General features: G+C 46.9%; 55 protein-coding genes and 2 tRNA genes (1 of these 57 running past the window's edge). 42 read left to right on the top strand and 15 right to left on the bottom strand.

Going from position 1 to position 57,671, the window contains the following annotated elements; translation table 11 throughout:
• Nucleotides 1–64: 64 nt before the first annotated feature.
• From MHB46_RS06205 to MHB46_RS06195, 3 genes are all read left to right on the top strand, one after another.
• The gene (locus MHB46_RS06205) at nt 65–2,809 is read left to right on the top strand and encodes a bifunctional glycosyltransferase/class I SAM-dependent methyltransferase (RefSeq protein WP_341161860.1); all 2,745 of its coding nucleotides are present in this window, start codon (nt 65–67) and stop codon (nt 2,807–2,809) included.
• A 25-nt stretch (nt 2,810–2,834) separates the two neighbouring features.
• On the top strand, nt 2,835–3,497 hold the full coding sequence (locus MHB46_RS06200) for a class I SAM-dependent methyltransferase (RefSeq protein WP_341161859.1): 663 nt from the start codon (nt 2,835–2,837) through the stop codon (nt 3,495–3,497).
• Between the two features lie 84 nt (nt 3,498–3,581).
• Nucleotides 3,582–4,283 (top strand): HAD hydrolase-like protein, encoded by a 702-nt coding sequence (locus MHB46_RS06195; protein WP_081112510.1) that lies wholly within the window; start codon nt 3,582–3,584, stop codon nt 4,281–4,283.
• A 102-nt stretch (nt 4,284–4,385) separates the two neighbouring features.
• Here MHB46_RS06195 and MHB46_RS06190 read toward each other — a convergent pair whose 3' ends face one another.
• The 6 genes from MHB46_RS06190 to MHB46_RS06165 are packed head-to-tail and all read right to left on the bottom strand — an operon-like array spanning nt 4,386 to nt 11,147.
• Nucleotides 4,386–5,576, bottom strand: a complete 1,191-nt coding sequence (locus MHB46_RS06190; RefSeq protein ID WP_341161858.1) for a YheC/YheD family endospore coat-associated protein — start codon at nt 5,574–5,576, stop codon at nt 4,386–4,388.
• Nucleotides 5,558–6,073, bottom strand: coding sequence for a GNAT family N-acetyltransferase (locus MHB46_RS06185; protein ID WP_061831701.1), 516 nt, complete (start codon nt 6,071–6,073; stop codon nt 5,558–5,560). Before MHB46_RS06185 ends, MHB46_RS06190 begins: the two co-directional genes overlap by 19 nt.
• Before the next feature lie 16 nt (nt 6,074–6,089).
• The gene (locus MHB46_RS06180) at nt 6,090–7,199 is read right to left on the bottom strand and encodes a YheC/YheD family endospore coat-associated protein (protein ID WP_165175997.1); all 1,110 of its coding nucleotides are present in this window, start codon (nt 7,197–7,199) and stop codon (nt 6,090–6,092) included.
• Nucleotides 7,196–8,566 carry a YheC/YheD family endospore coat-associated protein gene (locus MHB46_RS06175; RefSeq protein ID WP_250244345.1) on the bottom strand — a complete coding sequence of 457 codons (1,371 nt, stop codon included), beginning with the start codon at nt 8,564–8,566 and terminating at the stop codon, nt 7,196–7,198. Before MHB46_RS06175 ends, MHB46_RS06180 begins: the two co-directional genes overlap by 4 nt.
• Before the next feature lie 12 nt (nt 8,567–8,578).
• Nucleotides 8,579–9,733, bottom strand: a complete 1,155-nt coding sequence (locus tag MHB46_RS06170; protein WP_341161857.1) for a YheC/YheD family endospore coat-associated protein — start codon at nt 9,731–9,733, stop codon at nt 8,579–8,581.
• A 43-nt stretch (nt 9,734–9,776) separates the two neighbouring features.
• Entirely contained in the window at nt 9,777–11,147 is a 1,371-nt protein-coding gene (locus MHB46_RS06165; RefSeq protein ID WP_341161856.1) for a YheC/YheD family endospore coat-associated protein, read from the bottom strand.
• A 162-nt stretch (nt 11,148–11,309) separates the two neighbouring features.
• On the opposite strand from MHB46_RS06165, the gene MHB46_RS06160 reads away from it, so the two are divergent.
• The 3 genes from MHB46_RS06160 to MHB46_RS06150 all read left to right on the top strand — a co-directional run bounded on the left by MHB46_RS06160 (nt 11,310) and on the right by MHB46_RS06150 (nt 13,546).
• On the top strand, nt 11,310–11,654 hold the full coding sequence (locus tag MHB46_RS06160; protein ID WP_025685398.1) for a YlbF family regulator: 345 nt from the start codon (nt 11,310–11,312) through the stop codon (nt 11,652–11,654).
• 72 nt (nt 11,655–11,726) lie between these two features.
• Complete coding sequence (locus MHB46_RS06155) at nt 11,727–12,008, top strand: hypothetical protein (protein WP_069291592.1); 282 nt, start codon at nt 11,727–11,729, stop codon at nt 12,006–12,008.
• A 203-nt stretch (nt 12,009–12,211) separates the two neighbouring features.
• Complete coding sequence (locus MHB46_RS06150; protein WP_061831707.1) at nt 12,212–13,546, top strand: DRTGG domain-containing protein; 1,335 nt, start codon at nt 12,212–12,214, stop codon at nt 13,544–13,546.
• A gap of 44 nt (nt 13,547–13,590) precedes the next feature.
• Here the strand turns inward: MHB46_RS06150 and MHB46_RS06145 are convergent, their stop codons facing one another.
• On the bottom strand, nt 13,591–14,088 hold the full coding sequence (locus MHB46_RS06145; RefSeq protein WP_341161855.1) for a hypothetical protein: 498 nt from the start codon (nt 14,086–14,088) through the stop codon (nt 13,591–13,593).
• A 12-nt stretch (nt 14,089–14,100) separates the two neighbouring features.
• Nucleotides 14,101–14,430, bottom strand: a complete 330-nt coding sequence (locus MHB46_RS06140; RefSeq protein WP_013309582.1) for a YtrH family sporulation protein — start codon at nt 14,428–14,430, stop codon at nt 14,101–14,103.
• Between the two features lie 137 nt (nt 14,431–14,567).
• Here MHB46_RS06140 and MHB46_RS06135 point away from each other — a divergent pair, with 137 nt between their 5' ends.
• From MHB46_RS06135 to pyk, 6 genes are all read left to right on the top strand, one after another.
• Nucleotides 14,568–18,230 carry a DNA polymerase III subunit alpha gene (locus tag MHB46_RS06135; protein ID WP_341161854.1) on the top strand — a complete coding sequence of 1,221 codons (3,663 nt, stop codon included), beginning with the start codon at nt 14,568–14,570 and terminating at the stop codon, nt 18,228–18,230.
• Nucleotides 18,231–18,396: 166 nt separating this feature from the next.
• Nucleotides 18,397–18,894, top strand: a complete 498-nt coding sequence (locus tag MHB46_RS06130; protein ID WP_023987905.1) for a phosphatidylglycerophosphatase A family protein — start codon at nt 18,397–18,399, stop codon at nt 18,892–18,894.
• A 153-nt stretch (nt 18,895–19,047) separates the two neighbouring features.
• A complete protein-coding gene (locus MHB46_RS06125; protein WP_013309585.1) occupies nt 19,048–19,236 on the top strand; it encodes a hypothetical protein in 189 nt (62 codons plus the stop codon).
• Between the two features lie 180 nt (nt 19,237–19,416).
• A complete protein-coding gene (accD, locus tag MHB46_RS06120; RefSeq protein WP_013309586.1) occupies nt 19,417–20,310 on the top strand; it encodes an acetyl-CoA carboxylase, carboxyltransferase subunit beta in 894 nt (297 codons plus the stop codon).
• Nucleotides 20,311–21,294, top strand: a complete 984-nt coding sequence (locus MHB46_RS06115) for an acetyl-CoA carboxylase carboxyltransferase subunit alpha (protein ID WP_061828687.1) — start codon at nt 20,311–20,313, stop codon at nt 21,292–21,294.
• Nucleotides 21,295–21,419: 125 nt separating this feature from the next.
• Nucleotides 21,420–22,850: a pyruvate kinase gene (gene pyk / locus MHB46_RS06110; protein WP_029516614.1), complete on the top strand. Its 1,431-nt coding sequence runs from the start codon at nt 21,420–21,422 to the stop codon at nt 22,848–22,850.
• Nucleotides 22,851–22,946: 96 nt separating this feature from the next.
• Here the strand turns inward: pyk and MHB46_RS06105 are convergent, their stop codons facing one another.
• On the bottom strand, nt 22,947–23,843 hold the full coding sequence (locus MHB46_RS06105; protein ID WP_341161853.1) for a LysR family transcriptional regulator: 897 nt from the start codon (nt 23,841–23,843) through the stop codon (nt 22,947–22,949).
• Between the two features lie 207 nt (nt 23,844–24,050).
• Here MHB46_RS06105 and MHB46_RS06100 point away from each other — a divergent pair, with 207 nt between their 5' ends.
• The 7 genes from MHB46_RS06100 to MHB46_RS06070 all read left to right on the top strand — a co-directional run bounded on the left by MHB46_RS06100 (nt 24,051) and on the right by MHB46_RS06070 (nt 30,395).
• Complete coding sequence (locus MHB46_RS06100) at nt 24,051–24,974, top strand: phosphate ABC transporter substrate-binding protein (RefSeq protein WP_039269889.1); 924 nt, start codon at nt 24,051–24,053, stop codon at nt 24,972–24,974.
• 106 nt (nt 24,975–25,080) lie between these two features.
• Nucleotides 25,081–26,013: a phosphate ABC transporter permease subunit PstC gene (pstC, locus tag MHB46_RS06095; RefSeq protein ID WP_341161852.1), complete on the top strand. Its 933-nt coding sequence runs from the start codon at nt 25,081–25,083 to the stop codon at nt 26,011–26,013.
• Nucleotides 26,013–26,909 carry a phosphate ABC transporter permease PstA gene (pstA, locus tag MHB46_RS06090; protein WP_023987910.1) on the top strand — a complete coding sequence of 299 codons (897 nt, stop codon included), beginning with the start codon at nt 26,013–26,015 and terminating at the stop codon, nt 26,907–26,909. The genes pstC and pstA overlap by 1 nt, the downstream gene beginning before the upstream one ends.
• A gap of 17 nt (nt 26,910–26,926) precedes the next feature.
• A complete protein-coding gene (pstB, locus tag MHB46_RS06085) occupies nt 26,927–27,769 on the top strand; it encodes a phosphate ABC transporter ATP-binding protein PstB (RefSeq protein ID WP_023987911.1) in 843 nt (280 codons plus the stop codon).
• Nucleotides 27,770–28,057: 288 nt separating this feature from the next.
• Nucleotides 28,058–29,347: a pectate lyase gene (gene pelA, locus MHB46_RS06080; RefSeq protein WP_341161851.1), complete on the top strand. Its 1,290-nt coding sequence runs from the start codon at nt 28,058–28,060 to the stop codon at nt 29,345–29,347.
• Nucleotides 29,348–29,481: 134 nt separating this feature from the next.
• Nucleotides 29,482–30,000: an acyl-CoA thioesterase gene (locus MHB46_RS06075; RefSeq protein WP_025722002.1), complete on the top strand. Its 519-nt coding sequence runs from the start codon at nt 29,482–29,484 to the stop codon at nt 29,998–30,000.
• The gene (locus MHB46_RS06070) at nt 29,997–30,395 is read left to right on the top strand and encodes an FxsA family protein (RefSeq protein WP_013309596.1); all 399 of its coding nucleotides are present in this window, start codon (nt 29,997–29,999) and stop codon (nt 30,393–30,395) included. Before MHB46_RS06075 ends, MHB46_RS06070 begins: the two co-directional genes overlap by 4 nt.
• A gap of 29 nt (nt 30,396–30,424) precedes the next feature.
• Here MHB46_RS06070 and ytvI read toward each other — a convergent pair whose 3' ends face one another.
• Nucleotides 30,425–31,543 carry a sporulation integral membrane protein YtvI gene (ytvI, locus tag MHB46_RS06065; protein WP_165175979.1) on the bottom strand — a complete coding sequence of 373 codons (1,119 nt, stop codon included), beginning with the start codon at nt 31,541–31,543 and terminating at the stop codon, nt 30,425–30,427.
• A gap of 345 nt (nt 31,544–31,888) precedes the next feature.
• Between ytvI and citZ the strand changes: the two genes are divergently transcribed.
• The 15 genes from citZ to MHB46_RS05990 all read left to right on the top strand — a co-directional run bounded on the left by citZ (nt 31,889) and on the right by MHB46_RS05990 (nt 48,671).
• Complete coding sequence (gene citZ / locus MHB46_RS06060; protein WP_028542893.1) at nt 31,889–33,001, top strand: citrate synthase; 1,113 nt, start codon at nt 31,889–31,891, stop codon at nt 32,999–33,001.
• A 151-nt stretch (nt 33,002–33,152) separates the two neighbouring features.
• Complete coding sequence (icd, locus tag MHB46_RS06055; RefSeq protein ID WP_029516624.1) at nt 33,153–34,448, top strand: NADP-dependent isocitrate dehydrogenase; 1,296 nt, start codon at nt 33,153–33,155, stop codon at nt 34,446–34,448.
• Nucleotides 34,449–34,464: 16 nt separating this feature from the next.
• Nucleotides 34,465–35,406, top strand: a complete 942-nt coding sequence (gene mdh / locus MHB46_RS06050; protein WP_341161850.1) for a malate dehydrogenase — start codon at nt 34,465–34,467, stop codon at nt 35,404–35,406.
• Nucleotides 35,407–35,711: 305 nt separating this feature from the next.
• Entirely contained in the window at nt 35,712–36,128 is a 417-nt protein-coding gene (locus tag MHB46_RS06045; RefSeq protein ID WP_341161849.1) for a hypothetical protein, read from the top strand.
• Between the two features lie 218 nt (nt 36,129–36,346).
• Nucleotides 36,347–37,216 carry an SDR family oxidoreductase gene (locus MHB46_RS06040; protein WP_341161848.1) on the top strand — a complete coding sequence of 290 codons (870 nt, stop codon included), beginning with the start codon at nt 36,347–36,349 and terminating at the stop codon, nt 37,214–37,216.
• Between the two features lie 119 nt (nt 37,217–37,335).
• Complete coding sequence (gene pnpS, locus MHB46_RS06035) at nt 37,336–39,138, top strand: two-component system histidine kinase PnpS (RefSeq protein ID WP_341161847.1); 1,803 nt, start codon at nt 37,336–37,338, stop codon at nt 39,136–39,138.
• 128 nt (nt 39,139–39,266) lie between these two features.
• Nucleotides 39,267–39,998 (top strand): response regulator transcription factor, encoded by a 732-nt coding sequence (locus tag MHB46_RS06030; protein WP_013309604.1) that lies wholly within the window; start codon nt 39,267–39,269, stop codon nt 39,996–39,998.
• A 159-nt stretch (nt 39,999–40,157) separates the two neighbouring features.
• Nucleotides 40,158–41,282 (top strand): methyl-accepting chemotaxis protein, encoded by a 1,125-nt coding sequence (locus MHB46_RS06025; RefSeq protein ID WP_341161846.1) that lies wholly within the window; start codon nt 40,158–40,160, stop codon nt 41,280–41,282.
• Nucleotides 41,283–41,409: 127 nt separating this feature from the next.
• Nucleotides 41,410–42,168, top strand: coding sequence for a phosphate ABC transporter ATP-binding protein PstB (gene pstB / locus MHB46_RS06020; RefSeq protein ID WP_013309606.1), 759 nt, complete (start codon nt 41,410–41,412; stop codon nt 42,166–42,168).
• A gap of 38 nt (nt 42,169–42,206) precedes the next feature.
• On the top strand, nt 42,207–42,866 hold the full coding sequence (gene phoU / locus MHB46_RS06015) for a phosphate signaling complex protein PhoU (RefSeq protein ID WP_025721993.1): 660 nt from the start codon (nt 42,207–42,209) through the stop codon (nt 42,864–42,866).
• Between the two features lie 177 nt (nt 42,867–43,043).
• A complete protein-coding gene (gene polA, locus MHB46_RS06010; RefSeq protein ID WP_328802250.1) occupies nt 43,044–45,698 on the top strand; it encodes a DNA polymerase I in 2,655 nt (884 codons plus the stop codon).
• Nucleotides 45,699–45,769: 71 nt separating this feature from the next.
• Nucleotides 45,770–46,600: a DNA-formamidopyrimidine glycosylase gene (gene mutM, locus MHB46_RS06005; protein WP_341161845.1), complete on the top strand. Its 831-nt coding sequence runs from the start codon at nt 45,770–45,772 to the stop codon at nt 46,598–46,600.
• Between the two features lie 111 nt (nt 46,601–46,711).
• Nucleotides 46,712–47,503, top strand: a complete 792-nt coding sequence (locus MHB46_RS06000) for an MntP/YtaF family protein (protein WP_341161844.1) — start codon at nt 46,712–46,714, stop codon at nt 47,501–47,503.
• Between the two features lie 11 nt (nt 47,504–47,514).
• Nucleotides 47,515–48,111 (top strand): dephospho-CoA kinase, encoded by a 597-nt coding sequence (coaE, locus tag MHB46_RS05995; RefSeq protein WP_061828670.1) that lies wholly within the window; start codon nt 47,515–47,517, stop codon nt 48,109–48,111.
• Complete coding sequence (locus MHB46_RS05990; protein WP_023987928.1) at nt 48,108–48,671, top strand: lytic transglycosylase domain-containing protein; 564 nt, start codon at nt 48,108–48,110, stop codon at nt 48,669–48,671. The genes coaE and MHB46_RS05990 overlap by 4 nt, the downstream gene beginning before the upstream one ends.
• Nucleotides 48,672–48,789: 118 nt before the next feature.
• On the opposite strand, the gene MHB46_RS05985 is transcribed toward MHB46_RS05990, so the two are convergent.
• Nucleotides 48,790–49,014 (bottom strand): alpha/beta-type small acid-soluble spore protein, encoded by a 225-nt coding sequence (locus MHB46_RS05985; protein WP_013309613.1) that lies wholly within the window; start codon nt 49,012–49,014, stop codon nt 48,790–48,792.
• Nucleotides 49,015–49,119: 105 nt separating this feature from the next.
• Between MHB46_RS05985 and nrdR the strand changes: the two genes are divergently transcribed.
• The 3 genes from nrdR to MHB46_RS05970 all read left to right on the top strand — a co-directional run bounded on the left by nrdR (nt 49,120) and on the right by MHB46_RS05970 (nt 49,877).
• A complete protein-coding gene (gene nrdR, locus MHB46_RS05980) occupies nt 49,120–49,587 on the top strand; it encodes a transcriptional regulator NrdR (RefSeq protein ID WP_341161843.1) in 468 nt (155 codons plus the stop codon).
• Nucleotides 49,588–49,716: 129 nt separating this feature from the next.
• Nucleotides 49,717–49,792, top strand: a tRNA-Ala gene (locus MHB46_RS05975).
• 12 nt (nt 49,793–49,804) lie between these two features.
• Nucleotides 49,805–49,877: transfer RNA gene (locus MHB46_RS05970), tRNA-Lys, on the top strand.
• 129 nt (nt 49,878–50,006) lie between these two features.
• Here the strand turns inward: MHB46_RS05970 and MHB46_RS05965 are convergent.
• From MHB46_RS05965 to MHB46_RS05955, 3 genes are read right to left on the bottom strand one after another with little or no spacing between them, the layout of a single operon-like run.
• A complete protein-coding gene (locus tag MHB46_RS05965; RefSeq protein ID WP_341161842.1) occupies nt 50,007–51,011 on the bottom strand; it encodes an alpha/beta hydrolase family protein in 1,005 nt (334 codons plus the stop codon).
• On the bottom strand, nt 51,008–51,658 hold the full coding sequence (locus MHB46_RS05960; RefSeq protein WP_341161841.1) for a GNAT family N-acetyltransferase: 651 nt from the start codon (nt 51,656–51,658) through the stop codon (nt 51,008–51,010). Before MHB46_RS05960 ends, MHB46_RS05965 begins: the two co-directional genes overlap by 4 nt.
• Before the next feature lie 17 nt (nt 51,659–51,675).
• A complete protein-coding gene (locus tag MHB46_RS05955; protein WP_341161840.1) occupies nt 51,676–52,431 on the bottom strand; it encodes a helix-turn-helix domain-containing protein in 756 nt (251 codons plus the stop codon).
• A gap of 228 nt (nt 52,432–52,659) precedes the next feature.
• Here MHB46_RS05955 and MHB46_RS05950 point away from each other — a divergent pair, with 228 nt between their 5' ends.
• The 5 genes from MHB46_RS05950 to MHB46_RS05930 all read left to right on the top strand — a co-directional run bounded on the left by MHB46_RS05950 (nt 52,660) and on the right by MHB46_RS05930 (nt 57,345).
• The gene (locus tag MHB46_RS05950) at nt 52,660–53,538 is read left to right on the top strand and encodes a radical SAM/SPASM domain-containing protein (RefSeq protein WP_061828666.1); all 879 of its coding nucleotides are present in this window, start codon (nt 52,660–52,662) and stop codon (nt 53,536–53,538) included.
• Nucleotides 53,539–53,568: 30 nt separating this feature from the next.
• Complete coding sequence (locus MHB46_RS05945) at nt 53,569–53,811, top strand: hypothetical protein (RefSeq protein ID WP_341161839.1); 243 nt, start codon at nt 53,569–53,571, stop codon at nt 53,809–53,811.
• A 53-nt stretch (nt 53,812–53,864) separates the two neighbouring features.
• Complete coding sequence (locus MHB46_RS05940) at nt 53,865–54,299, top strand: helix-turn-helix domain-containing protein (RefSeq protein WP_341161838.1); 435 nt, start codon at nt 53,865–53,867, stop codon at nt 54,297–54,299.
• A complete protein-coding gene (locus tag MHB46_RS05935; RefSeq protein ID WP_341161837.1) occupies nt 54,278–55,303 on the top strand; it encodes an ABC transporter substrate-binding protein in 1,026 nt (341 codons plus the stop codon). Before MHB46_RS05940 ends, MHB46_RS05935 begins: the two co-directional genes overlap by 22 nt.
• 347 nt (nt 55,304–55,650) lie before the next feature.
• The gene (locus MHB46_RS05930) at nt 55,651–57,345 is read left to right on the top strand and encodes a methyl-accepting chemotaxis protein (RefSeq protein WP_341161836.1); all 1,695 of its coding nucleotides are present in this window, start codon (nt 55,651–55,653) and stop codon (nt 57,343–57,345) included.
• Here the strand turns inward: MHB46_RS05930 and MHB46_RS05925 are convergent.
• Nucleotides 57,335–57,671, bottom strand: the 3' portion of a protein-coding gene (locus MHB46_RS05925) for a DUF4183 domain-containing protein (protein ID WP_341161835.1). Its footprint extends 173 nt past the window's final position; 337 of the gene's 510 nt are visible here — the last part of the coding sequence; the start codon falls outside the window, past its right edge; the stop codon is at nt 57,335–57,337. The two genes, MHB46_RS05930 and MHB46_RS05925, sit on opposite strands and share 11 nt — an antisense overlap.

The following is a 57,671-nucleotide window of genomic DNA, read 5'->3' as shown; positions in this document are numbered from 1 at the left end:
GGTATGTCTTAGGACATGGAGGAGAACGGTTTATGAGGCTTCTACCTGATGGAGGCGTTGGATCATGCGTATACTAATTGGTAGCCCGGTGCACCAGAAACCGGAAATATTGTCTTTGTTTCTTCAAGCTTTGGAGCGACTGGAGGCACCTGACGTGCTGCCGGATTATTTATTTGTCGATGATAATGACAATCCGACTTCAAGCCAATGGCTTGCCGATTTTTCCAATCGGCTGCCGGGCAGGGTTTTACCCTTGTTGACAGGCTCACAGCAAGTAGAGAACCGAAGTGATGAGCACACTCATTATTGGCCGCCTGCCCTCGTCTGGAAAGTGGCTGGCTTTAAAAATCGTCTTATTGATTATGCACTTCAACATAATTATGACGCGCTGTTTTTGGTCGATTCTGACCTGATTCTCCATTCCCGTACCTTATGTAAGCTGGTGGAGGCGGAGAAGGACATTGTATCTGAGATTTTCTGGACACGCTGGCAGCCGGAGGGACCTCTATTGCCTCAGGTGTGGGTTAGTGATGAATATAATTTGTTCCATCGTGAAGAAGGCGAAGTGTTGTCGGCAGAGGAGAGAGCGCAACGCGAGTTGCATTTCATACACCAATTGCATGTTCCTGGTTTGTACGAGGTGGGTGGTCTAGGCGCTTGCACCCTAATCCGTAGACGTGCACTGGAAGCAGGGATTCACTTTGGTAAAATCAAAAACGTTTCCTATTGGGGAGAAGATCGACATTTCTGTATTCGGGCAGCTGCATATGGATTTCCACTTTTTGTGGATACACACTATCCGGCGATGCATCTGTACCGGGAAGCGGACAGAATGAAAGCAGAACAGCTACTATTCGCCCTAAAGTATTTTACAACGAGTGCTGTTCATACGGACCATTCAGAACATTTAGCATATCTGGATCACTCCGATATTCCTACTAACTCTCCTGCCTTCAATCGTTCTGCATCATCAAGTCCCTCTAAGTTCCCTGAACCTCCTGTTATACCGTATGATCTCCGTGAGTCAGCTGTCTTTGCCAAGTACACTGCAGATTCTTTTGCTGTACCACAAACATTCTCTGGTCCACGACAAAGTGAACTTCATACGCCGCCTGTCTCCAAACCCAAATTGACGCTGACTATGACGGTATACAATGAGGCAGATCGCAAGCTCATTGACGTGCTGCGGAGTCATCGGGAATATATTGATGAAGCAGTCATTATTGATGATGGCAGCCAGGATGATAGCGGAGAGTTGTGCCGTGAGATCCTAAAGGGAATCCCACTACGTTTAATACGCAATGAAACAGCTTCTTTTACGAATGAATTAGAGCTGCGTAAGCAGCAGTGGAGAGAGACGTTGGCTTCCTCTCCCGAATGGATATTAAACATGGACGCTGACGAAATGTTCGAATCCCGTTTTGCTCAAGGGGTACATTCGTTGTTAGCGGGAACGAAAGCCGATACGATTTGTTTCAGGTTGTTTGATATGTGGTCTTCCACGCATTACCGCGATGATGATTATTGGCAGGCTCATCGGTATTACCGTCCTTTTTTGATTCGATATAAGGAAGGGTTCTCTTATAAATGGAAGGAGCAGTCCTTGCACTGTGGGAGATTTCCCGAAAATGTGCTTGACCTTCCCAGTGAAATCAGCAACTACCGCATCCAGCATTGGGGATGGTATACACCTGCTATTCGCATGGTCAAATTTCAGCGGTACCAGTTGCTTGATCCAAGCGCTCGTTATGGCTGGAAAGAGCAATATGAATCTATTTTGGACCCGAACCCCCGACTCACGCTCTGGGTGGATCAGGACCACATAAATGTAGAAAAAGAAACTGCACCAGAATATGAAGCTGCCCACCAGGTAAACGACATGGATGTTGCCGAGATTTCGAGTGTCCAGGTTATTGATAATTCCGATCTGCAAATAAAAAGTGAAACCAAGGACTTACTTTATAGTAAATGCAAACTGTGTGGCTCATCTGACACGGCAGTGTTTCATAGCTATGAACGCTTTACCTTGATGGGATGCGGTTCCTGCGGATTGGTTTTTCGTAATGATGTGGATCATATACGCCCAGAAGATATGATTGCAGAGATTTATAATGCCAAATGGGTTGCTATGCGGGATAGTGCAGCAGCGTCAACTTATGGAGATCATGCCCTTTTTGGACTCATGCTGCTGGATATGTTCAGTACCGGTAAAGGAAAATTGCTTGAGATTGGATCAGGTACCGGAGAATTTATCCATGCTGCCCTTCAAGCCGGCTGGGATGCAGTGGGCATTGAACCTTCCATAGACTCGCGTGCTTACGCCAAATACAAATATGACGTGGATTTATTGCCGGGTTACTGGGGCGATGAAGCCGAAGAAGATACTGACTTATTACTGGATCACAAATACGAGGCCGTAGCATGCTGGCATGTGCTGGAGCATATTGCGGACCCTGTTGCATTTTTGACAGATTTACGCGAACAGCTTCAACCTGACGGGACGATATATATTACGGTGCCCAACAAAAATTCGTTCACCAATGAGGCTTATGGCGTTTACTCGCCTTTATTTACGGAGGAAGATCATTTGTATCATTATTCTGAGCATACGCTTGCGCTCTTACTGGCAAAGTCCGGCTTGCGCCCGGTGGCTTTGTTCACCCGCCAGCTTCCCTCTGGTTTGGATGCCTTGCTGCAAGCCCATCCTTTGTACGGTGAGCTTACCCTTACGGAGCAAATGGGATTGTTGGCCAAACTTCAAGGCGAGAAACGGGGTCATGAACTGTGCTGTGTCGCAAGAGTAATTTAGTCATCCCCAAAAGGAGGCAGTATCCATGAACATGTCTGATCCGTATCTGTCTCGCTTTTTTGTATATTCTGACCCCAACTCCTCCAACATGATTTACAGACTCCCCCAAAGCTGGTGGAGTCGCCCCTATGAGTATGAGTGGTGTCTCCAATTTATGTCTGGGCAAGATACAGTACTGGACGCAGCATGTGGAATCCCTCATCCATTCAAATTTGAGTTGGCCCGCCGTTGCGCTCAGGTCTATGCCTGCGATCTGGATATACGGATCGTTTCCGTGGATGCCATTTTGGCCGAGGTGCGGCGGGATATCGGAGAGGAGGCTGCCGAGCGCATTCAGGAGATTTTACCAGTTCGTCTCCACTCCGCACATGCCAATCTGACGGCTCTCCCCTATGAGGATGCCAGTTTTGACAAAATTGTATGTATCTCGGTACTGGAGCATTTAACGCCTGATGAATCTTTGGCAGCCTTACGTGAATTTCACCGGACTTTACGGGATGATGGAATGCTTCTGCTGACGTTTGATTATCCTACAGTGGACTTATCAGCGATGGAGCAATGGATAGAGCAAGCGGGATTTTCGTATTGGAATGGTGTGGATCTCAAGCTTCCACGGAGTGCTTTACACACGGATATGTGGGGCGGTCTGCATTGTTTTAGGACTGTTTTAAAAAAATATAAGAGTTAGCGGTATGCGCAATGAGGTTTACACGGACCTCTCTTATTGCTTATCATGAGAGGGGTTAGAGTTGTAAACCTACATAGGAAAGGAATGACTGATAACTACATGAACAATGCACCTGTGTTGAAGAAACCTGAGGCTATGGTATTTGATATGGACGGTACACTTTTTCAGACGGAGACGCTATTGCTTCCTGCGTACCACAAGCTGTTTGATACGCTGCGCGCTGAAGGGCTTTATGAAGGAGAGACTCCTCCCGAGGAGCTTATTTTGAATAGTTTGGGTATGTTGCTGGATGAAATCTGGAGAAGAGTGATGCCGGAAGCCAGCGAAGCGGCCCACAGAAGAGCGGACGAGCTGCTGCTTCAGCTGGAGCTGGAGGGATTGAAGAGCGGAAGTCATGCCCTGTATCCACATGTAAAAGAAACACTCCAGTCCCTTCATGAGCAAGGTGTCCGATTGTTCGTAGCCAGTAACGGCCTGGAGGATTATGTAAAGGGGATCGCTGCTGCGTATGAAATGGTTCCCATTTTTGAAGGACTGTACAGCGCTGGGGAGTACAGCACGCTTTCCAAAGTGAATTTGCTGGAAATTCTGTTGAGCAAGCACGATATTTCGAATGTATGGATGGTTGGAGATCGCTCCTCAGATGTGGAAGCAGGCAAAAAGAACGGACAGACGGTGATCGGTTGTGCTTATGCTGGATTTGGCGTGAACGATGAGTTGAAGGGGTCTGATGCGATTATTACGGACTTTACGCAACTGCTTACACTTTATAAAAACGCCGAGTAACTGTGAAACACAGGTTAATGGTTATAAATAGGCTTGACGTACCATATAAATAAAACATGCTAGCACTGTCGGACAGACGAAAAAGAAAGGAAGGCAGCCACTTTACGCGGAGCCTTCCTTTGTCTTATTCTCAGTCTTACTCTCTGCTTTATCTTCTGTTTTATCTTCTGCTTTGTAGTCCGTCTGAGGCTTTGGATTAATTTGTGTGTGGTAGACCCACAAGGCATATTCCATGGGCTTGGCGATGGAACGGCGATAGGTATCTTTTTCTCCAATACGTGAAAATACCTCGCGGGCTGGTTTCGGGTTGACTTCCAGCACGTATATATGACCGTCCTTATTAATTGCCAAATCGAGCGCAAGCTCGCACAATGCCCCGTAGCTTTCTTCCAGATACGCAGCGATGTCCAGTCCGAGTTTTTCCCCCTGCTTGATGATTTTCTCTCTATGGCCCTCATCACGAATCCATTGCGTCAGCAATTGGTTCATCGGTACCGCCTTGCCTCCACCATGCAGGTTGGAAGTGACACTCCGATGTGCCCCAATTCGCCCGGCGCATCCGGTTAGCTCCCATACTCCTTGGCTATTTTTCTGCACCAGCATACGGTAATCATGGACCCTGCCATTTGGCAACTGCACAGGAATGCCTTCCTGAACAATGTAGTTATCCATGTTCCAGCTGCTCAGACGCGGCTCCAGACGGTCTAGACGTACCCGCTGCTGGGGAATAATATGGCGTTTGCGATTGCGGCCTTCAATCAGATACAGGCCCCCTTGCTTGTTAACAGGTTCAATACGTAAAATGCCGCGTCCTCCCGTACCGTTAATCGGCTTGAGGTACACTAGTGAATTCTGTTTGAGCATCCGTTTTACACTATGAAATCCATTGAACAGCTCTGTTGCAGGCAAATGGGGGCGAAAGGCAGACCTTCTCGCAAGCTGCTGATGAATGACCCACTTGTTACTCAGCGGTCGGTTTAAATATACAAGGTCTGTATACTGCAATCGAAACTGCTTCAACTGACGATATCGTTCACTGCGCTGTACCCGGCAACGGTCGAAAATCATATCTGGGAACTCTCGCCACTTTCGGCTCCATTTTCCGCTGTGTGGATCATAGATTTGGGCAAGGAGCAGCCTTCGATCCTTATGGACATCTGCAGGAGTGAATACATACATATCCAGTCCCAGTCTTTTCCCTTCTGCAATCATGCGCTCATATATGTCGCGTTCCTCCAATTGCTTCTTGTTGTTCAAATACAAGGTCATGATGCCTAGGACAGGTTTTGGCACAGCATTCCACCTTCCTCTGCCGTCTGCTTATCTTGGGATAACTCCCCGTGAAATATCAGCGTGGGTTTCCCGGTCGGTCCAGTCGTCATTTCATGCGCAACCAGTCCAGCGCGGAAACAGGTTTTGAGACTGGCCATATTGTCGGCGGCTACGCTGCACGTCAGACGGCGCAGCTGTTTGAGCTGGGCGGACAGCAGTCTAGCGCCCAGTCTGCGGCCCCGGTAAAGCGGACGAACAATTACGATGCAAGCATCCTTCCCGTAATTTAGAGCGAGGGAAAATCCTGCAATCCGCAGCCCCTTCTCCGTGCGCACATATGCGCACAGGAGGGAGGAACCAGGGGTGTTCAATTGCTCGGGCGTCAAAACAGCCAGCTGCCGCAGAGCATTACGAGTAATGCGCATGCCCCCTGAACTGCGGGCCAGAAACAGTAACTGTCGTCGTCTCAGCAGCCAGCTCCGGGCAGGCAAATGTTGAACATCGCTAATTTGCGGCATGATTCCACTTCCTTGATCATGATTTCATTCGTCCGGCCAAAAAGGAGCTGTACTGGAATATGCGCCTAAGCGACTTTTGGCGGATTTCCGGCTCGTCAAATTTCATCGGTTTGGCATTGGCCTCAAAAAACCAGAGGGTTCCGAGCGTATCCACGCCCAAATCCATGGACATTTCGCCATGAGAAAGACCGGATGCGCGTTCAATTTGACGTGCAATCTGTATGGCCGTACTTTTAACTTTGTTCAGTAGATCCGTGCTGTCCTCAGGCCCAAACAGTGAGGACAGTAGCTTGAACGGGTCCTCTACACTCCCGCCACGCGGGACATGTGTGGTGATGCTCCCTTTACCCGCCAGTCTGGCACCGACCCCGGTTATACTCCAGGAGCCACGGATATTTTTTTGTACCAGGATACGCAGGTCGAAGGGTTTTTTCTGATAGGTTGCCAGATCGATACCCTGTTGAATGATATAAGGCGAGTTGCCCGCTTCCCGGCGGATACGTCCCCACAGCCGGGATAGCGATACAGATCTGTAGGTTACACTTTTTTTGTCATGCTGAATGGTCAGTCTGTAAGCCATTAGATGTTCTGGGCGGAATTTAAGAATCATAATCCCTTTTCCGGCCTTACCGTTTTCCGGTTTGAGATACAGGTATGGATACGCAGACAGCATTTTTCCTAAGGAAGACAGGTTGCTTAACCGTTTGGTTGCCGGAACAAGCTGACGAGTGGTTTCCGAGGTACGCAACCACTTGAACAGTTCCCATTTGTTAAAAAAGCCTGGATTGTACAGTTCAATGCCTGAAGCATGTGAAATTTCATCCAACTTTGTGCGAACAGAGGTTTTAAGTTCATAATTACGATTGGGGATGCGATTATAAATGACCTGTGGAGGTGGAAAATTCTGTTCCTCCCACGTCTGTAAGCTCTTGTTGAAAACGTAGCCCTTAACCGTTTCGTCTGCCAGTTTCAGGTCTCTGACGGTAACAATGTACACCTGATAGCCCATCCGTGTTCCCGTTTCAAGAATATCCCTGAAATTGCGCTGATTGCCCTTGAAGAATTGTTCTTCGTCGTGCACTGTCAATACAGCAACGACTGGCTTATGCTCCGCCCGGGTATTCATAGTTCCTCTTTTCTGCGGAATTTACTGAGGTAAAGACAGTGGTCCAAAATATGCTCCACGGATGCTTTACCCTCCGCACGCAACGATGGATGCTGAAAAATGGATCGGCCTGGCTTGGAGTTGGCTTCAAACATCCATACCTTTTCATCCTGATCAATACCCAGATCAAAGCCGATTTCACCCAGTAGATGCTGGTGATGGTGTTCAATGGCTTCTGCGAGCGTAACTGCTACGTTTTTGGCACGTTGAAGCACTTCACCCGCCCGGTCTCCGAATACCCGGTTCAACGCCTGTTCAGGTGTCATAAGGGAGCCGCCGTTTTTGATGTGGGTCGTGACACTGCCACGTCCGGCTTTTTTGGCTCCAATGCCGACGACGACCCACTGGTTATTTCCATTTTTATGCATGTGAAACCGGAAATCAATCGGGCAATTGTCAATCTCGATCAGCTGGATACCCTGTTGAATGACGTAACCCTTTAACATCTGTCCCTGATTGGAGTGAAGCATCCTGAGCATGGAGTTAAAAGAGGTGAATTTTAGCAATACATTGCTATTTTTCTTACGGTACCTCACAAAATAGCCTTGCTTGGGAACATGGGACAGACGGTAGATTCCTTTACCGAGGCTGCCTCCACTTGGCTTGTAATAAGCAAATTGATGTCGCTCCAACATACCTCGGATACGTTCAGAGCTGGGATTCATATATGATTCAGGGACATAGCGGTTAACATCTGGGTTATTCTCCAGCAGATTATAAATATCGGACTTATTGAAAAAGCTCCAGTTAAAAAAGGGAATTCGTCTGCGGGAAAAGCGTTCGCGTAGTTGATTGATCGCTGGGGAAAAATCAGAGCGTCGGCTCGGCAAACGATTATAAATTACGTCCGGCAGAGGTACAAGTTTACGTGTGAATTCCCCGCTGGAAGACAGAAAATAGCCGTTAATCGTATCATTTTGCCAGTTAATATCCCGAGGGGTGAAGGCGAAAATATAAGATTTTTTGCTGCCTTCCTTCAGCAGTTGCTTAATAAAGCCTGTGCGTGATCCGAAAGGGCGGGTGGTGGAGTTGGTACCGTCAGACAGCACGCCAATCAACGGTCCTAGCTGTATATCCCCATCCAGATTTCGCAAATAGATGGACCCGCTTTTGGGAACACGGATTGCATTACGTAAGCCCGAGGTCAAGTATAGATGGCGTCCCGCCTTCTGAATTGGTTTTACTGTAGCGGGAATCTGATCCTTACCGAGCCGCAGACGAACGGACTTGGCTCCGGATAATTTAAGGCTTTTCAACAAGGAAGTGGATATATACGCCACCTTGTCGGGCTGCTGTGAGAAATGCACATTGCAATGCGTTAAACTCATCTGTTTATCCTCCTATACCGTATGTTCAAGGGAGGCGCCCGCGCCCTTTGGCCCTGTCGCTTTGGAATGGGTCATTAAATATCGAGCATATTCGAGCGGGCGGTTGACCGACTGGAAAGCGCACTCTGGCTGACGGATCTGAAAAAAGGAGGCCCGGCCAGGTCGGGAATTAACCTCCAATAGCCAGATGTTCCCGCTCCGGTCAATACCGTAATCAATTCCCAACTCGCCAAGGCGGCCATAACGTTCCTCCAGCGCCCTGGTAATGGTCAAGGACAGCGCCATCATCTGCCCGATGATGAGACGCGTGGTGTCCGCGCCAAATTGTTCACGAAGGTAAGGCTCAGCTGGATGGGCTTCGCCCCCACCGTGAAGATTAGAAGTCAGAGTTCCTTGTCTGCCTTCTCTTACGGCAAAGCCCGTCAGGCGCCAATAGCCGTTGCCATCCTTTTGCATGAGTGCGCGAACATCAAAGGGATGATTGCTTTGGCTTGTTAATTTCAAATAAGGCTGCACGATATAAGCGCGTTTGTGTGCAATTCCGTGGATCCATGACAATCCTGCATCCAATTCGGAAAACAAGCGCCGGAACGGGCGGTTACTGGAGTCTCTACCCTGTACAAGTAGTCCTTGGCCTCCTTCTGCCAGCCGGAGATACAGTGTGCTCTTGCCATGTGTTCCGGTCTGTGGCTTCATAAACAGCTCCGAATGGCGTCGTAGCCATTCCACAAGCTGGATCGTGTCCCGGTATGGCGCCGTAGGCGGCACAATGGGACGCACTTTATCTACCGCATGCAAAGCGCGATACACCTGCCATTTGCCAGGTAAGTTACGCGACCAATAGATGAGCTTGCGCGATTTTTGCTCCGCCATATCTTCCAGTGTGCGCCTGACATTCTGGCTCTCGTGAACATGGAGACAGCGGTTATACACAATGTCCGGCAACGGAAAGCGGCCGGATGTCCATACTCCGTTAAGGTAAACATAACCTCGTATGGAGTGATCTTCAGGTGATACTCCTTCGGCGGTAAACGCCATTACGCTAAGACTAGAGCGCCTGCCCAACAAACTTAGCCTGCGGCAAAAATCGGCTTCGGTAATAGGGGGAGTAGCGGCCTGATTCCGGCTAACAAGCACGCCCAGCGTGCCTGGCACAACAAGAGACACTGACAACAGCTCCTTTGGCAGCCAGACTCTGGAAGAGATGAATTCATTTGAAGCCGGCTGAATAACGGCAGTATTCAATCATTTTTTTTACGGACGGGCGAGTTTTCTGATCATTTAACGGCGTGTTGTCATTCTTCGATGGCTTCGAATTGACCTCCAGCAACCAGATGCGCCCCGTGCTGTCTATTGCCAGATCTATACCGAATTCTGCGAAATGGGCGGGAATCGCTTTTTCCACTCCGCTTGCGATATCCAGTGCTGCTGTTTTGAGAGAGGTATGCCCATTCGATTTAACGGTTGCGGGCAGCGTGGTTTTGGCAAGTGCTTCCTTGACTGTACTCAGCGTGCCGCCTCTTGCCAGATTGGACACAAAGTGGCTGCCTCCGGCGATCCGGGCGACAATGGATGTTACGGTCCAGGTTCCGGACGAATTTTTCTGTACAAGCGCACGAAAGTCGACCGGACGCTTACCGTGATCAATCAAGGTAAGTCCCTGTTGGAGTTGAAAGCGTGTTGTTTTCATTTTTCCCGCTAAGCTTTTGTACAGCTTATCGACGTTGGCATACATTTGCTTGCGGGGCGTGCCCGCTGTTGTGGATAGCACCGAAAAGGTACCATCCGTTTGTTTGTTAATGCGCATTATGCCTTTACCTAGGCTTCCGCGCACTGGCTTGAGAAAAACAGCGGGATACTGGTTGCACATTTTTTTGAAAACAGCAAAGGTTTGCAGCAAGTGGGACTCGGGTAAATACTTGCGCAGGGAAGAATTTGATTTAAGCGCATCAAATACTTCATTCTTATCCAGAAACTTTTCGTTAAAAATGGTCGTGCCGTACTGCGATTTTACTTCTTTCATGAAATGCTGTACGCTAGTTCTGTTCTCGAGTTTACGGGAGGTAAGACGATTATTGACGACATCGCCGGCAGGCATGACCGTCTTTTTCCAGCCTCCGTCATACACCCATCCCTGAACTCGCCCGGGCTGACTTCCGATATGCTCCGGGGTGAAAAAATACACATATGCTCCTTGTCTGCGGCATTCCCCGACTAGTTCACGGCAGAACAGGGTGATCGACCCGAAAGGCTTGTCGGGCTGTTCGGGATAGTCCCGACTGACCAGCACGCTAATAAGTGGGCCCACTCGAAGTGTCCGGCGACCTCGGCTGTAGGTTACTCGCAGATTACAATTGGCATGAAGCCCCATTTTTCGGGCTAGCACGCTTCCCACACGTAGGCCGCTGTAGCGGGGCACCGATATGACGGTAACCTCTTGGCGGAACGAACCGAAGGCGAGCTGAACGGGGTGGCCAGCGGATATTTTCCATTTGCGAAGCAGGGACTCGCCGACCATGAGTACGTCATCCTGCAAGATGCCCGATCCGATGATTTGAATCGTTGTTTTTTTGATGGACATCGTGGATCTCCTTCCGGGCAGCAACTTGATGTCTTGAAAGTAACGGGAAACGTGAATGGGCTGTAATAGCACTGATTCATCATATGAGGACATATATCCCTTGGTGATTGACGGACAATGTGAAATGTTGACACTAAACTTGTATTGGAGGAATAAACAATCATGAACATCTATGACAAAGCCCATGATTTAGCGAAAGCATTGAAGGAAAGCAAAGAGGTAGAGGAAATTACGTCAGCGATGAAGCTGATCGAAACCGATCCAGAAGCCAAGAAAATGCTCGACGATTTCCGTGAACGCCAAATGGAAGTACAGCAACGCATGATGAGCGGCGATATGCCAGCACAGGAAGAGATGGAAAAGATGGAGAAGCTGTTTGAGGTACTTAGCTTGAACCTCAACATCCGTCGCCTGTTCGACGCTGAACGTCGCCTGAGCGTGATTATTGAGGACGTTAACAAAATTATTGCAGACAGCCTTCAACATTTATACGGTTCATCTCTGTAAGTTTGTCTCATATTCCTTCCTGTCCTCTCATAGACTAGATACATAGAGTCACAGGGAGAGGAAGGGATACGATTGGGTTCTTTCAAAAAATGGAAACACGGTTTGTACACACTCATTGCATTGGCTATGGTTTTGGTCGCGTTACCACGCATCTCGCTTGCAGGCGGTTTGAACTGGGTCAACGGCTTTGGAATGGTATGGGTACTTTTTGCGTTGCTAGTCATCGGAGCAAATATGCATTTTTTGCTGGGTGTGGATGAGGAAAAGCGCAAAACGCTGGAGCGTGTGCGGCGGGCCAAAATGCAGCAGTGGCAGATGAAATGGGATAAAAAAGCTGACAAAGGCAGCATGTAGTGAGTTTTTTCAGCTTGTCCTGGGCTTGCCTCCCAGATGGCAAATCAATCATAGTAAGAAGCGATTCCTTGTAAAAGAGGGGATCGCTTTTTTTACTATTTGCGAAGCGGAGAACTCAAAATGAACAAGGGTCTAAAATATAGGGATATTGTGCTATAATAGATACAGAATGATACAGATTGAACGTTGGGGGTGTAACAGAGTTGGACGGGCTAGATGAAACAGTTACGAAGCATGAGCAGCTATTGCGACATATCGAGCAGTTGAAAATAGGCTCCAAAATTTCTGTGCGCAGGTTGGCTAAAGAAATGAGTGTCAGCGAAGGAACGGCCTATCGGGCCGTGAAGGAAGCCGAGAACCTGGGAATTGTCATTACCAAGGAACGGATCGGAACAGTACGAGTGGAGAAGCGACCGCGTGGCTTGTCCGAGCAGCTGACCTTTGCAGATGTCGTAAATATTGTAGAGGGACATGTGCTGGGCGGAAGTGAGGGGTTGGAGAAGCCCTTGCACAAGTATGTGATCGGAGCGATGCGCGAGGAAGCTATGGCCCGTTATATTGACGCAGGTAGTTTGCTAATCGTAGGTAACCGTGAGGATGCGCATTCACTTGCATTGGAGCAGGGGGCAGGTGTGCTGATTACAGGGGGCTTCGGTACGAGCCGAGAGGTTAAGCAGCTCGCAGATCAGATTAGTCTGCCGATCATTTCCTCACGCCATGATACTTTTACAGTGGCATCTATGATTAATAGAGCCATATTTGACCGCTTGATCAAAAAGAAAATTATGCTGATTGAAGACATTGCGGCAGGCAAACCGAAAACGTTGACCTTGAAAATCAACAGCACGCTTACCGAGTTTGAAGAACTTTCGGTGACGACCGGACATCATCATTTTGCAATAGTGGATGAATGGAATCGTTTAATTGGTATCGTCAGCCGCAAAGATGTGGAGGGGCTTCTACCTGAGCATACGATGGATAAATGTCTGATCCGCAATCCGATAACGGTCACCTACCAGACCTCGCTGGCTTCCGCTGCGCAAATGATGGCGTGGGAAGGTGTAGATTATTTGCCGGTCGTGGACCGTAACCGCAAGCTGCTTGGGTCCGTTACACGGCGTGAGGTGCTGGAGGCGCTGCGTAACGCCCAAAAGCAGCCACAACTTGGCGAGACGTTCGACCAGTTGATCTGGAACGGGTTTGCTGAAGAGCGTAATGAGGACGGATCGTTATTTTTTCGCGGTTTTATTATTCCGCAGATGGCGACCAATTTAGGTACGATCTCGGAAGGCGTACTGGTCAACGTGATGACACAAGCGGGCTACCGGGCAGCTAGAGACATGACCGGCAAGGATTATGTGCTGGACAATTTGACGACTTATTTTATTAGACCCGTACAGATAGAGGATGCTGTCGTTCTTCGTCCGTTGCTGCTCGAGCTGAGTCGCCGCACCTGCAAGCTAGAAATTGCAATTTCACGGGAAAACCATTTGGTATGCAAAGCAGTGATGACACTTCAATCCATTGAACATGGTTAGTCTACCTATGGATCAGAGCAGGGTGTGAAGTCGAATAGACCGACTTAGTGGCTTTCAGGCAGTCTTTCTTTTGCTTCCAGCCAAATTTGCAGCACCCCTTCCATTACAAGCATCGTTTTGACCTGGATCGTATATTCCTTGTCACGAACGGTGTATTTTTTTTGGTGCAGCAACATACGTACCAGCTTGCTGTCAGAGTCAATCTCGAACATATCTCTGCCGCGCAGCACCTCCAGATCACGACTGACACGGCGAAGAAGTTCCTTCAGGTTGATAGAATCAATTTTTTCGGCCGAAGCTTCCTCCGCGATCAGCTTGATTTCTTTGACAACCGTCTGGCGCTTGCTGTATTTGCGCAATGTTTTGTTGTCTTCCTCGGCTTGCTGGAGCTGGAATTGAAGATCCTGGTTGTTCGTCCACAGCTGATTGAAGCTGGCATGCCAGATGGCATTGTAGATCATTCCTCCCGTTATCATACCGAGTACAAAGACAGAGGATAATTGCATAAAAGGGCGCAGGCGCCCAAAAGGGGGGACTCTCATAGTCGTTTCACCTCACGGTCGTCCGTTGCCGCATACCCACTTGACCAGCTCTGCACCCATATGAGCGCCTAAAAAGGCGAAAATCAAATACAATATCTGCTTAATGGCAGGTGACAAATTACCATCCAACATATTGCTTTCAATGACCCGGATCGGGTCCATCGTTCCCCCCACAGCGGCGGCAAGCGCCCATATTTTAATTCTTCCGGCAACCTCCAGCATCGTCTGGGTTGGCGGCTGAAGCGATACGACAGCTCCCATTCCGCCGAGCATGGCTCCCCCGAGCACGATGCCGAAGGCAATGAAGAAGTCGAGAATCGCTTTGGATATAAAAGTGCTCATGCTCTTTTCCTCCTTAGGTATACGAATCAGGACCGCACTTGTCCGCCGAGGTCTGTACTTTTATTCTATGGGCGCTACTAACGCGGATATGATAAAATAGTTTGAAGAAAATCAAGCGGTGAAAGGAAGAGAAGCGCATGAGTTCATTTGTGCATTTGCATGTTCATAGCGAGTACAGCCTGCTGGACGGCGCGGCTCGTACCGCGGAGTTGGTCAAACAGGCATCAGCTTACGGAATGAAGGCGCTGGCCCTTACAGACCACGGGGTTATGTATGGTGCCATTCCTTTTTATAGAGCGTGTGTAGAGAACGGCATTAAGCCGATTATCGGGTGTGAGGCCTATATGACGGCAGGATCGCGTAAGGAGCGTGGCAGCCGGAAGGATCAGCCCATATATCATTTGATTTTGCTCGCCAAAAATAAAACAGGCTATCAAAATCTGATGAAGTTGTGCTCCATCGGCCATTTGGAGGGCTTTCACTACAAGCCGCGCATCGACATGGAGGCTTTGGCTGCCCATCATGAAGGCATCATATGCCTGAGCGCTTGTTTGGGCGGTGAAGTGCCGCAGCATTTACTGCATGGTCGGGAAGCCGAAGCACGACGAGCAGCGGAACGGTATCGTAACATTTTTGGCGATGATTTTTATCTGGAACTCCAGGACCATGGTCTTTCGGAGCAAAAACGTGTAAATCCTCTCTTGATCGCACTGGCGAAGGAACTGAATATTCCACTGGTGGCGACGAATGACGTGCATTACTTGACTGAGCCAGATGCGGACGTGCAAGACGTTCTGATCTGTATCGGGACAGGGAAGACAGTTGACGATGAGGAACGCTTGCGTATACCAACACGTCAGTTGTATCTGAAAAGTCAGGAGGATATGGCTCGTTTATTCCCGCATGTGGCAGAAGCCATCGCCAACACGGTGCGTATTGCTGAAAAATGCGAACTAGAGCTGGAATTCGGTCAATCCATTTTGCCTGAATATCGCCCGCTGCCGGAAGGAATGACCTCTTCGTCCTATTTACGCAATCTGTGCGTGCAAGGGCTGGAGCGTCGCTATGGAAGCGATCCCGGATGGGAGCAACCGGAGGAACGGGAAAGGCTGAACCAACGGCTAAACTATGAGTTGAATACCATTGACAGTATGGGTTTCAGCGATTATTTCCTGATTGTATGGGATTTTATTGCCTTTGCACATAAGCATAAGATTGCAACGGGACCGGGGCGGGGTTCCTCAGCAGGCAGTTTGGTTGCCTATGTGCTTAACATCACGAATGTCGATCCGATGAAATACAACCTGCTCTTTGAACGGTTTCTGAATCCAGAACGAATTAGTATGCCGGATATAGATATTGATTTTAGTGATGAACGGCGTGACGAGGTTATCGACTATGTAGTACAGAAGTACGGAAATGAGCATGTAGCGCAAATTATTACCTTTGGAACGCTGGCGGCAAGAGCCGCTGTCCGTGACGTCGGCCGTGTATTGAACGTGCCGTATGGCGAGGTGGACAAGGCAGCCAAGCTGATTCCGGCGCAGCTAGGCATTAATATCCGTCATGCGCTGGAAATCACCCCGGAGCTGAAAACGCTATATGAAACGAAGCCCAAGACACGTGAACTGCTGGATATGGCGATCAAGGTTGAAGGAATGCCTCGTCATGCTTCGACACATGCAGCAGGTGTTGTCATTTCGCGGACTCCATTGACCGATGCAGTTCCGCTTCAAGAGGGGAGCGAAGGGGTACCTTTGACGCAGTACTCGATGGAAAATCTAGAGCGCATTGGTTTGCTTAAAATGGATTTCCTTGGGCTGCGTACGCTCTCCATTATTGAACGGTGCATACACTGGATTGCGGAAGAGCATGGAGAAACGCCTGATTTTAATCGTATTCCCGATAACGATCCGCATACCTATGACTTGCTGGGCAAAGGAGATACAGGAGGCGTATTCCAGCTGGAGTCGGCCGGTGTACGCCGGGTACTCAAGGATTTGAAGCCGAGTGTATTCGAGGATATCATTTCTGTCCTGGCTTTGTATCGTCCGGGCCCGATGGGCTTTATTCCTAACTTTATACAGGCCAAGCATGGTCAGATTGAGATTTCTTATCCGCATCCTGACCTGGAACCGATCTTAAAGGATACGTACGGTATTATTGTGTATCAGGAGCAAATCATGCAGATTGCTTCACGCATGGCGGGCTTTTCCCTGGGAGAAGCCGATCTGTTGCGCCGGGCTGTGTCCAAGAAAAAGCGCGAAGTGTTGGATCTGGAGCGCGGGCATTTTGTCGAAGGCAGTATCAAGCAGGGATACACGGAGGAGGAGGCCGGAAGGGTTTACGATATGATTGTCCGTTTTGCTGACTACGGCTTCCCGCGTGCCCATGCAGCTGCTTATGGTGTGCTAGCATTTCAAACGGCTTATCTAAAGGCCCATTATCCGGTACAATTTATGGCTTCAATGCTGACAGCGGTGATGGGAAGTCATCGGAAAGTGGCTGAATATGTCGTCGAATGCCGTCGTATGGATATCGCAGTGTTGCCGCCTGATGTGAATGAGAGCGGGGTGTTGTTTACTCCGTTACAGCAGGGAGGCATCCGCTTCGGCCTAGCAGCGATTAAAAATGTCGGCACACAGGCGATGGAGAGTATTCTCGCTGTTCGCAAGGAACGGCCTTTCGACAGCCTGCTCGATTTTTGTCGACGTGTCGATTTGCGGGTATGTAATAAGAGAGTAATTGAATCGCTTATTCAGGCAGGAGCCTTTGATTCATTGACGGGTCATCGGGCACAATTGCTTGCCATGCTGGATGAAACGGTGGATGCAGCCGTCAAGTGGCGCAAGGAACGAGATGACTTGCAAATTGATATGTTTGGTTTTGTGGAAATGCCCAATTGGGATATCGAATATCCCAATGTACCCAAATTCAGTGCCAGCCAACAGTTAGAGCTGGAACGTGAACTACTGGGACTGTATTTATCCGGGCACCCGTTGGATGATTTTGAGTCGCTGTTGGAAAGCAGCGAGGCGGATCGTTTGATGGAGCTGGGCGATGTGCCAGATGAAACGGTTGTTGTGACCGCAGGCATGGTAGTGTCACTCAAAACGATTACGACCAAGCAGGGTAAGGCCATGGCTTTCATTGAGCTGGAGGATCAGATTGAGCGCTGTGAGGTTGTGCTGTTTCCTGAGGTATGGAAGCGAAGCCAGCAGTGGATTGAAAAGGGAGCTTTGCTTACGCTTCGAGCCAAGATGCAGCAGCAGGACGAGCACTTCAAGCTCCTTGCGGATGAGACCGCCCCGCTGGCGGAAGACTCGCTGGCACGGCTCCTCCAGCGCCGACGTGCCAGTACGCGCTCGTCTGCCGCTGGAACATCCGTGCCAGCTGCTGGCGGCCCGGGCGGGAGAGCGTCGCGCGTGTCGCCCCCGCCTTCGGCAGCCACTGCATCTGCTTCGCCTCAGCCGAAGGCGGCCCATCCCGTGACGGCTGCTTCACCGCGCGGAGCCGAAGCGGCTCGCGGTGAGCAGGTACCGCTCCCTCGCAGCTCGGAGTCGACCGCCCGTCAGCGGGTGTTTGTCAAAATCACCCGGCAGGCCGAGGAGGACGCCAGCTTGCTGGTCAGTCTCAAGGCACTGCTACAGGAGCATCCCGGTGCTATGCCTACAGTACTTTTTTATGAGAGCAACCAGCGTCTGCTGGCCTTGAGCGATGCTTACAGCATTAAGCCCTCTCCTCAGCTTTTTGATCAAATGGAGTCGATGTTGGGTGAAGGTACGGTGAAAGTCAAATGATAGGCACACAGCAAACCGCCCTTATTGTAACGGTTTAATGAACATTTTCCTTCCTTCCCGCATACACTTGGAAAACTGGCGGAACAGGAGATTCAACACGTACCCTGCACCATAAGGTCCCGTACGGTGAAAGAATAGACTGCACGGTGAAAGCGGGAGGGAAATTATGTCCTATGAATATGCAGAAACTTTGTTAAATCGCAGAGGCATTCGTATCGAGTCCATTGCGGACATTGTTTTTCAGCTTCAGCTAAAATATTATCCTCATTTGACGATGGAAGAATGTATAGACAGTGTCAAAGCGGTTTTACAAAAGCGTGAGGTTCAATATACGTTGCTCACAGGTATTGCGCTCGATGAGCTGGCCGAAAAAAAACTTCTCCCCCAGCCATTGCAAGCCATTATGGAGGCTGACGAACCGCTGTACGGAGTGGACGAGACACTGGCTCTTGGAATTACGAGTGTGTACGGCATGATCGGCTTAACCAGTTTTGGTTATCTGGATAAGGAAAAGACGGGGATTATTGAACAACTGAACCAAAAAGGCAGTGGTATTCATGTGTTTTTAGACGATCTTGTCGCCGGACTAGCTGCCGCTGCTTCTTCGCGCATTGCACATCGGAGCCTCCATGCCAAGCATTATCCTGCATCATTGGACGCTTAATTGACCTGTGTAGACAGAGTTGATGATTTTCTAGGCCCTCCGACGGAACTTGAATGATCAGGAGGGCTTTTGTTGCGGGAAAAAAGTAAGGTATGTTATCATGAGTCTATTATATGGGCTCAAAACTTGAGGCTTAGGGGGTAGAAACAAGGCATGTGGACGGTGATTTATATCGCACCGACGGCCAGACTGGCTGACATGATTAAGCTCAAACTGTCTGAAGAAGGTTTTATGGTGCAGGCCCGGGCCATCAGCGCGTCCAAGCAACAGTTTGAGATACTTGTGCCTTCGGGTGAAGTCGAAGAAATTCAGGAAGTGCTTAATTCGATTTTGCGCCCTTGAGTCCGGAACGGCGGAAGTGATACAGCAGCATGAGTGGAACAAAGGATGCACGATCGGCGGTAATGTTTTAGTAACAGGCGTTGACGTGTGTATGAACATAATGCTTAGAGGTGCCGCATAGACGGCAGAGGACCTTGTATCGGTTACGGCTGACAAATAAACGGCTGGAGAGGTGTAGTTGTGTTTAAAGATTTATTCCAAAAGAAGCGTAAATACGCGACCATCCCTTCGGAACGGGCGCTGAGCGGCGATCAAGCGGACATGCCGGATCGTCCCAAACGGGAAATTCCCGAAGGTCTTATGACCAAATGTGGCAAGTGTGGAAGTATTCAATACAGCAAAGAACTAGAGAAAAATTTGAAAGTGTGTCCGGTGTGCGGATACCATATGCGTTTGAATGCAATGGATCGCATTCGCATGGTGCTCGACGAAGACACGTTTACGGAATATGATGCCGATATGATTTCGGTTGACCCGCTGGACTTTCCGGGATATGCGAGCAAGCTGGAGCAACAGACCCTGAAATCTGGCTTGCGAGAGGCTGTCGTTACGGGCGACGGCCTTATTTATGGACATCCTGTTGTCGTTGCTGTGATGAGCTTTGACTTTTTTACTGGCAGTATGGGTTCGGTCGTAGGAGAGAAAATTACCCGCGCCATTGAGCAAGCAATAGACAAGCGTCTGCCGCTAATTATTTTCTCAACTTCCGGCGGGGCACGTATGCAGGAAAGTATTTTAAGCTTGATGCAGATGGCCAAAACAAGTGCTGCTCTTGCTCGTCTGGATGAGCAGGGCTTGCTGTATATTTCTGTTATCACCGACCCGACTACAGGTGGAGTGTCCGCCAGCTTTGCTACGCTTGGAGATATTAATATCGCGGAGCCAGGAGCTGTATTCGGCTTTGCAGGGCGTATTGTAATTGAACAGACAATCAGACAGAAGTTGCCGGATGATTTTCAAACATCCGAATTTAATTTGCAGCATGGACAATTGGATATGGTTGTACACCGCAAGGAACTGCGTGATACCCTCGGGCAACTGCTTGATCTGCACAGTGTGAAAGGGGTGGAATAGATGGCTGGTGAATTGCCTTATGAAAAGCCCCTGGTCGAGATGCGACAGAAGATCGAAGAACTCAAGCAATTCGGACAGGATAAGCAAATTGATTTTACAGATGAAATCAACCGTCTCGAGGAACGTTATCTCGAGATGGAAGAAGAAATATATTCGAACATTACAGCACCACAAAAAATGCATTTGGCCCGTCATCATCAAAGACCAACGTCTCTTGATCTGATTGAGCAGGTGTTTACAGACTTTATTGAATTGCACGGCGACCGCTTGTTTGGAGACGATCTGGCGGTTGTGGGCGGAATTGCCAAGCTAAATGGTATTCCGGTGACCGTCATTGGTCAACAGCGTGGTAAGGATACGAAAGATAACATTGCACGTTTCTTTGGTAGTGCTCATCCGGAAGGATTTCGTAAAGGCTTGCGTCTTATGCAGCAGGCTGATAAATTCAAACGCCCTGTTATTACATTTATTGATACGAAGGGCGCTTATCCGGGTAATACAGCAGAGGAGAGAGGTCAATCGGAAGCGATTGCCCGCAACTTGCGGGAGATGGCAAAGCTTTCGGTGCCTGTTATTTGTGTGGTCATCGGCGAGGGTGGAAGCGGCGGTGCGCTTGCGTTTGCAGTCGGTAACCGTGTGCTGATGCTGGAACATGCCATTTATTCGGCCATTTCTCCAAACGGTGCAGCTTCGATTCTATGGAAAGATGCTTCCAAGGCCGATCAGGCAGCTGAAGCCATGAAGATTACGGCTAATGACCTCCTGCGCATGGAAATTATCGAGGATATTGTGCCGGAGCCGAAAGGGGGCGCGCATCGTAACTATGAAGTGACTGCTGCCGCAATCAAGGAGCTATTGGAACGTCATTTGGCAGACCTTACGAATATGAGCTGCGATGAATTGAGGGAAGATCGGTATCAAAAATTCCGAAAAATAGGTCAATACACCTTCTTGAAGCCTTCGGAATCTGAGCCTATGTTGTAATACGTTGTAAACGGGTAACAATAAATATGACGAACTTCCTATACAAATAGGAAAAAGTGTAGTAGATTTAATTGTTGGAAAAAGATATAAAGAGTAGCACCTTTGAAAACGGAGGAAAAACCCAAATGCGCAAAACTAAGATTGTATGTACCATCGGTCCTTCCAGTGAGTCATTGGAAAATGTGAAGAAACTGATTTTGGCTGGTATGAACGTAGCCCGCCTGAATTTCTCTCACGGTGATTTCGAGGAGCATGGCAACCGGATTAAAAACATCCGTCAAGCTTGTAAGGAGCTTAACAAAAACGTTGCTATTTTGCTCGATACGAAGGGGCCGGAAATCCGGACAGGAAAGCTCGAAGTTGAACCTATTGAGCTTGTTCAGGACGAGTTCATTACGCTGACAACGGAAGAAATTCTCGGTACGCAAGATCGTATTTCCATTACGTACAAAGATCTTCCCTCGGACGTGGAGCCCGGCTCCACCATTCTGATCGACGATGGTCTGATCGGACTCACCGTTATTGAAGTATCAGGCACTGAAATCAAATGCCGCATTGTTAATGGCGGAACGATCAAAAGCAAGAAGGGCGTTAACGTTCCAGGCGTTGCTATTTCTTTGCCTGGTATTACCGAAAAAGATGCTAATGATATCATTTTCGGTATTGAGCAGGACATTGATTTCATCGCGGCTTCTTTTGTTCGTAAAGCAAGTGACGTTCTGGAAATCCGTGAATTGCTGGCGAAACACAACGCAAGTCATATCCAAATCATTTCCAAAATAGAAAATCAGCAAGGTGTTGACAACCTGGATGAAATTTTGGAAGCTTCGGATGGCCTGATGGTTGCTCGTGGTGACCTCGGTGTGGAAATTCCTGCTGAAGAAGTGCCTCTGGCGCAAAAATTGATGATTAACAAATGTAATGTAGCTGGCAAGCCTGTTATTACGGCAACACAAATGCTGGATTCCATGCAACGTAACCCGCGTCCGACTCGTGCAGAAGCAAGTGACGTGGCGAATGCTATTTTTGACGGAACAGACGCAATTATGCTGTCCGGCGAAACAGCTGCGGGTAAATATCCGGTAGAATCCGTATTGACGATGTCACGTATTGCAGAAAAAGCTGAGTCCTCTCTGAACTACCGTGATTTGTTCAAGAAACAAAGAACGGCTCAAGAAATTAGTATTACAGAAGCAATCAGTCAATCTGTTTCTATTTCTGCACTTGACCTGCATGCCAAAGCGATCCTGACGTCCACACAAAGCGGAACAACGGCGCGTATGATTTCTAAATACCGTCCTGAAGCTCCGATTGTTGCTGTGACAACACAGGAAAGAACAGTTCGCCGTTTGGCTCTGATCTGGGGCGTACATGCAGTACAAGGCAGACCAATCGTTGACACAACAGATAGTCTGTTTGACAACGCACTGGAAGGCGGTCGCAAATCTGGCCTCGTTAAAGAGGGCGATTTGGTTGTAATTACTGCGGGCGTACCTCTTGGTGATTCTGGTTCTACGAACCTGATTAAAATTAGCTGCGTTCCAGCACAAGCGTAATTAAAGTCTCCATGACATAATACCGAGGCTGTATCGTTACAACAAGCAAAAGAGCATTCAAGTCAATAAGACTTGGATGCTCTTTTTTTATGTTCTCTAGCTTTTCATTTCCAGTCCTTCTCGTCGTATGAAATCAAGAAATGCCTGTTGCATCAAGTTCATGTGTGTATCTTGTTGATACACGATGTTTATTTGATAATGGCTCCTTTGGTTATCAGCCTCGGGATAAGGGAGCCATTCCACCGAGGGAGCAGCATTTTCATTATTATCCACTCCGCTCGCAGGAAAGAAGGCAAGCGCTTCTCCGCCGCTTACGACTTGCTTTACCGCTTCCCAAGAGTTGATTTCCAGATGAGGCTTAACTAGCGAAGAATACTGATCTACAACTGATGAACCGCTATATTTTACCCATGTGTGCTTGTCCAGCACATCGGGTCCATCGACCTCCTCTAATTTGAATGCAGGTGCAAGTGCAGATGCAGAACGGATAACTCCTACTTGATCTGAAGCCACTGGCTCTGCCACCGTATACTCTGGAAGAGAATCTCTATCGTCGAGAAAAGCAAAATCAATTTCCCCCTGTTTCAGTAGCTGCTTAATTGCATCCGGGGATTGAATCTCCAACTGAATACGACAATCTGGATACCGCTCAGCAAACTTAGCCATCAAAGTGGGGAGGAGATACGTACCTGATATCGACTCTGCACTCAGATGTAATTGCGCCTGTGACTCTTTTGTCAGTTCATCTACAGCTTGTCTAGCTTCTTGCTCCAGAGAGATGATCTGCTTTGCGTAAGGTAATAATTTTTTTCCAGCCTCCGTTAGTATAATCCTGCCTTGTTGAAGAGAGAATAGGGAAACACCCATTTCCTTTTCCAAGCTCTTCATATGAAAGCTGACGGTAGGTTGTTTGACTTGCAAAGCTTCGGCCACATCCGTCGCCTTATGGAATTTGTCGATCAGCATCAAGATACGCAATTTTAGAATATTCATGGAATCCAACAGCTCTCCTTATATGTCATTCATATGTGAATTTCAAACTATAGATTAATTATATACCGAAAAATAATTTATCTATCAATATTTTATATTTGTTTTACAAAACCACGTCGTTCGTCTAACATTCCAGGCCTACAATGTAAAAGTGTTGATGGTCATAAATAAAAAACCGTCACTTAACTAAGGGGAGGACAATAAAAAATGTTGAAAAAATGGCCGTTCATTCTGATGACTCTCACCATGGTATTTGCACTTGCAGCTTGCGGATCAGGTAACAATGCTGCACCACAAGGAGAAGCTGCTACAGGAACAGACAATAAAGCAGCTGCTGAACTGACAGGAAACATTCTGGCTGTTGGCTCCACTGCACTTCAACCATTGGTAGAGCAAGCGGGACAAAAATTTATGGCTGTCGATAAATATAAAGGCATTGCAGTTCAAGTACAGGGCGGCGGTAGCGGTACTGGCTTGACTCAGGTTTCCGGCGGACAAGCGGACATCGGTAACTCCGACGTGTTTGCAAAAGAAAAACTGGAGAGCGGCGCAGATGAGCTGGTCGATCACCAAGTAGCTGTTGTAGCCATGTCAGCGGTAGCGAATCCTAAAGTAGGCGTTACAGACCTGAAAAAAGATCAATTGGTACAAATCTTTACAGGTAAAATCACGAACTGGAAAGAAGTTGGCGGTGCAGATCAAAAAATCGTTATTGTAAACCGTCCAAGCAGCTCCGGTACTCGTGCAACATTTGAAAAATACGCATTGGGACAAAAAACGGAAGATCTGCCGGGCTCCATTCAAGAAGATTCCTCCGGTACTGTGAAAAAGCTGATTGCTGAAACACCGGGTGCGATTGGTTATCTGGCTCTGTCCTACATCGACAACACAGTAACTGCTTTGAAATACGATGGCGTTGAAGCTAACGTTGAAAATGTAGAACAAGGCAAATATCCAGTGTGGGCTTACGAGCATATGTACACTAAAGGTGAGCCAAAAGAGCATGTGAAAGCATTCCTGGACTACATTCTGTCAGATGAAATCCAAAAAACGGATGTCGTAGACTTGGGATACATTCCAGTAGCAGGTATGCAAGTGAAACGTGATGCTGACGGTAATATCACGAAATAAGGAGAGTTACATCTCCTGTTCGATGAACGCAGCTAACGCGAGTATATTCACGAAGAAGAGGCGGACTAGCGTCCGGCCTCTATTCTTCGGTTAAAGGAGTTACAGTATGGAACCAATTGAAGGGAAGGCATACATGGAACAGAATAAACGATCCCGAGTTATGAAAGAAAGACATTACTGGGAAGAATGGACCGGCCGCATATATACGTCGGTTTGTGTCGTTTTTTTAGTTGCAGTCATTTTCTCCATCGTATATTTTGTTGCCTCCAAAGGTGTAGCTACATTTGCGGTGAATGGAGTCAGTCTGCGAGAGTTTTTCTTTGGAACCAAATGGAGCCCGGATGGCGAACCTAAGTCCTTCGGCGCGCTTCCGTTTATTACGGGTTCTTTTGCAGTAACCATACTGGCGGCTTTAATTGCTAGTCCGCTCAGCTTATGTGCGGCTTTATTTATGACGGAAATCGTGCCGAAATCGGGTAAACGTATCCTTCAACCTGCGATTGAATTATTATCCGGTATTCCGTCTGTTGTATATGGCTTTGTCGGCTTGACCGTGATCGTCCCGCTACTTCGGAACGTGTTTGGAGGACAAGGCATCGGCATTCTGGCAGGCTGCCTAGTGTTGTCAGTCATGATTTTGCCGACGATTACGAGTATTATGGCGGATGCGTTGTCTTCCTTGCCGGGGGGGCTGCGTGAATCCTCTTATGCTTTGGGTGCTACCCGCTGGCAGACAATTGCCCGTGTTATTATTCCAACGCTGTTGCCTGCTCTTTTAACAGGAATTATCCTCGGTATGGCTCGTGCCTTCGGAGAAGCGTTGGCTGTACAGATGGTAATCGGGAATGCTCCGCATATACCGCATTCCTTGCTGGAATCCGCTTCGACGTTGACCAGCGTCATTACACTAAGCATGGGGAATACAGCGATGGGCTCCGTTCATAACAATGCTCTCTGGAGCATGGCGCTTGTTCTTCTGCTCATGACATTCATTTTCGTGCTGCTGGTAAGGCTGCTTGAAAGGAGAAACCGGGTTTGATGAAAGCTAAAACGACCGACAAGATCGCTACATTTGTAATCTGTTTCTTCGCCTTGTTTATTGTTGCACTTTTGGTTGGATTACTGGGTTTCATTTTGGCCCGCGGAGTCAGTCATATTTCTTTTGACTTTTTAACCAGTGCTCCCCAAACATTACGTGCAGGCGGTGGTATTGGCCCACAACTATTTAATTCCGTATTTTTGTTAATCCTAACTTTGATTATCACCATTCCGATTGGCTGGGGCGCAGGTATTTACATGGCGCAATATGCAAAGCCGGGGAAAATTACGGACTTTATACGACTTGTCGTCGAAGTATTGTCCTCCTTCCCGTCTATCGTCATCGGATTGTTTGGACTACTACTTATCGTAAATACGTTTGATTTTGGCTTTTCCCTCTTATCAGGAGCCTTGGCTTTGGCCGTATTTAACCTGCCGCTGATGGTTCGCACAACTGAGCAGGCTTTCCGAGCTGTGCCGAAGGAGCAAAAGGAAGCTGGACTTGCGCTTGGATTGTCTAAGTGGAAAATTATCACCTCCATTTTGTTGCCAGCTGCGCTGCCAAGCTTGATTACGGGTACCATTCTGGCCGCAGGCCGTATTTTCGGGGAAGCCGCCGCATTGCTGTTTACGGCAGGGATGAGTACGCCGCCGCTTGATTTTACCGATTGGAATCCATTGCATGCTAGATCGCCTATTAACCCGATGCGACCTGCTGAGACATTGGCTGTTCATATTTGGAAGGTCAACAGTGAGGGGATTGCTCCTGACTCCAAAGATATTGCTGCAGGCGCTTCTGCCGTACTGGTGCTGCTTGTGCTTGCATTCAACTTGAGTGCAAGATGGTTCGGAAGAGTTGTATACCGCCGTCTGACAGCTGCCAAACGTATGGATTAGAAAGGGGATGGAGAACAATGGAACATGTGATTACGCGAACGGCAAAAACCGCCGCACCAGCAACATCCGTTCAGTCTACGCGTTCGGAACAGCTTGCGGGGCAACCGCCGCATCCGTTCAGTACTGAGGATTTGAGTATTTATTATGGCAGCTTTGAGGCTGTTAAAAAAGTGAATCTGGCCTTTCCCGAACAGACAGTGACTGCGCTGATCGGGCCTTCCGGCTGCGGTAAATCGACCTTTTTGCGCTCCCTTAATCGGATGAATGATGAGATTGCGTCTTCCTCTACAACGGGGCACATCTGGATGGATGGACAGGATTTGACGGCACCGGAAACGGACGTGATCAAGCTGCGTCAGCAAATTGGCATGGTGTGGCAACGTCCCAACCCTTTTTACAAATCCATTTACAATAATATCGCCTTCGGTCCCAAATACCGTGGGGTGCGCAAAAAGAAACAGCTTGATGAAATCGTCGAAAGCAGCCTGCGTAAAGCAGCATTATGGGATGAGGTCAAGGATCGCCTTCACGACTCCGCTTTGGCGCTGTCTGGCGGGCAACAGCAGCGGCTTTGCATTGCACGTGCACTATCCGTTCAGCCGAAAATTCTATTGCTTGACGAGCCAGCTTCCGCGCTGGACCCTGTGTCTACAGGCAAGGTAGAAGAGCTCATCACCGAATTAAAAAAAGAACTGCGCATCGTTATTGTGACGCACAATATGCAGCAGGCTGCACGAATTTCCGATTATACTGCTTATTTTTATATTGGAAGCCTGGTTGAACATGGGAAAACGAACGATATTTTCACGAATCCTGAAAATGAGCTGACTCAGGAGTACATCATGGGTCGATTTGGTTAAACGATGTTGCTCATCGACCTACTATATATTAGCTGCACGTAAAATCCTCTTACTAATCCAGCATTAGTAAGAGGATTTTTATTGTTTTCAACGTTTTGTAACTTTTTTAATCTATTAGTAAATTAAAATATATTGATCCTTTGGGTATATTTTCATATAATACAACTAACTATTTATCATGCATAAATAGTGGTTTAGTTCCCCTCGCTATCAAAAAGAATCTTCAGCAAGAATAAATAGGGTTAAACTGAACACAATTACCCAAATCAAAATAAGGGAGAGGTTTAAATGAAAAAGAAGATGTGTCCAACCGTTAAGATGATAGCGCTTTCAAGTTTGGCGATTACAGTAACGTCAGGACTCCTAAGTCCCTCATGGGCTGCGGCACAGGAGATGGTGCCGGCTACATATGATTCAGGACGTGAATCGGCGACTGCTTCTTATGAACTTAACACAGATTCAGCTGTGGGACGGGACGTTTATGGTGGTGATGTAAATTCAGGTGTTTTGGATCGCGAGCAATTATTTGGGCTGTCGGCTGTGGCGAAGCCAACCGCTGTTGTGAATACAGACAGCCTCCTGAACAAAATGCGCGACTTTAGCAAGTTTTCTACGGGGGATATATCCAAGGATACGACGCTTGCCTTAAATATTGTATCCTGGCAATTGCCGCATGGCGGATTCTTCAAAGCTATGGAAAAGAATTATAAATCCAAATGGGATGGCAAAGCTGCACGCTCCACATGGAAAAGCAAGGATGGTGTTGAACTCGGAACGTTTGATAACGAGGCCACGACAACCGAGATTCGTTTTTTAGCGGATGTATACAAAAAAACCAAAAATAAAGATATTAAGAACAGTGTACAAAAAGCAGTCGACTTCGTACTAACCTCTCAATATTCCTCAGGTGGCTGGCCTCAGGTATACCCTAAACGTGGTAATTATTCCGATGCTGTAACTTATAATGATGATGCAATGGTCAGAGTTATGGTTTTGGCTGACGATATTGTGAACAAGAAGCAGCCGTTTGATAGCGATATTCTGGATAACTCTTACCGCTCCAGACTTCAGCAAGCGCTAAACAAAGGTATCCAGTACACAATTAAATCTCAAATTGTAAATAATGGTACACCAACAATCTGGGGTGCACAGCACGATCCGGCTACTTATGCATCTGTTGAAGCCCGGGCATTTGAGTTACCTTCCAAAACAACTACGGAATCAGTAGGCATTACTGCTTTTCTCATGTCCCAGCCGCAAACCGCTGAAGTGAAAAAAGCGGCTCAGAGCGCTTTGAAATGGTTTGATGCCAACCGAATCGACGGTATCAAATACAATCGTCAAGGTCCGGAGTTTTTCCAAAAGGATGCATCGAGCGTAATGTGGTATCGTTTCTATAATGTGGAAGACAATAAGTATTTCTTTTCAGACCGGGATGGCAAAAAGTATACCGACATCATGAAAATTAGTGAGGAAAGACGACTTGGTTACGCCTGGGCGGGAAGCCAGGCTAAGAGCTTGCTTAAGCTGGCTTCGGATAGCGGATATTATAAACTGTCCAAGCCGTTGCCACAATAATAAAGGCATTATTATATATGATTTGCGAGGGTGGACCGTTCGGTCTGCCCTCTTTTTGTTCCCGGGCTGTAAATATGGTTTAATGGAGAGAGGGCAAAATAGAGATAAAGATGCACAAAGATAGGAGAGCTTGTATGACTCAAGAGGAGAAACAAACGGAATTACGCTGGTATGGCGCACCGCTACGCGTCCGTTATCAGGAAAGCGACCAGATGGGGGTCGTATATCATGCAAATTATTTGAACTGGTTTGAGATCGGGCGCACCGAAATGATCCGACAGGCGGGTTTTAACTATCGGAGTATGGAGGAACGAGGAGTCTTGCTGCCAGTTATTGAAATCAATGCGAAATATGCGAGTCCTGCTCGATATGATGATTTAATTACCATTTATACCGCAATTACGGACTTCTCCAGATTACGTCTAAACTATATCTATGAGGTTCGACGGGTAACGGACGATGAGCATCAAAGGTATCTGGGAAAGGTATGGACCCAGGCAGACACGCTGCCGGGAGAGCTGCTTGTCACAGGGATGACACGGCACGTATGGTTGAACACCGAATGGAAGCCCGTTCGACTGGATCAGGCGCTACCTGAGCTGTACACTGCATTAAGGTTTGCTTTTACAGGCGGGGAGGGACAGAAGTCATGATGATGCGTAAACGTCTGTGGCTGTTGCTGCTGCTCATTCCTTTGGCGGAGCTGTACGGGTTTATATGGGTAAGTCACTGGATTGGAGCGGGCAAAACGATTTTACTCATCATTCTGACGACCCTAATCGGGGCTGCCATGATGCAATTTGAAGGTCGTAAGGTGATTGCCGATGCGAAAAATGAAATGAACCGAGGCCAAATGCCCGGCCGTAAAATGCTGGATGGATTATGTGTCTTTTTCGGTGGGAGCTTACTGCTTATCCCCGGATTTTTAACAGATATTATTGGTTTTACGTTGGTGTTCCCTTTAACACGAGCGTTATACCGACGTTTTTTATTGAAGTGGCTGGAGAAAAAAATGAAAAACGGCAGTATTACGTTTCGGCGGTTTTGACGTAAACTGCCGTTTTTCCTATCCATGATCTAGCGGACTCTTCCGGCGAGAATATAGTTGCGCAAGTCCTGAATGACATTCGCGCGATTCAGTGCATCAACGACAATGAGTGATACAGGTCCGATAATTAGTCCTAAAACGCCAAACAGCTTGAGCCCGATGAACATACCGATGAGGGTGGGAAGCGGGTTCAAGCCCACGCTGCTGGCCAGCACCTTAGGCTCCACGATCTGTCGTCCAATCAACAGGATGATATAAAGGATCGACAATCCTACCCCTAGTGCCAAATTACCAGACATATACGCATACAGTATCCACGGAATCATCACAATGCCAACCCCCAAATAAGGTAGCAAGTCCACTAGCCCGATCATCAAACCGATGGTAAAGGCGGATTCCACACGCAATATGAACAGCCCAACAATGACTGTTAATGCCGTAATGGAGATGATAATAAACTGTGCACGCAAATAGCCGTACAGTGCTTTACGCAGATCGTGCCATATATCCGACAATGGTTTGCGAATCGTATCAGGAACCGTATTTGAGAGCATCCGACTATGTCGGTCCCAGTCCTTACTAATAAAAAAGGCTGCTAATACAATAACCATTAGAACTGCTCCCATATTAGGCAGAGAGGTTAGCAAGTTCAAAACTCCATTAAAAAATTGAGCGACTAGCGTAGTGACAGCCGAACTGACAGTTTGAGTTGTCTTATCAATATTACTGTTAATGGTATGTTGGTAATCCGGATTATCCCGGATAAAATGGTTAATTTCAATTATTACATTTTGAATCAAATCGCTTTGTGTCCAATCGATAAACAGACTTTTAAAACGCTCAATATGCCCGTCAAAAGTCATGGCCAACTTTATAACTTCTCGGACCATGCGGGTGATTGCTGCAGACAGGATAATTGCAATTCCACCTAAATATACAAATAATGAGACCGTGACAGCCGTCCAACGTGGCATACGGGCTTTGTTACGCAGAAAACCAACCAGTGGATTCATGGCATAAGCCACAAGCCAGGCGAATAGGAAAGGATAGACGAGAGGGAAAAGCACATATATGCCCAATAACAGAGCTACAATCACGATTGCCACCCATAGAGCACGAAATATGCGATTCAGGATTAACCGGCTCAAGCTCTCACGGCTCCTTTCTTTTGCGATAGTTTTTCATAAAATAAATGCTCTACTATACATATGCGGGAAAGGGGGGAGACAAGACCTGTGTAAAAAAGTGCAAATGAATCAATAATTTTTGTAAGGGGTTTCAAAAAATTCTTTATGGAAGCGATAAAACATTTGAATGTGTTGGAATAGCCCTCAATGTTCACATAAACGACAAAATCCAGTATAGTGAAAGAAGGTTTAAATATTGACATATGGCGTTAACATTACTCAGCTATTTAAAAGACATATCTTACTTTTGAAAATGTTTACATTGCAAGTCCGTTCACAATGTTTTTACAAAGGAGAGATGTAACGATGACAGCGACTAAAGGTCTGGAAGGGATCGTAGCGACCACTTCCTCCATAAGCTCTATCGTAGATGGCGTTCTCACGTACCGGGGTTATAACATTGATGATTTGGCTGTTAACGCCGATTTTGAAGAGGTAGCTTATTTGTTGTGGTTTGGAAAATTACCTGATAAAGAGCAATTGCAGGAGCTTCGTAACCAGTTAAGCGAATACGCTGCTATTCCGGATGAAATTGTTACTCAATTAAAGTTATATCCGAAAAATTTGAGTACAATGGCTGCCTTGAGGTCAGCCGTATCGTCTCTCGCTTTGTATGACCCAGAGGCGGATGATATGTCGAGAGAGTCTAATGTGACCAAAACCGTCAAGCTTCAGGCGCAATTGCCTACCATTGTGGCAGCTATAGCACGTATACGCGAGGGCTTGGAGCCGATTGCGCCTAAAAAAGGTATTTCCATCGCTGAAAACTTTTTGTATCAGCTGACTGGCAAGGATCCGGAGGAGACGGCTATTAAAGCGTTCAATCAGGCTCTCGTATTGCACGCCGATCATGAATTAAATGCGTCTACCTTTGCTGCGCGTGTAACGGTAGCCACATTGTCGGATATTTATTCCGGAATCACGTCTGCAATTGGAGCTTTAAAAGGACCACTGCATGGTGGGGCCAATGAGGCTGTGGCCAAAACGCTGGAGGAGATTGGTGGCTTGGATCAGGTGGACTCCTATATTCAGGCGAAACTGGATAACCGCGAAAAAATTATGGGCTTTGGACACCGAGTCTATAAAAACGGTGATCCGCGTGCCAAGCATTTGCACAAAATGTCCCGCGAGCTGGGGGAAATGAACGGCGACACAACGTTGTTTGATATGTCAGTTCGAATTGAGGGAATTGTAACAGGGCAAAAAGGCTTGAAGCCCAATGTGGATTTTTATTCTGCCTCTGTGTATACCCAGTTGGGTATCAAGAGAGACCTGTTTACACCTATTTTTGCTGTGAGTCGTGTATCCGGATGGACCGCACACATTTTAGAGCAGTATGAAAATAACCGCCTGATTCGTCCTCGCGCCGAATATACAGGTCCAATGGATCAAAAATATGTATCACCAGAGTTGCGCTAACCCTTTATCGAAGGAAGATTGAGGTTGTATACCCTGAATTTAAAAAATAAGGTACAATAGAGGGGACGACGAGAGATGTACGTTTTTGTCTGTGATAAAGATCATGTCTTTCGTCCTGTACCCATTCATATCTGAGGAGGAAAAGGAACTTATGGCGAAATTTGAAAAGTTTGAGCTCCCAACTGAAGGCGAAAAAATTACGATTGATAACGGTCAACTACAGGTTCCGAACCATCCGGTAATTCCGTTTATCGAAGGTGACGGCACGGGTCGCGACATCTGGAAAGCTTCCAAACGCGTACTGGACGCAGCTGTAGAAAAAGCATATAACGGCAGCAAAAAGATTGCCTGGTATGAAGTATTCGCTGGTGAGAAAGCTTTCAATACATACGGCGAATGGCTCCCTAACGATACTTTGGAAGCCATCCGTGAGTATATTGTAGCCATCAAAGGACCACTTACGACACCTATTGGCGGTGGTATCCGTTCGTTGAATGTGGCATTGCGTCAGGAACTGGATTTATACGTATGTCTGCGTCCTGTTCGTTATTTTAACGGTGTTCCTTCTCCAGTGAAACGTCCTGAATTGGTAGACATGGTTATTTTCCGTGAGAACACAGAAGATATTTACGCGGGGATCGAGTATGCTGAAGGGTCCGAAGACGTGAAAAAGGTTATTCAGTTCCTCCAGCAAGAGCTGGGTGTGAACAAAATCCGTTTCCCTGAAACCTCTGGTATTGGCATTAAGCCAGTTTCTTCCGAGGGTTCAAAGCGTCTGGTACGGGCAGCCATTCAGTATGCTGTTGACCACGGACGCAAGAGTGTAACGCTCGTACACAAAGGTAACATTATGAAATTTACCGAGGGTGCCTTCAAAAACTGGGGTTATGAAGTGGCTGAGGAAGAATTTGCAGATAAAGTATTTACTTGGGCCCAATATGATGTAATCAAGGAAAAAGACGGTGAGGATGCGGCGAATGCAGCTCAAAAAGCAGCTGAAGATGCAGGCAAAATCATTATCAAGGATGCAATTGCTGATATTGCACTTCAGCAAGTACTGACTCGTCCTTCTGAATTTGATGTGATTGCTACGCTCAACCTGAACGGGGACTATCTGTCCGATGCTCTTGCTGCCCAAGTTGGTGGAATTGGTATTGCGCCAGGTGCGAACATTAACTATGTAACAGGGCATGCTATCTTTGAAGCTACACATGGTACAGCACCAAAATACGCCGACAAAGATGTAGTGAACCCTGGTTCCGTAATTCTGTCGGGCGTAATGTTGCTTGAACACTTGGGTTGGAAAGAAGCGGCTGACCTGATTTACAAAGGGCTGGAGACGTCCATTAATAAGAAGATTGTAACTTATGACTTTGCTCGTCTGATGGATGGTGCTACACAAGTGAAATGCTCCGAGTTCGCAGATACCATTATTAGTAACCTGTAAGGAAGGGGAATACCACTTGTCCATTCAACGTAAAAAAATATCCATTGTTGGCGCCGGTTTTACCGGTGCCACTACCGCATTGCTGCTGGCTCAAAAGGAGCTAGGTGATATCGTACTGATCGATATTCCGCAACTAGAGAATCCGACCAAAGGCAAGGCGCTTGATATTTTGGAGGCCGGTCCGGTACAGGGATTTGACAGCCAGATCACGGGCACTTCCAGTTACGAGGATGCAGCTAACTCGGATATCGTCATTATTACAGCCGGGATTGCACGCAAGCCGGGTATGAGCCGTGATGATTTGGTAAATACGAACGCAGGAATTGTAAAATCCGTTTGTGAGAACGTGAAGAAGTATGCGCCGGATTCTATCGTCATTATTCTGAGTAATCCGGTAGATGCTATGACCTATACTGCTTATCAAACGCTTGGATTCCCGAAAAATCGGGTTATTGGCCAATCAGGTGTGCTGGATACAGCGCGATATTGTACCTTTATTGCACAAGAACTGAACGTTTCCGTCGAAGACGTACGCGGCTTTGTTATGGGTGGTCACGGTGATGATATGGTGCCCCTGGTACGCTATTCCAGCGTTGGAGGTATACCTATCGATACCCTGATTTCGCAGGAACGTATCGAAGCAATCGTACAACGGACACGCGGTGGTGGCGGTGAGATCGTCAACCTGTTGGGTAATGGTAGCGCATATTATGCACCGGCAGCTTCGCTTGCACAGATGACAGAAGCGATTGTAAAAGATAAAAAACGGATTATCCCGGTCATTGCCTATCTGGAGGGAGAGTACGGCTATCAGGATTTGTTCCTTGGCGTACCGACACTTCTTGGCGGTAATGGTATCGAAAAAGTGTTCGAGTTGGAATTGACAGCCGAAGAAAAAGCAGCGCTCGATCAATCCGCCCAATCGGTCCGCAGTGTGATTAAAATAGTTACCGTATAGATTCAATTTTCTACTAAAACGGTATACTTTTACTTGAAGAGGTGTCCCAAGCCATAGTTATGGCCGCCGGACACCTCTTTACTTTTAAGTAATCTATTCGTTTTCTTCCTTATTCCTTTGCTTTGGACCACTTCCCCGGTATAATAGAGTTCATATGCATTGATAGTTACATGAGGATTTTGCAAAAATCCTGACATAGAAAAGCATGTCCCAAAACACTGAAAAGATGGTAGTCATTCGTTGGAATATGATCGTTCTATGGAAAAAGAGTTTGTAAGAAAACAAAGAAATGGAGGTTGTGAAAAATGTCTTTTATTCACATTATTGGATCACTGGCGATGGGTTTTTATTTATTGCTCCCCTTCGTTGTGGGCAAAATCGACAAATTGGCTCCTAGCGTGCAGGAGGGAACGATATCGGCTGTTCAGCTATTGAACCGTTTGGCTCAATTTGCTCTGATCCTTGTGCTTGTTAGCGGTATCTATATGATTTTTGCCTGGGGGCCATATTCCGTAGCTTGGATCGTGGTCGTTTTGCTGTTGTTTCTCGCCATTTCTGGTATCGCTGGGGCCATGGGTAAGCCGTTACGGCTGTCGCTGGAAGCGATTCGTAGCCAACAGCCTATTACGCAATACGCTGGCAAAATGCGAATGTTCAGTACGCTGCTTGCCGTCTTCTTGATCCTGATTACGTTTTTAATGATATATAGCGATATTATTTAATGAAGCATTTGGCGAGTGGCTATAATCGAATGATGACAAATGCTAAATTGAAAAAAAACGGTCTGTGCTGAATAAGCATAGGCCGTTTTTTTGTGCGCTCAAATAACTACATTTTTCTTTTTTCGTTTAACGAATAACTTTGTGTGGTAAATCAGGAGTAGAGTGGATGCAAATGTTGCATCCTAAAAAAATATCTGATTTTGAAGGGAGAATGTACAATGCCTAAAAGTAATCAACCTCAGCAAACTTTGCCCCCACAGCATCAGGACCAGCAACCGGGGATTGAGTCCAAAATGTCGCCTGCACCTCAGTTTGAAAAACCAACTTATAAAGCCGCTGGTAAGCTAACAGGTAAAGTTGCACTTATTACTGGTGGGGACAGTGGAATTGGACGGGCTGTAGCTGTCACGTATGCCAAAGAAGGTGCGGACGTAGCTATCATCTACTTGAATGAGCATAAGGATGCGGAAGAAACAAAACGTCAGGTAGAGCAGGAGGGACGCAAATGCGTGTTGATTCCTGGCGATATCGGAGATGACCAATTTGCCAAAAAAGCGGTTGAACAGACGGTTAACGAGTTGGGCAAGCTCGACATTGTCGTGAACAATGCGGCAGAGCAGCATCCACAACAAAAGCTGGAGGATATCACCAAAGAACAGTTGGAGCGCACTTTCCGTACGAATATTTTCGGTATGTTCTTCCTGACGCAAGCAGCATTGCCTCATTTGAAGAAAGGGAGCACAATCGTCAACACTACATCGATTACCGCGTATGCTGGGAACAAGACACTCATTGATTATTCATCGACCAAAGGGGCAATCACATCCTTTACTCGTTCCCTTTCACTCAATTTGGCGGATCAAGGTATTCGGGTGAACGCTGTAGCACCAGGGCCAATCTGGACGCCGTTAATCCCGTCTACATTTGATGCCAAGACGGTCAGCGAGTTTGGAGGAGCACAGCCAATGAAGCGTCCGGGTCAGCCGGAAGAATTGGCGCCAGCCTATGTGTACCTTGCTTCTGATGATTCTTCATATGTAAGCGGGCAGGTTATTCATATCAATGGCGGTGAAGTTATAAACGGATAAGAGGACAAAGGAAAGGCTGGGGCCGTGTTATGCCCTGGCCTTTTTTCTTTTCACAGTGGAACATAATGAAGGTAGCCTGTAGAATGAGACTTAACTTACATAAAGGATGGGCATATTTTATGAAATCGTTTCGTTTCAGGCTTACCTTGATCATGCTGATTTTGATTGGCGTATCTGTCCTTGCTGCTGGAATCACGATGGGACAAATTTTTAAAAATTCGAATATGAAGGTGCTAGAGGAGAACATGGGACGGGAGATCGACCTGCTTCGCGCTACATTCCCTTTTGTTAATGCAGATGCCCTGTCCAGTACGGATTATGTCTCTTATTATTCTCAAAAGGCGAAGGAAATTGCCCGTCTGACGGAATCGCGGGTGACCTTCATTCGCAAGGACGGGACGGTGGTTGGCGATTCGTTAAGCGATCCGCGTAAGATGGAAAACCACGCATCTCGTGAAGAAATTCAGCAAGCCTCCACAGAGAGAATCGGACGCACGATTCGTTACAGCGAAACCTTGCAGCGGAACATGCTATACGTTGCAGAGCCTGTTATATCGGACAAGGGCTTTGACGGATATATCCGTTTGTCCATGAGTCTGAAAGCGGTGGAGGAGGGAGTACGCCGCGGCTGGACGGCCATCGGGATTGGACTCGTGTTGCTATTTCTTGCTGCTGGATTGGTGAGCTATCGTATTGCCCGCAGTCTGACCTCGCCTATTGAGCATATTACAGGGGTAGCCAACCGCATATCAGGACTGGATTATGACGCAAGAGTTGGTGTACAGCGCCGGGATGAGGTAGGGCAATTGGGTGAAGCCATTAATCGTATGGCTGACAGTCTCCAAAACCAAATGAAGACGATACGTGACAATGAGGATCTCCTCCAGAGCGTTATGAGTAATATGACAGGCGGGATTCTAATGATTGATGCAAGTGAGTGTATTGCGCTTGTAAACCGTGAGTCCGAGCGAATGCTCGGTGTCGTAGGCAAACGGGTGACGGACAAGCCGTATCATGAGCTGAAGAAGCACTATGAGCTCACAAAGCTAATTGAGGGCAGCATACAAAGCCGAGAAAGGCTGCATGGTGAGGTTCATTTGTACAATCCCGAAGAAAGACTCGTGTTGCTGGATGGTGTTCCGATGTATGAGGATGAAGGCGGATACCGAGGGATGCTGTTCCTTTTACAGGATATTACGGCTATTCGACGGTTGGAAAATATGCGGAGCGAATTTGTGGCAAACGTTTCTCATGAGCTGAAAACACCAATTGCAGCAGTCAAGGGTTTTGCCGAGACGTTACTCGGTGGCGGGGTTAAAGATGAGGAGACGGCCCGTTCATTTTTGCAAATTATATATGATGAAAGCGAACGATTGAATCGGCTGATCGGTGACATTTTGGAGCTATCCAAAATTGAATCCAAGCGTTCTCCGCTGGATTGCTCACCAGTGCACGTTTCGTCATTCATAGAATCATTGCTGGAAAAACTGAACAATGTAGCTGCCAAAAAAAGAATTACGCTGCATATGGATATCCCGGATGAGCTGTTTATGGAGGCAGATGAAGATAAGCTTCAGCAGATTTTCCTGAACCTTTTGTCTAATGGTATCAACTATACACTTGATGGTGGCAAGGTAAAGATTAAGGTTTTAACGATCCAGCGGGAGAATGACACGGAAAAGGTCGTATTTACAGTCAGTGATACAGGTATTGGAATTCCAAAGAAGGACCTGCCACGTATCTTTGAACGCTTTTATCGGGTGGACAAAGGACGCTCGCGCAACTCTGGCGGAACGGGACTGGGATTGTCGATCGTCAAACACTTGGTCGATTTGCATCATGGCACCCTTTCGGTGGAAAGTGAGCTTGGATTGGGTACCACATTTACAGTTGAATTACCGCTATTGCAACAGGAAGAATGAACTATAACCTTTTTTACATTCTGTTAACAATGCCGTGATAAAATAAACGGGTGTCGCATGAGTATGGAAAAGGTTTCAGGATTTTGACCAATGCGCCTTTAACAGGTAAACAGGAGATGAAGTTATTTATGGGACAACGCTTGCTGGTTATTGAGGATGAACCAACGCTTGCCAGATTGCTATCCTACAATTTGATACAAGAAGGCTTCGAAGTGGACACGGAGGATCATGGCAGTGCAGGGTTTGAAAAAGCCTCCAGAGAGTCCTACGATTTGATCCTGCTGGATTTGATGCTGCCGGGAATGAACGGTCTGGACATTTTGAGCAGACTTCGCCATCAGGGGCTGACAACGCCTATCATTATTTTAACGGCCAAAAACGGCGAGGCCGAGGTTGTCCAAGGGCTGAAGTCGGGTGCAGATGATTACATCACGAAGCCTTTTGGCGTTTCTGAGCTGTTGGCCCGTGTAACGGCTGTGCTGCGAAGAACTTCCGGCGGGGATGAAGGAGTGCTGTCTGATCAGAAAGATAGCTCCAAAATTCAATTGGGTGAGCTGGAAATTTACCCTGAAAAATATGAAGTCATTCTTGGAGGTCAGTCCATCAGCCTCAGACCAAAGGAATTTGAGGTACTTCTTTATTTGTCCCGCAAGCCGGGTGTGGTATTGACTCGGGATGATCTGATGAATGCTGTTTGGGGTTTTGACTACATTGGCGGTCAACGAACCGTGGATGTGCACGTCAGTTCCTTACGTAAAAAGCTGGAGCTAGATCCCGACTCGGTTCATATTGATTCGATCCGTGGAGTGGGGTACAAGCTGGTTGTAAATAAAAAAAGAAGCGCTTCTCATTTATTATAAATGAGGAGCGTTTTTCTTTATCTATGGCAGTGTCCGGCGACTTTTGTGTCCATTTCGTGATTTTACATTTCATTAACAAAACTGATCGCTAGAATCAACAAATGACCGATATGATGTTCCCGTCACTCCAAGTAGTTAAAAAAAGGGGACTTCAGAACGATGATAACGGAACCAAAGACCCAGCCGAGTTCCACTGCCGTGATTGAACGTGAAGCATACAAGCCGATTACTACCTATGTGCCATGCCGGGAGGTTCCGATCATTGGTACGGACATGTCTTGTAAAGAACTGTTAGCACTTATGAAAACACAGGAAGATATACCTTGTGTTATTGTTGTGGATAAAAATGATCTTCCACTGGGCATTATTATGAGAGATGCGTACAATCGCCATTTTACGGGCAGATTTGCTGCGGCGTTGTTCTATGACAAGCCTGCGGCCATATTTGCCGACCCCGATACATTAATTGTGGATTTAAAAAGCCGGGCATCGGACATTGTGGAATTGGCGATGTTGCGTGAAGAACAGCGTTTTTACGATTGTGTGTTGATTAAGGAAGGCACACGATTACTCGGCGTACTCACGATTCGTGATATCCTGTCCGTCGTGCAGCGAATGCAAAGAGAAGCGGACGAAGAGCGGGGCGATGTGATTCGGCATAGCTATGACGGAGTCCAGCGTATACAGCTGACTGTGCTGGATGCAGCTAAAGAGGCCGATGACAGTGTGCGGCTAACCCGCTCAATGAGTGAATTATCCCGCCGTGGCAAAGTAGAACTGGAGGATGTTTTGCTCTCCTATCGTGCGGTCACGGAGCAAATGAAGCGCCAGCATGAGCAGATGTCGGCGTTGACCCAATCGTTGAATGACATTGCGGGCATGGCCTCATCCATTCGTGCATTGGCAGATCACAGCGGACTGCTGGCGATCAATGCGTCCATTGAGGCGGCGCATGCTGGCGAACACGGACGAGGCTTCCAGATTGTGTCTCAGGAGGTGCGGAATATGTCACTCCAGACGAAAGCTTTTTCCACGCAGATTACAGGCTTACTCACCCATATCGAGCAGATGCTGCGTGACACTGCTGAACTGACGGATACAAGTATGCAGCAGATTCATACAGGCTCTCAATATATTTCTGCTGGAACACAAACTTTTGCCAAACTATTGCAGGCTGTCGATGAAATTGAAGCCAAAAACAGCGAAGTGTCCCGTTCCGCAGAGGAAGCGGCTTTGAATGCAGCCGAAATTGCGCAGGAGCTTGAGCTCATGCTAAGTTCTTGATCATTTTACATACCGTTAACAAATCCACCACACTAAATTTACACACAGCTTATATAATCTTCATATTGTGCAAATCAGGTGCAATGCTTGAGGATCATAACTGCAACACGAAGGAGATCATAAATCCATGAATGATTCCGTAATCCGGATTGATAAGCTGAATTTATATTATGAGAAATTTCACGCGCTGAAACATATAAACCTCGATATTCCTGAAAAAACAGTAACTGCCTTCATCGGCCCGTCCGGCTGCGGCAAATCAACCCTGCTGCGTACGCTGAACCGGATGAATGACATGATACCGGGAACGCGTATTGAAGGCACTGTGAGTATCGCAGGTCAGGATATATACGGCGATACTATGGAAGTAGAAACTCTGCGTAAGCAGGTGGGAATGGTTTTTCAACAGCCTAACCCATTTCCCAAATCGATTTATGATAACGTGGCCTACGGCCCGCGTCTGCATGGAATTCGGCAAAAGGACAAGTTGGACGAATTGGTTGAGCAAAGCCTGCGGCAGGCGGCACTCTGGGAAGAGGTTAAGGATTTTCTGAAGCGTTCTGCTCTGAGTTTATCCGGTGGACAACAGCAACGGTTGTGCATTGCCCGGGCGCTTGCTGTACAGCCAGATATTTTGCTTATGGACGAGGCGACATCTGCGCTGGATCCGATCTCCACGATGAAAATTGAAGAACTGGTTCAGGAATTGCGAGACACGTATACCATTGTCATGGTGACGCATAACATGCATCAGGCAGCGCGTGTGTCCGGTCGAACTGCGTTCTTTTTGAATGGTGTTGTGGTGGAAGCGGCGGATACAGAGACGATGTTTTCCACGCCGCAAGATTCGCGTACGGAAGATTATATTTCAGGGCGATTTGGCTAAAGCCTACAGATGAATATGCCAGAAGGGGTGACTTCGAAATGATACGTAGAAAAGGTTTTGATGAAGGGTTAGATGAACTGAGAGCCGTACTGCGCGAAATGGGGGCACACGTTTCGAAGGCGCTCGATCAGGCCATTGAATGTTTGCAGACCAAAAATACAGAATTGGCTCAGCAGGTGGTCAAAAATGATGCATCCCTTAATACGCTGGAAGAGAATATTCTCGATATGGGCTCCAAGCTCATTATTACCCAGCAGCCGGTAGCGAAGGATTTGCGCCGGATCATTGTTGCATTTAAAATTTCCAGTGATCTGGAACGAATGGGCGATTTGGCGCTTGATATTGCCAAGGTGACACTTCGCTTGGAAGGGCAGCAGATCATTAAGCCGCTGGTGGATATTCCGCACATGGCTTCCATTGTTAAAGAAATGATAGATGATGCGATCAAATCCTATTTGGATGAAAATACAGATCTGGCCTATAAAATGGCCAAAGAGGATGATCGAGTAGATTCCATGTATAGCCACATGATCAGCGATCTGTACGCCTTTATGGTAGAAAAGCCGGCAGAGGCTTCACAAGCCATGCTGCAACTGCTTGTAGGACGATACATTGAACGAATTGGTGACCATGCTACGAATATCGGCGAAAGCACTGTATATCTCGTGACAGGGGAGAGACCAGATTTGAACCAGTAGAGCTTTCAGGTATATAGCGGTTGTTTCTGACCCAGACTTGTCTTTGAGCAAAAGGCAAATTTGGTTAGGAAGCAGCCGTTTTTTTCTGAAAAAGGAGTCTTGTATGTTAAGATAGGAAGAGGAATGCGTAAAACGTAAGAACGTTACGAATGCATTGATGAACTTGCGAGGTGCTAAATGGATAAACTCATGCTTATAGATGGCAACAGTATCATTTACCGGGCGTTTTTTGCTATGCCACCGTTAACAAATTCGAGTGGGCAGCAGACGAACGCGGTGTATGGATTTACGACGATGTTATTGCGGCTCTTGGAGGAGCACAAACCAACACATATTCTGGTTGCCTTCGATGCTGGTAAAATAACGTTTCGCCATAAAGGATACGAGGATTACAAAGGTGGACGGGAGAAAACACCGCCAGAGCTGTCCCAGCAATTTCCGTTGCTGAAAGAGCTATTGACCGCTTTCGGCATTGCTCAGTTTGAACTGGATGGCTATGAGGCGGACGATATTATAGGCACCCTCTCCAAGACAGCGGACGAAGCCGGTTTCAATGTGCTGGTCGTGACCGGGGACAAGGATATGCTTCAATTGGCTTCAGATCATGTCACAGTCGGCTTGACCCGCAAAGGGGTTACTGAGGTGGAGACGTATGGACCTGAGCAAATTCAGGAACGATATGGCCTGAAGCCGCTGCAAATTATTGACCTTAAGGGTCTGATGGGCGATACGTCGGACAATATTCCTGGAATTCCAGGCGTAGGTGAAAAAACAGCGCTCAAGCTGCTGCATCAATACGGTTCAGTCGAAGAGGTGCTGGCGCACACGAATGAGCTGAAGGGCAAAATGAAAGAACGCGTTGAGACACATGCTGACGATGCGCGAATGAGCAAAGATTTGGCGACCATTTATCGGGATGTAACGTTGGACAAGCAACTGGAAGATGTGGCCTTTGGCGGGCTGCAAGCAGAAACGGCCGGGCCAGCTCTGGCGAAGCTGGAGTTCAAGTCCTTGCTGGAGCGTTTATCCTTTTCAGGTGAGGTTGGCAGTACTGGGGTAGACGTAGAGGAAGCCGCGGCTGACGTAACAGTGCTGGATGAGCAGCGGATTAGCGAATTGGTAGAAGTGTTGGATCATGTGGATGTGCTGCATGTTGAGACGCATGGTGATAATCCGCATCATGCTGACATCGTAGGTCTGATATTTGCCGCAACGGGGCAGCAGTTTTTTATGACACTGGATGTATTGCAAAGTGATGCAGCTACACCTATTCGCGAATGGCTTGCTGACCCTGGACGCAAAAAACGTGGTCATGATCTGCATCGTACGGATTTGGCTTTACACTGGCATGGAATTGAGTTTGCAGGGGCCGAGTTTGATGTGCAACTGGCGGGATACTTGCTGGACCCGACCGATGCAAACCAGACATTGAGCGGATTGGCAGCCAAATATGGTTTGTCTTCGATCCGTCCAGACGAAGAAGTGTTCGGTAAAGGAGCTAAATATAAAGTCCCTGACGTGGATGTACTGTCCGATCATGTGGCGCGTAAGGCAGCGGTGATTGAAGCTTTGGTGCCTGTACAGCAGGCGGAGCTGGAAAAAACGGAAATGCACAAGCTGTTTCATGAGCTGGAGATGCCGTTGTCCCGCATTTTGGCGGATATGGAGAAGCAGGGCATTTTGGTGAACGTAGAAGAACTGCGCGCTTTGGGGAAAGAATTTGAAGCTCAGATTGCAACGTTGGTGGGTGAAATCTACAGCATTGCCGGTGTAGAGTTCAATCTGAATTCGCCCAAGCAGTTGGGTGAGATTTTGTTTGATAAACTGGGTTTACCTGTCATTAAAAAGACGAAAACGGGTTACTCGACTGATGCGGAGGTATTGGAAAAGCTGGCTCCCTATCATGATATTGTGCAAAATATTTTGCAGTACCGCACCATTGCCAAACTCCAATCGACGTATGTCGAAGGATTGCTGAAAGAAATTTCGGAGAAAACGGGTAAGGTGCATACGTATTTCCGGCAGACGGTTGCAGCAACTGGACGCTTGAGTAGTCAATTTCCCAATTTGCAAAACATTCCGATTCGTCTCGAAGAGGGGCGCAAAATCCGCAAAGTATTTGTTCCGTCCGAACCGGGCTGGTCTATTTTGGCGGCAGACTACTCACAGATCGAGCTGCGGGTGCTGGCTGATATTTCGGATGATGAACGTTTGAAGGAGGCCTTTGTCCACGATATGGACATCCATACCAAGACCGCATCCGATGTGTTTGGGGTAGCAGCGGAAGATGTGGACTCCAATATGCGGCGTTCTGCGAAGGCAGTCAACTTTGGGATTGTCTATGGGATCAGTGATTATGGTCTGTCACAAAATTTGAATATTACGCGGAAGGAAGCGGCTCGTTTTATCGACCAGTATTTTGATGTGTTCCAAGGCGTTCGCCGTTACATGGATGATATTGTGAAGGATGCGAAGCGGGACGGATACGTAAAAACGCTGTTGGAACGCAGACGCTATTTGCCGGAGATTAACGCCAGCAATTTCAACCTGCGTTCATTCGCTGAGCGTACAGCGATGAATACGCCGATTCAAGGTACCGCAGCCGATATTATCAAGTTGGCGATGGTACAGATGGATGAGGCCTTACGTGAACGTAAACTTCGCAGCAGAATGCTGCTCCAAGTACATGATGAGCTTGTGTTCGAGGTTCCGCCTGAGGAAATGGAAACGATGAAAGAGCTTGTCCCGGCTACCATGGAAGCTGCATTAAAGCTGGCTGTGCCGCTCAAAGCCGAAGTAAGCTATGGCAGCAATTGGTATGAGGCCAAGTAAGATATTTCAATGAGTAGATAGTCCCAATTTGACGCTGCTTCCGTTATAATATAGGGTGAGGTGAAGACATCATGCCGGAATTACCGGAAGTAGAAACAATTAAACGAACGCTAAACGAGCTTATCGTTGATAAACATATAGATCATGTCACCGTTAATTTGCCGCGGATCATTCAACGGCCCGATGATATCCACGCTTTTGCGATGGAATTGGCCGATCACCGGATTACAGGGGTGGAGAGACGCGGAAAGTTTCTGCGGATTTTGCTGGATGGGCTAGTGCTGGTTTCCCATCTTCGAATGGAAGGGCGATATGGATTATATTCGCAACATGATCCTGTGGAAAAGCATACCCATGTCATCTTTCATTTTAAAGATGGTACGGAGCTGCGTTATCAGGATGTGCGCCAGTTTGGCACGATGCACTTATTTCCGGCAGGACAGGATTTGCTGGAAAAACCGCTGAACAAGCTTGGTTTGGAGCCGATGGACGAGGCCTTTACACCGGAAATGCTGCGTGCTGCTGTTGGAACTCGTTCGACTTCGATCAAGGCAGCGCTGCTAAACCAGTCATATGTGGTGGGCATCGGGAATATTTATGTAGATGAATCGTTGTTTAAGGCGGGGATTCATCCAGCACAGCCAGCCAAAAGCCTAACGGATAGCCAATTTCATGTCTTGCATGAAGCTATTGTCTCCACGCTGGGTGCGTCGATTCAGGTTGGAGGCTCGTCCATTAAATCGTTCGTTAATGGACAGGGTAAAACGGGCGACTTCCAGCATCAATTGCAAATCTATGGACGTAACGCGAAGCCTTGCGTTAACTGTGGCACATTGATCGAAAAATCTGTCGTAGCCGGACGTGGCACACATCATTGTCCGGTCTGCCAGCCTTTGCGCTAAACAGGCACAGTCACCCCAAGCCCATCCCTCTCATATATTGTTCCAAGTACCAATACTGCGGAGGGTTTCGGTTGTTATAAGGCCTTGCCTTCGCAATGGGAGGGAATTGGAGTGGCTAATCATTGGGGAGCCCTGCTGTTACTGGCATTTGCGCTAAGTTTGGATAGTTTCGGAGTCGGTGTTACATATGGACTGCGCAAAATGAAAATTCCACTGTTGTCGATTGCTATCATCTCCATATGTTCAGGTTTGGTGATCGGCATATCCATGCAATTGGGCGCATTACTATCTCATGTTCTGTCTCCTGTATATACGACCGTTTTCGGCGCTGTCATCCTGATCTGTATCGGCTGTTACTCTTTGATTCAAGCTCTGCACCGCAAAGAGGATTCGCCAGAGGATTCAGCGGAAGCCTCTCGGCGGCTGCTTCTTACAGAACAGACTGATCCAGTGAGCAGATCTGTTCTTGGAGAGAAGAAGTGTATAGAGGGTGATGATACAGAGTCTTTCCTTAGCTCAAGAAAAGATCTGTCGGCAGAAGCTTCTGTGGAGCAGCAGGAGCGAACGCTATTTTCTCTGGAGTTCCGCAAATGGGGACTTGTTATTCGGATTCTTCGAAGTCCGTCTGCTGCGGATATGGACCGTTCCGGCAGTATATCTGCTACCGAAGCGGTTTGGCTGGGCATTGCATTATCGGTCGATGCGTTCGGAGCGGGACTCGGGGCAGCTATGCTTGGTTTTCAGCCACTGTCTACTGCGCTGGCTATTACGTTATTCAGTGGAACATTTTTGATTGCAGGGATGAAGGCAGGCTTCTTTCTATCAGCATTTCGATTTATGAAGGCGCTGGGTGTATTGCCGGCATTATTACTGATTATGATGGGCATATTGAAGCTGTTATGAGGTGAAAGAGCATGAATATCGGATTAACCGGAGGTATTGCTACCGGAAAAAGCACCGTGTCGGCTCTTTTGGTCGCCAAAGGTGCGCTGCTGATCGACGCAGATGCCATTGCCCGGGAAGTCATGCTTCCGGGGCATCCGGTGCTGGCGGCGGTCATACAGCATTTTGGACAAGCTATAGTGAACAATGACGGAACCCTGCACCGCAAAAAACTGGGTGAGATTGTATTCGGAGACCCTGCCCAGCGGCAGGCACTTAACGATATTACACATCCTGCTATTCGTGAGGAAATGCGTATGCGCATGGAAGCATATGAACGGGAACAGCCGGACAAGCTTGTTTTGGCAGATATCCCGTTACTGTACGAGTCCGGGCTGGAGAGCTTGTACGAGGAAATTATGGTTGTGTACGTACCACGTGATATTCAGCTCCAGCGTCTGATGCTCAGAGACGGTCTGACGGAGGAGCAAGCTGGACTTAGGCTGTCCGCACAAATGGATATTGAACAAAAGAAAAGCTTGGCCGATATCGTTATCGATAATAGCGGAACACAGACTGAGACGAAACGACAAATTGATCAATTTTGGCAGCGGAAGGGACTTGCATGAATATTTTGCGAAAGAAAAGAGTCCTGCTCACTTTGTTTGTCGGGTTTGTCCTGATTCTGTTCCTTAATTCAAATTGGATGTCCTGGTTCTATCCAATTCAATATAAGGATGAGATTCGGCAGTATTCACAAACGTATGAAGTGGACCCATTTTTGGTGGCGTCTATTATCCGTGTAGAAACCAATTTTAAAACCAGCAAGCAGTCGCATAAGGGTGCACTGGGTCTGATGCAGATTATGCCGAATACGGCAAATTGGATTATGGACAGCGCCCAGATTCAAAAGGTTCCGCTGGACAGTGTCAAGCACGAGCCTGGCACCAATATTGAGCTGGGAACCTGGTATTTGCATAACCTATCCATGAAGTTTCAGGATAATCCCGTAGCAATCGTAGCTGCTTACAATGCAGGGCCGGGTAAAGTTCAGGAGTGGCTGGACAAGGGAGTGTGGGATGGAAAAGAAGAGTCCATTAAGCAAATCCCTTTTGGTGAGACACGACATTATGTACAGCGGGTCATTTATTACTACAGGCAATACACGAAAATTTATAATGATTTTTAAATGGCAAGTTAATGACATGATGAGCCTTTTCGCTTTAAAATGAAAAAAGCGCAGGACAGGCTGTTTTAAGCAGCCCATCCATACACTTTATCTTGTTATTTCTGCATTATTACCGCGATTATTGGTATTGACCTGCCAATTGTTGTTCGGCGATCGTTACGAGGCGTTTTGTGATGTAGCCCCCGATCGAACCGTTCTCATAGGAAGTCATGTTACCTTGGTATCCATCTTGAGGAATGCTGATACCCAGCTCTTGAGCGATTTCATATTTCATTTGCTCCAGAGCGCCGGAGGATCTGCTGACTACCAGATTGTTGGAGTTGCCATTGTTTCCTTGTGCCATTGTTGTTCACCTCCTCGCGATGTGGTAAACATATTATGATCCGTTTCGACAAAATTATTACTAAAAATCTTCGGGAATTTATTGGAAAAAGAAAGTGGTGAGATTATGAAGTGTCCGTATTGTGCCTACAATGGCACGAAAGTGTTGGATTCGCGACCTGCGAATGATAATAAGTCCATCCGTCGCCGCCGTGAATGTGAACAGTGTGCCAGGCGTTTTACCACCTTTGAAATGGTGGAGGAAACCCCGCTCATGGTCATCAAAAAAGACGGCAGCCGTGAAGAGTTTAGTCGTGATAAAATGCTGCGCGGTCTCATTCGGGCCTGCGAGAAGCGCCCAGTATCCATCGAGCAACTGGATATGATCGTATCCCAGGTAGAGAACGCTATCCGCAACACAGCAGCCACAGAAGTGGATAGCCAGCAGATCGGTGAGCTGGTCATGGAACAGCTTTACCCAGTGGATGAAGTCGCCTACGTACGTTTTGCGTCCGTCTATCGTCAGTTTAAAGACATCAATATGTTTATGAAGGAACTGAAAACACTATTATCTAAAGATACAGCCAGCGACTGATCGCTGACTGTATCTTTCTTGGGACAAAGTGGGAAGATGATTATATTTTTTTATAAAAGTATTGACACAGGAATGAAAATTTTATATGATATAGAAGTCGCTTGAAACGTTGATTAACTTACTTACGATGGGGCCTTAGCTCAGCTGGGAGAGCGCATCGCTGGCAGCGATGAGGTCAGGGGTTCGATCCCCCTAGGCTCCACCAAACTTTTATTATGGACTCTTAGCTCAGTTGGTAGAGCAGTTGACTCTTAATCAATTGGTCCAGGGTTCGAGTCCCTGAGAGTCCATTCTTTAGAAAAAACGGCAGAGATGCCGTTTTTTGTTGTTTATAGATCTATTCCCAGTCTAACCGAGAACAGTTAAGGGGTTTTCATTAGCATATTCAAAAGAAGTATGGAAAAAAAGAACATCCTTGTTTAGTGCTGATTGACATAATCGGCAAGGATTTTGAGATACTCGTCATTCACCAATTTTCTTGGGGCGAATACGGCTGTTAAAAAAGTTAGAGATTTTGAACGCGCGATTTTTTCATCCATCATGGAATGGTCGGCTTCAGGTAAATGAATCACGGACAGTAGCTCTGCGGGTATTTTCTGGCGGTAGACTCGCTCGGTATCCTGTACATCAACATTAATATCTTTGCCAGCCAGAACCAAGAGTACAGGAGAATGGAAGTGACTTAATTCTTCGGTGGAATCAGACCGAAAATTTTTGCCTATAAAGCTCCATCTTTCTTTGGAGATCATATCCTCAGGATCGGCTATGCTTAGGTATTCTTCATAAGAAGCATGTTTTTTCAGTAACTGTAGAATCTCTTGATCGTAGTTCAATGTCTTTTGAATTTCTTGAGGAGTAGCTCCTTCTTGCTCCATTTCTTTTCTGGTATTAAATTGTCCTTGGGAAATCCAGTTCACGGCAGGCGATACAAGGATGCTGAATGCAATATCATGTTCCTCTTTAACGATCTTCGGAATGACCCATCCTGCTTGACTGGCTTCCCATAGGCCGATTTTTTGCGTATCAATCATCGGCAAGGTTCTCGCCCAGTCTATTGCATATCGGATCTCCTGTGCGCGGTCCTCCATGCTTTGATCCAGCCAATTGCCAGGGGCACTATTAATACCGGGCTTATTCAATGACAGGGAGGCATACCCCTTGGAGGCGAACTTTTCCCACAGTGGTTTGTATCCATCATCATATGTGTCATTAATAGGACCATCCCCATGGACAAAAACAACCAATCCAACTTTTTCCGAGTAGTTCTTAGGCAAAGCTAATGTACCTGTTAACAGCCCTTTAGGTGTCGTGATTTGTATTTTTTCTTCTGTCATCTTGTAGGAATTTTGATATAGAACAATGAGTATCAAGGCAACAGCTAGAGCTGCCGCAATACCCAAAGTAAGCTTGAATGTTTTTTTCAATAGTGTTCTCTCCTCGAATGCAGGTTCTCTTTCCAACTCATCAGATGCCATACAGGCTCCTTGAACCAAAAATGCCGTAACCCATTATACTTGGATTGTTCTACTTCAAACGCCAGTTTGTGATACAAACGGATAGCCCCTTGGTTCTTATGCGCTACATGGAGCGTCAATGCATGAAAACCAGATTCAACCGTAAATTGCTGTGCGAAAGCTAGAAGACGGCGTCCTATTCCCTGGTTACGATGACTTGAACGAATTGCCAGATGATCAATGTAACACTCATCTGCAGCGGGGGGATACTCCAGCGCATGCATACCTGTCAAAAATTTAAATATATTAAAGCAACCAAACTGTTTTATGAGCGGAGCCAAAGAAATGGGGTTTGTTTCAGGAAGTGAAGAGGAGGGGGCCTTCCATTTGAGGGAAAGAACACCAACAACCTCTTCGTTCTCTTTGGCTACAAATTGTTTCATAGATGTAGAATAAGGATTTTGAACCCAAACCTTCATTAACAACTGCTGTATAGCTTGATCCTCCAGTGTAACAAGAGATTGAAATTTTGCTTTAAACGATTCAACTAAAAGACTGCAAACAGCTTCATGGTCTTGTTTCTGGTATGCAACAATGTCAAAGGATTTTGCACTCATGTAACGCCCTCCAAGATTTATTCTACTTTTACCTGAATTTCGTATTGCAGCTTGTTGTTGCCGAACATCGAAAGATAAGATTTTTCTACTAGGACAATCTTGCTTTGGCAGTTATATTGGTGATGAGCTACATATCGTTCCATTTGTTTGATTTCATAATCAATCTCAGATTCTTCAATGACGGAAAGATGCTTATAAAGATAGTTGCCTTCTTCCAGAATATAGTCAGCCACATTCACCGTTTCATAACAAAGCTTCACCTGTCCGGCATCAGACAAGTAATGCAGGTCATTTTCAAATAATCGAGGTGGGGCAGGGTGGTGTTCAAATAAGTTTCCGGCAGTGAGCTCTTGTCCATTCTCCAATGCAAACCATAGCTTTAAATGACGGGGACCTAATCGTTTGACCTGATATTCATCATTTCGCTGAGTCAGGCTATCATGTTCTTCTAGCACTTTGTGAATAAACTGTTCATGCATTTTCAAGTTAGCTATTTCAGCTTGTACCTTCTGCAACGATTGCTCTAAAAGCTGGTTATAATCATCCGCAGCATAGGAAGTCATACATTCTAGAATCTGGCCGACAGGGACGTTTAATTTGCGTAATAATAAAATATGCGAAAGCTGATAAATCTCATGAAGCCCGTACATCCGATATTGATTTTCTTCTGTATGTGATGGATACAGGATTCCCTTTTCTTCAAAATATCGCAGTTGATGTACAGATACATTCATGAGCTGAGCAAGCTGACTGATCGTAATGTGTTCTTTCAATGACAGGACTCCTTACTGATAGTTGAATAACTCCACTATAAACCTTAGGTCAGACCTAGGGTCAATAGAAAATATCAAATCAAATCTTGGATAGGCGTAGGTGTCGAGCATTTGATGCCCACACCAAGGGGAGGCTGGAGAGTTTACCTGTCGGTGATAACCCGTTATAATCATAAGATTAGTGAGCATAAACAAGATGCTCAGGATGAAGGTTAGAATGGGGAAATCATGTTGAAAACTTTTAAAAAGGTATACATTGAGATAACGAGCATTTGCAATCTTGCATGTAGCTTTTGTCCTCAAACACAGCGTGTCAAAAAATTTATTGATCCGGAAGTCTTTCGAAATGTGCTTGATCAGGTCAAACCACATACGGATTACATCTATTTGCATGTAAAAGGAGAGCCGTTGCTCCATCCGAAAATTGATCTTTTGCTGGAAAGTGCTCATGAGAAAGGCTTGAAGGTCAATATAACCACCAATGGTACCTTGCTGCCGAAGACCGGACATAAGCTGCTTGGGCAACCAGCGCTGCGTCAGATGAACTTCTCTCTCCACAGTTTTGACGGGCATGAAGGCTCCGTGGATCGAGAAGGATATTTGGGTAATATTTTCACGTTTGTAAGAGAAGCAGTGAAACACAATGTCATTATTTCGTTCCGTCTCTGGAACCTGACTCAGGATAATCTGACTAATGTGCAGCGTCAGCGCAACCGGGAAACGCTTGAACGACTGGAGCAAGAGTTTGGACTGGACTATCGGATTGAGGAAAAGGTGATACCAGGCAGTGGGGTCAAAATCGCACCAAATGTTTATTTGAATCAGGACCACGAATTTGAATGGCCGAGCCTCAGTGCCCCGGAAGATGACGGAAAAGGTTTTTGCCATGCACTCCGTAGCCAGGCGGCGGTATTGGTGGATGGAACGGTGGTCCCTTGCTGTCTGGATGGAGAAGGTGTCATTAATTTAGGTAACGTGCATGAACAATCTTTTTCCGACATTGTGGAAGGGGAGCGTGCCAACCGTCTGTACTTCGGTTTCTCCAAGAGAGAAGCGGTAGAAGAGTTATGCCGAAAATGCGGGTACCGCAAACGATTTGGAACATAATCATACAGGTGAGCTCTAATCAACAGTAGAATGAATCGCAAGAAAGATAGCCCTTTTGCAGGGCTTTTTTACTTATATTTTGATATATACATACAGCTGGAAAAGGCAAATCCCTTTCAGAATCAGTATGCTTTCGCACTCATTACCCGCCCCCCCCTGTACGATCAAGTGAAGCTGTTGGAGCAAGAATGGCGTGAAGCTTCTGGACTTGGCAAACTGCATGTTAAAGCCTTATTTCATCAATTTGTATATGAGTTGTTGCAGCAGTTGTAGGGTAGGGCATCGAACCTCTTAAGCCCGACCGTGTATCTCAGGCTGTAGCCTATATGCGTGAGCATTTTAGTCGGCCTATGACACTTGAGTCCATTGCGGAGGAGCTAGAATGCAGTACTGGACATTTATCAAGGTTGTTCAAAAGTAAAATACATACCAGTCCGATTCATTACTTGGGCCAAGTAAGAGCAGATCGAGCGGCAGAACTGCTAATACAGACGGACGCCACTTTGCAGGAGATCGCAGAGCGTGTGGGATATCCAGATGCCCATTCGTTAAGTTGCAGCTTCAAGAAATATAAGGGACTATCTCCCGTACGATTCAAAAAGGAGCGGGAGCATCCTGCCCAGAAGCAAGATCAGGATATGCCCCAAACGATGCTTAAATCTGCCCTTCAGCGGACATCTTTCACACGTTATACTGATATTGATTATCAATATCGGTATCTGCGGAAGGGGATTTATTCATGCACGGAAGAGTCAAAATAACGGCCATGATGATTATGCTGTGTTTATCTTTGATGCTGGGAGCTTGCTCGGCACCGACGAATACAATTGGAAGATCGCAAACGAAGACTAATCATACAGCGACATCATCCAACAGCGATGGACAAGCGGCAGTGCAAGCACAGACAAGAACGGTTAAGACATTAAAAGGCGATGTGGAAGTACCTGCAAACCCGAAACGAGTGGCATCGGATCAGTATATGGGGCATCTTTTGAAGCTGGGGATTATTCCGGTGGGGGTTAGAAGCTATATGCTGAATGAGGCTTGGATTGATCGATCGGGATATCCCAAAGAGAAGTTGGCCGGAATCAAGGATCTCGGTGATTTTCCTATGGATTTAGAGGAACTGACCGTTCTGCAACCGGATTTAATTATCGGTTCAATCGAAAAGAAAATCGACAGCTACCAAAAGGTAGGAACGACCGTGTTCCTGCCGTATTGGGAGGGCGAATCTACAGCGGGACCGCTGGATAGATTCCGTAGAATCAGTGAAATCTTTGGCAAGCAGAAAGAAGCCGAGCAGTGGATTACTGAATACGAGAAGAAAGCTGCAGAGGCCAGAACGAAAATTCAAGGTATCGTTAAGGACGGAGAGACGGTTTCAATTGTACAAGTCGCCAATAAATCGATATATGTTTTGGCAGCGAAAGGCGGCAATTACGGAAGTCCGACCATTTATCAGATGCTAAAGCTGCCACCTACCAAGAAGGCATTGAACATGAAAGAAGGTTTTGAAAATATTTCACTTGAGGTTTTACCCGAGTATATGGGAGATCACATCTTTGTAAACGGTTCAGAAGATGAAGGGGCTAATCAGATTCTGCATAGTGAGCTATGGAAAGGACTTCCGGCTGTAAAAAAAGGACAGGTTTATATGTACGGTTCATTCAGCGATAAAGAGGATGAGTTTGTGATGGAAGAGCCTTATTCATTGGAACTTCAATTGGATACGATAGTTAATCTCTTATTAGCCCACAAAAAATAAAGCTGAATACAGCTATAAAAATCAAAATACGTTACCGATGAAACACATGATATAGAAAAATAAACTGCTAAAAACGAGGGTGAACCTCTGTGTTTTAGCAGTTTTTTTGTCGTAATTCAACAGAGGCACTCTCACCTCAGTCGCTTATGGTAGTCGTCACCGCGCCATTAATGGCGGCCGTTCGCTGCAACGTCCCCGTTTACAAAAAACAGTGACTATTCTCACAAAAAACGACATATTCCGACACTGGAATGCCATATTATAGTAAGTGTTGATAGGCTATAATCGTAGCAGTGAAAACGGATGGTCACAAAAATTTATTAGAGTCAGGATTGGTGGTTCAAATAATGAAGCTGGCAACAAAATTAACCTGGATGATGCTCATCATACTGCTTCTCGTAGGCTCCTCCATTGGATACTTCGGATATCGTACCGCTTATCATCAAGTGGATGAAGCTGCTGGGATCGAGCTGGTGGGTTGCGCCAATATTACGACTGGCCTTATAGATCCTGCGGATATATCGGCTCTGGTCAGTGGAGATAACAGCAAACTTGCTGCCATTGAAGACCGGATCGGCTGGATTGTAGCACATAAGCCTATTTTTAAAGAGGCTTTCATTATCTCCTTGGATGGAAAAATTCTGGCCGCCGATGCCAACTTCAAGCAAAGAGGCTATCAAGCTGGCGATTCCTTCTACTTCACAGACGAAGACAAAGAAATGATAACTACCATGAAGCATTCAGCATATTCCAAGGTTTATACATATGAAGGAACCTCGCTCAAAACCGGATACGGCCCCATTTATCAGGACCATGATCCCACCAAGCCCATTGTTGCACTGATGGCCATCAATTTTGACGGTTCGTTAATTCAGGAACGGACGTTGGATATTATTGTTCAACCCTTTATTATTGGCGGTTCCATTTTCATCGTGGCTATCCTTATTGTTTACCTGTTGATTCGCCATATGGTAAGTCCGCTTACCAAGCTGTCAGCCTCTGTGAATACCATTACCAAAGGCGACCTTACTCATGAACCGCTTCTTTTCAAAAGCAAGGATGAAATCGGGACGCTGGCCCGCGACTTCAACGATATGACAATGAACCTGCGCAACCTGATTACTCAGGTCAATGACACCTCTATGCTGGTCGCTTCTTCGTCTCAAGAGCTGTCTGCCAGCGCACAGGCAACGAACCGTGCTGGAGAGCATAGCGTGAATGTTACGATTGAGTTAGCCGATGGAGCGCATACCCAACTGGAGAATCTGGAAGGAAGCTATAAAGCTGTTCAGGATATGTCACGCTTTATCAGCGATATTGCCGGCAATGCGGACATCGCAATGAACAAGGCCGCGGATAATGTCCAGAAAGCACGTCTTGGCCGGGAATCGATGGATTCCACCACCTCCCAAATGGGAGTTGTCAGCGAAAGCATCGGCGATCTCTCAAGCATTATTCATACGCTTGGCAGCCACTCCAAGGAGATTGAGAACATTGTCGGCACCATCGCCAGCATCGCCGAGGAGACCAACTTGCTGTCTTTGAATGCAGCGATAGAAGCTGCGCGCGCCGGAGAAGAAGGTCAGGGCTTCGCCGTTGTCGCTGGCTCTGTCCGCAAGCTGGCCGAACGTTCTGCCAATTCTGCCACACAAATCAGCGAGTTGATCAGTCTGATTATCGCCCAAATGGACAAGGCAGGAGAAACTATGAAGCGTTCCACGGACGAAATGATGCAGGGCAAAGAGTTGATCATATCGGCCGGACGCTCCTTCTCCGAGATCGAAGTCTCCATCTCCGATATGTCTTCCCAAAGCGAGCAAATATCAGCCACAGTTCGGGATCTGGCGCTGATCTCTGAAGGGCTCGTTGAAGCCATTCAGAATACCGTAATGGTCTCTAACCATACGGCTGAAGGGGCGAAATCCCTGTCCGCCTCTTCGGAGCAACAGCTTGCTGCCATGCAAGAAGTGGAATCCTCCGCAGCGCTTCTCTCATCACTTGCCGAGAAGCTTCAGGTGCTTGTGGAGAACTTCAAGATTTAAATATTCGAGGTTCAAAGAGAAATAAACCGCTAAAGACGAGGGTAAACCCTGTGTTTGGCGGTTTCTTTATAGTGATTTTACGAAGGCATTCACTCAGTCGCTTATGGTAGTCGTTACTGTAACATTGTTGACAGAGGTTGACACTAGAGTTGAAATTAATAACCTCAACGACTACTGTTGCACCAACAATCAGGCCTGTATTTATAATTAGGTTTGTAGCAGAAAGCGTTGTTATGCCGCCTCGCTGCAACGTCCCATTTACAAATACATTGTAGTATCCGCTACTGGTCGGAACCACAAGACTGTTTGCCGCGACTGAAGTACCA

Source organism: Paenibacillus sp. FSL H7-0703 (assembly GCF_038003485.1).
Lineage (GTDB): Bacteria > Bacillota > Bacilli > Paenibacillales > Paenibacillaceae > Paenibacillus > Paenibacillus polymyxa_B.
The sequence above is the reverse complement of the archived record's forward strand: the minus strand, read 5'-3'. Positions and strand labels throughout refer to the sequence as shown.

What these genes read in the sequence shown, in the direction of transcription:
- MHB46_RS06205 (WP_341161860.1), top strand. Translation starts at nt 65, where the DNA reads ATGCGTATACTAATTGGTAGCCCGGTGCACCAGAAACCGGAAATATTG.
- MHB46_RS06200 (WP_341161859.1), top strand. Translation starts at nt 2,835, where the DNA reads ATGAACATGTCTGATCCGTATCTGTCTCGCTTTTTTGTATATTCTGAC.
- MHB46_RS06195 (WP_081112510.1), top strand. Translation starts at nt 3,582, where the DNA reads ATGACTGATAACTACATGAACAATGCACCTGTGTTGAAGAAACCTGAG.
- MHB46_RS06185 (WP_061831701.1), bottom strand. Translation starts at nt 6,073, where the DNA reads ATGCCGCAAATTAGCGATGTTCAACATTTGCCTGCCCGGAGCTGGCTG.
- MHB46_RS06180 (WP_165175997.1), bottom strand. Translation starts at nt 7,199, where the DNA reads ATGAATACCCGGGCGGAGCATAAGCCAGTCGTTGCTGTATTGACAGTG.
- MHB46_RS06175 (WP_250244345.1), bottom strand. Translation starts at nt 8,566, where the DNA reads ATGAGTTTAACGCATTGCAATGTGCATTTCTCACAGCAGCCCGACAAG.
- MHB46_RS06165 (WP_341161856.1), bottom strand. Translation starts at nt 11,147, where the DNA reads ATGTCCATCAAAAAAACAACGATTCAAATCATCGGATCGGGCATCTTG.
- MHB46_RS06160 (WP_025685398.1), top strand. Translation starts at nt 11,310, where the DNA reads ATGAACATCTATGACAAAGCCCATGATTTAGCGAAAGCATTGAAGGAA.
- MHB46_RS06145 (WP_341161855.1), bottom strand. Translation starts at nt 14,088, where the DNA reads ATGAGAGTCCCCCCTTTTGGGCGCCTGCGCCCTTTTATGCAATTATCC.
- MHB46_RS06140 (WP_013309582.1), bottom strand. Translation starts at nt 14,430, where the DNA reads ATGAGCACTTTTATATCCAAAGCGATTCTCGACTTCTTCATTGCCTTC.
- MHB46_RS06135 (WP_341161854.1), top strand. Translation starts at nt 14,568, where the DNA reads ATGAGTTCATTTGTGCATTTGCATGTTCATAGCGAGTACAGCCTGCTG.
- MHB46_RS06130 (WP_023987905.1), top strand. Translation starts at nt 18,397, where the DNA reads ATGTCCTATGAATATGCAGAAACTTTGTTAAATCGCAGAGGCATTCGT.
- MHB46_RS06125 (WP_013309585.1), top strand. Translation starts at nt 19,048, where the DNA reads ATGTGGACGGTGATTTATATCGCACCGACGGCCAGACTGGCTGACATG.
- MHB46_RS06115 (WP_061828687.1), top strand. Translation starts at nt 20,311, where the DNA reads ATGGCTGGTGAATTGCCTTATGAAAAGCCCCTGGTCGAGATGCGACAG.
- pyk (WP_029516614.1), top strand. Translation starts at nt 21,420, where the DNA reads ATGCGCAAAACTAAGATTGTATGTACCATCGGTCCTTCCAGTGAGTCA.
- MHB46_RS06105 (WP_341161853.1), bottom strand. Translation starts at nt 23,843, where the DNA reads ATGAATATTCTAAAATTGCGTATCTTGATGCTGATCGACAAATTCCAT.
- MHB46_RS06100 (WP_039269889.1), top strand. Translation starts at nt 24,051, where the DNA reads ATGTTGAAAAAATGGCCGTTCATTCTGATGACTCTCACCATGGTATTT.
- pstC (WP_341161852.1), top strand. Translation starts at nt 25,081, where the DNA reads ATGGAACCAATTGAAGGGAAGGCATACATGGAACAGAATAAACGATCC.
- pstA (WP_023987910.1), top strand. Translation starts at nt 26,013, where the DNA reads ATGAAAGCTAAAACGACCGACAAGATCGCTACATTTGTAATCTGTTTC.
- pstB (WP_023987911.1), top strand. Translation starts at nt 26,927, where the DNA reads ATGGAACATGTGATTACGCGAACGGCAAAAACCGCCGCACCAGCAACA.
- pelA (WP_341161851.1), top strand. Translation starts at nt 28,058, where the DNA reads ATGAAAAAGAAGATGTGTCCAACCGTTAAGATGATAGCGCTTTCAAGT.
- MHB46_RS06075 (WP_025722002.1), top strand. Translation starts at nt 29,482, where the DNA reads ATGACTCAAGAGGAGAAACAAACGGAATTACGCTGGTATGGCGCACCG.
- MHB46_RS06070 (WP_013309596.1), top strand. Translation starts at nt 29,997, where the DNA reads ATGATGATGCGTAAACGTCTGTGGCTGTTGCTGCTGCTCATTCCTTTG.
- citZ (WP_028542893.1), top strand. Translation starts at nt 31,889, where the DNA reads ATGACAGCGACTAAAGGTCTGGAAGGGATCGTAGCGACCACTTCCTCC.
- icd (WP_029516624.1), top strand. Translation starts at nt 33,153, where the DNA reads ATGGCGAAATTTGAAAAGTTTGAGCTCCCAACTGAAGGCGAAAAAATT.
- MHB46_RS06045 (WP_341161849.1), top strand. Translation starts at nt 35,712, where the DNA reads ATGTCTTTTATTCACATTATTGGATCACTGGCGATGGGTTTTTATTTA.
- MHB46_RS06040 (WP_341161848.1), top strand. Translation starts at nt 36,347, where the DNA reads ATGCCTAAAAGTAATCAACCTCAGCAAACTTTGCCCCCACAGCATCAG.
- pnpS (WP_341161847.1), top strand. Translation starts at nt 37,336, where the DNA reads ATGAAATCGTTTCGTTTCAGGCTTACCTTGATCATGCTGATTTTGATT.
- MHB46_RS06030 (WP_013309604.1), top strand. Translation starts at nt 39,267, where the DNA reads ATGGGACAACGCTTGCTGGTTATTGAGGATGAACCAACGCTTGCCAGA.
- MHB46_RS06025 (WP_341161846.1), top strand. Translation starts at nt 40,158, where the DNA reads ATGATAACGGAACCAAAGACCCAGCCGAGTTCCACTGCCGTGATTGAA.
- pstB (WP_013309606.1), top strand. Translation starts at nt 41,410, where the DNA reads ATGAATGATTCCGTAATCCGGATTGATAAGCTGAATTTATATTATGAG.
- phoU (WP_025721993.1), top strand. Translation starts at nt 42,207, where the DNA reads ATGATACGTAGAAAAGGTTTTGATGAAGGGTTAGATGAACTGAGAGCC.
- polA (WP_328802250.1), top strand. Translation starts at nt 43,044, where the DNA reads ATGGATAAACTCATGCTTATAGATGGCAACAGTATCATTTACCGGGCG.
- mutM (WP_341161845.1), top strand. Translation starts at nt 45,770, where the DNA reads ATGCCGGAATTACCGGAAGTAGAAACAATTAAACGAACGCTAAACGAG.
- coaE (WP_061828670.1), top strand. Translation starts at nt 47,515, where the DNA reads ATGAATATCGGATTAACCGGAGGTATTGCTACCGGAAAAAGCACCGTG.
- MHB46_RS05990 (WP_023987928.1), top strand. Translation starts at nt 48,108, where the DNA reads ATGAATATTTTGCGAAAGAAAAGAGTCCTGCTCACTTTGTTTGTCGGG.
- MHB46_RS05985 (WP_013309613.1), bottom strand. Translation starts at nt 49,014, where the DNA reads ATGGCACAAGGAAACAATGGCAACTCCAACAATCTGGTAGTCAGCAGA.
- nrdR (WP_341161843.1), top strand. Translation starts at nt 49,120, where the DNA reads ATGAAGTGTCCGTATTGTGCCTACAATGGCACGAAAGTGTTGGATTCG.
- MHB46_RS05960 (WP_341161841.1), bottom strand. Translation starts at nt 51,658, where the DNA reads ATGAGTGCAAAATCCTTTGACATTGTTGCATACCAGAAACAAGACCAT.
- MHB46_RS05950 (WP_061828666.1), top strand. Translation starts at nt 52,660, where the DNA reads ATGTTGAAAACTTTTAAAAAGGTATACATTGAGATAACGAGCATTTGC.
- MHB46_RS05945 (WP_341161839.1), top strand. Translation starts at nt 53,569, where the DNA reads ATGAATCGCAAGAAAGATAGCCCTTTTGCAGGGCTTTTTTACTTATAT.
- MHB46_RS05940 (WP_341161838.1), top strand. Translation starts at nt 53,865, where the DNA reads ATGCGTGAGCATTTTAGTCGGCCTATGACACTTGAGTCCATTGCGGAG.
- MHB46_RS05935 (WP_341161837.1), top strand. Translation starts at nt 54,278, where the DNA reads ATGCACGGAAGAGTCAAAATAACGGCCATGATGATTATGCTGTGTTTA.
- MHB46_RS05930 (WP_341161836.1), top strand. Translation starts at nt 55,651, where the DNA reads ATGAAGCTGGCAACAAAATTAACCTGGATGATGCTCATCATACTGCTT.